At 66.1% G+C, this 57,671-nt stretch carries 46 protein-coding genes, 1 tRNA gene and 2 riboswitches (2 of these 49 only partly in view); of the genes, 18 read left to right on the top strand and 29 right to left on the bottom strand.

Translation table 11 applies throughout. From position 1 onward, the window contains the following. Positions 1-11, bottom strand: partial view of a DMT family transporter gene (locus tag QFZ41_RS16890; RefSeq protein ID WP_429199799.1) — the 5' end (the start) only. The gene continues 889 nt to the left of window position 1, outside the view; the window shows 11 of its 900 coding nt (coding positions 1-11); its start codon is at positions 9-11; its stop codon lies off the left edge, out of view. Between the two features lie 98 nt (positions 12-109). Here QFZ41_RS16890 and QFZ41_RS16885 point away from each other — a divergent pair, with 98 nt between their 5' ends. After that, the gene (locus tag QFZ41_RS16885; RefSeq protein ID WP_429199798.1) at positions 110-1,126 is read left to right on the top strand and encodes a LysR substrate-binding domain-containing protein; all 1,017 of its coding nucleotides are present in this window, start codon (positions 110-112) and stop codon (positions 1,124-1,126) included. 26 nt (positions 1,127-1,152) lie between these two features. Here the strand turns inward: QFZ41_RS16885 and QFZ41_RS16880 are convergent, their stop codons facing one another. The 3 genes from QFZ41_RS16880 to QFZ41_RS16870 are packed head-to-tail and all read right to left on the bottom strand — an operon-like array spanning position 1,153 to position 5,640. After that, the gene (locus QFZ41_RS16880) at positions 1,153-2,985 is read right to left on the bottom strand and encodes an ABC transporter ATP-binding protein (RefSeq protein ID WP_429199797.1); all 1,833 of its coding nucleotides are present in this window, start codon (positions 2,983-2,985) and stop codon (positions 1,153-1,155) included. Positions 2,986-3,040: 55 nt separating this feature from the next. Then, on the bottom strand, positions 3,041-3,697 hold the full coding sequence (locus QFZ41_RS16875) for a Pr6Pr family membrane protein (RefSeq protein WP_429199796.1): 657 nt from the start codon (positions 3,695-3,697) through the stop codon (positions 3,041-3,043). Between the two features lie 11 nt (positions 3,698-3,708). Then, positions 3,709-5,640, bottom strand: a complete 1,932-nt coding sequence (locus tag QFZ41_RS16870; RefSeq protein ID WP_429199795.1) for a M1 family metallopeptidase — start codon at positions 5,638-5,640, stop codon at positions 3,709-3,711. Positions 5,641-5,902: 262 nt separating this feature from the next. Between QFZ41_RS16870 and gnd the strand changes: the two genes are divergently transcribed. Continuing rightward, a complete protein-coding gene (gene gnd / locus QFZ41_RS16865) occupies positions 5,903-6,943 on the top strand; it encodes a phosphogluconate dehydrogenase (NAD(+)-dependent, decarboxylating) (RefSeq protein WP_429200284.1) in 1,041 nt (346 codons plus the stop codon). 150 nt (positions 6,944-7,093) lie between these two features. Here gnd and QFZ41_RS16860 read toward each other — a convergent pair whose 3' ends face one another. The 5 genes from QFZ41_RS16860 to QFZ41_RS16840 form a co-directional block, all read right to left on the bottom strand. After that, positions 7,094-8,038: a cation diffusion facilitator family transporter gene (locus tag QFZ41_RS16860; protein ID WP_429199794.1), complete on the bottom strand. Its 945-nt coding sequence runs from the start codon at positions 8,036-8,038 to the stop codon at positions 7,094-7,096. A gap of 234 nt (positions 8,039-8,272) precedes the next feature. After that, entirely contained in the window at positions 8,273-9,253 is a 981-nt protein-coding gene (locus tag QFZ41_RS16855; RefSeq protein WP_429199793.1) for a malate dehydrogenase, read from the bottom strand. A gap of 37 nt (positions 9,254-9,290) precedes the next feature. Continuing rightward, a complete protein-coding gene (locus QFZ41_RS16850; RefSeq protein WP_429199792.1) occupies positions 9,291-10,490 on the bottom strand; it encodes an aminotransferase class I/II-fold pyridoxal phosphate-dependent enzyme in 1,200 nt (399 codons plus the stop codon). A gap of 304 nt (positions 10,491-10,794) precedes the next feature. Next, complete coding sequence (locus QFZ41_RS16845) at positions 10,795-11,301, bottom strand: peptidylprolyl isomerase (RefSeq protein WP_429199791.1); 507 nt, start codon at positions 11,299-11,301, stop codon at positions 10,795-10,797. A gap of 125 nt (positions 11,302-11,426) precedes the next feature. Next, entirely contained in the window at positions 11,427-13,184 is a 1,758-nt protein-coding gene (locus tag QFZ41_RS16840; RefSeq protein ID WP_429199790.1) for a 3-hydroxybutyrate oligomer hydrolase family protein, read from the bottom strand. A 184-nt stretch (positions 13,185-13,368) separates the two neighbouring features. On the opposite strand from QFZ41_RS16840, the gene QFZ41_RS16835 reads away from it, so the two are divergent. Continuing rightward, positions 13,369-14,022, top strand: a complete 654-nt coding sequence (locus QFZ41_RS16835) for a response regulator transcription factor (protein ID WP_429199789.1) — start codon at positions 13,369-13,371, stop codon at positions 14,020-14,022. Between the two features lie 15 nt (positions 14,023-14,037). On the opposite strand, the gene QFZ41_RS16830 is transcribed toward QFZ41_RS16835, so the two are convergent. Genes QFZ41_RS16830 through QFZ41_RS16820 form a run of 3 tightly spaced genes read right to left on the bottom strand, consistent with a single transcriptional unit; the run spans position 14,038 to position 20,693 of the window. Next, the gene (locus QFZ41_RS16830; RefSeq protein WP_429199788.1) at positions 14,038-17,334 is read right to left on the bottom strand and encodes a hybrid sensor histidine kinase/response regulator; all 3,297 of its coding nucleotides are present in this window, start codon (positions 17,332-17,334) and stop codon (positions 14,038-14,040) included. A 37-nt stretch (positions 17,335-17,371) separates the two neighbouring features. Then, a complete protein-coding gene (locus QFZ41_RS16825) occupies positions 17,372-18,391 on the bottom strand; it encodes an extracellular catalytic domain type 2 short-chain-length polyhydroxyalkanoate depolymerase (RefSeq protein WP_429199787.1) in 1,020 nt (339 codons plus the stop codon). Between the two features lie 13 nt (positions 18,392-18,404). After that, positions 18,405-20,693, bottom strand: a complete 2,289-nt coding sequence (locus QFZ41_RS16820) for a TonB-dependent receptor (protein WP_429199786.1) — start codon at positions 20,691-20,693, stop codon at positions 18,405-18,407. Positions 20,694-20,866: 173 nt separating this feature from the next. On the opposite strand from QFZ41_RS16820, the gene QFZ41_RS16815 reads away from it, so the two are divergent. Both QFZ41_RS16815 and QFZ41_RS16810 read left to right on the top strand, forming a co-directional pair. Beyond that, positions 20,867-22,264, top strand: a complete 1,398-nt coding sequence (locus QFZ41_RS16815) for a GntP family permease (protein WP_429199785.1) — start codon at positions 20,867-20,869, stop codon at positions 22,262-22,264. Positions 22,265-22,294: 30 nt separating this feature from the next. Beyond that, entirely contained in the window at positions 22,295-22,981 is a 687-nt protein-coding gene (locus tag QFZ41_RS16810; RefSeq protein ID WP_429199784.1) for an alpha/beta fold hydrolase, read from the top strand. 4 nt (positions 22,982-22,985) lie between these two features. Here QFZ41_RS16810 and greA read toward each other — a convergent pair whose 3' ends face one another. Genes greA through carA form a run of 3 tightly spaced genes read right to left on the bottom strand, consistent with a single transcriptional unit; the run spans position 22,986 to position 27,886 of the window. Next, positions 22,986-23,468 carry a transcription elongation factor GreA gene (gene greA / locus QFZ41_RS16805; RefSeq protein ID WP_429199783.1) on the bottom strand — a complete coding sequence of 161 codons (483 nt, stop codon included), beginning with the start codon at positions 23,466-23,468 and terminating at the stop codon, positions 22,986-22,988. Then, complete coding sequence (carB, locus tag QFZ41_RS16800; protein ID WP_429199782.1) at positions 23,465-26,692, bottom strand: carbamoyl-phosphate synthase large subunit; 3,228 nt, start codon at positions 26,690-26,692, stop codon at positions 23,465-23,467. The genes greA and carB overlap by 4 nt, the downstream gene beginning before the upstream one ends. 51 nt (positions 26,693-26,743) lie before the next feature. Beyond that, a complete protein-coding gene (carA, locus tag QFZ41_RS16795) occupies positions 26,744-27,886 on the bottom strand; it encodes a glutamine-hydrolyzing carbamoyl-phosphate synthase small subunit (RefSeq protein ID WP_429199781.1) in 1,143 nt (380 codons plus the stop codon). A 216-nt stretch (positions 27,887-28,102) separates the two neighbouring features. Between carA and QFZ41_RS16790 the strand changes: the two genes are divergently transcribed. Then, positions 28,103-28,786, top strand: a complete 684-nt coding sequence (locus QFZ41_RS16790; RefSeq protein WP_429199780.1) for a 2OG-Fe(II) oxygenase — start codon at positions 28,103-28,105, stop codon at positions 28,784-28,786. Between the two features lie 178 nt (positions 28,787-28,964). Here QFZ41_RS16790 and QFZ41_RS16785 read toward each other — a convergent pair whose 3' ends face one another. Beyond that, positions 28,965-29,972, bottom strand: coding sequence for a sodium:calcium antiporter (locus QFZ41_RS16785; protein ID WP_429199779.1), 1,008 nt, complete (start codon positions 29,970-29,972; stop codon positions 28,965-28,967). Positions 29,973-29,989: 17 nt separating this feature from the next. Further along, positions 29,990-30,191: riboswitch (yybP-ykoY riboswitch) on the bottom strand. 26 nt (positions 30,192-30,217) lie between these two features. Beyond that, a complete protein-coding gene (dapB, locus tag QFZ41_RS16780; RefSeq protein ID WP_429199778.1) occupies positions 30,218-31,015 on the bottom strand; it encodes a 4-hydroxy-tetrahydrodipicolinate reductase in 798 nt (265 codons plus the stop codon). Between the two features lie 117 nt (positions 31,016-31,132). On the opposite strand from dapB, the gene metG reads away from it, so the two are divergent. Genes metG through nth form a run of 3 tightly spaced genes read left to right on the top strand, consistent with a single transcriptional unit; the run spans position 31,133 to position 34,511 of the window. Then, positions 31,133-33,238, top strand: coding sequence for a methionine--tRNA ligase (gene metG / locus QFZ41_RS16775; RefSeq protein WP_429199777.1), 2,106 nt, complete (start codon positions 31,133-31,135; stop codon positions 33,236-33,238). Positions 33,239-33,264: 26 nt separating this feature from the next. Continuing rightward, on the top strand, positions 33,265-33,873 hold the full coding sequence (rsxB, locus tag QFZ41_RS16770; RefSeq protein WP_429199776.1) for an electron transport complex subunit RsxB: 609 nt from the start codon (positions 33,265-33,267) through the stop codon (positions 33,871-33,873). After that, positions 33,870-34,511, top strand: a complete 642-nt coding sequence (gene nth / locus QFZ41_RS16765; RefSeq protein ID WP_429199775.1) for an endonuclease III — start codon at positions 33,870-33,872, stop codon at positions 34,509-34,511. The genes rsxB and nth overlap by 4 nt, the downstream gene beginning before the upstream one ends. 122 nt (positions 34,512-34,633) lie before the next feature. Here the strand turns inward: nth and QFZ41_RS16760 are convergent, their stop codons facing one another. The 4 genes from QFZ41_RS16760 to QFZ41_RS16745 all read right to left on the bottom strand — a co-directional run bounded on the left by QFZ41_RS16760 (position 34,634) and on the right by QFZ41_RS16745 (position 39,190). Beyond that, entirely contained in the window at positions 34,634-36,151 is a 1,518-nt protein-coding gene (locus tag QFZ41_RS16760) for a SulP family inorganic anion transporter (protein WP_429199774.1), read from the bottom strand. A gap of 12 nt (positions 36,152-36,163) precedes the next feature. Further along, positions 36,164-36,853 (bottom strand): carbonic anhydrase, encoded by a 690-nt coding sequence (locus tag QFZ41_RS16755; RefSeq protein WP_426285006.1) that lies wholly within the window; start codon positions 36,851-36,853, stop codon positions 36,164-36,166. Positions 36,854-36,984: 131 nt separating this feature from the next. Further along, positions 36,985-37,344, bottom strand: a complete 360-nt coding sequence (locus QFZ41_RS16750) for a hypothetical protein (RefSeq protein WP_429199773.1) — start codon at positions 37,342-37,344, stop codon at positions 36,985-36,987. Positions 37,345-37,816: 472 nt separating this feature from the next. Next, positions 37,817-39,190 (bottom strand): porin, encoded by a 1,374-nt coding sequence (locus tag QFZ41_RS16745; protein ID WP_429199772.1) that lies wholly within the window; start codon positions 39,188-39,190, stop codon positions 37,817-37,819. Between the two features lie 226 nt (positions 39,191-39,416). Between QFZ41_RS16745 and rnt the strand changes: the two genes are divergently transcribed. From rnt to phoU, 6 genes are all read left to right on the top strand, one after another. Then, entirely contained in the window at positions 39,417-40,076 is a 660-nt protein-coding gene (gene rnt, locus QFZ41_RS16740; protein ID WP_429199771.1) for a ribonuclease T, read from the top strand. Positions 40,077-40,222: 146 nt separating this feature from the next. Further along, positions 40,223-41,239 carry a phosphate ABC transporter substrate-binding protein PstS gene (pstS, locus tag QFZ41_RS16735; RefSeq protein ID WP_429199770.1) on the top strand — a complete coding sequence of 339 codons (1,017 nt, stop codon included), beginning with the start codon at positions 40,223-40,225 and terminating at the stop codon, positions 41,237-41,239. A 117-nt stretch (positions 41,240-41,356) separates the two neighbouring features. Further along, positions 41,357-42,388, top strand: coding sequence for a phosphate ABC transporter permease subunit PstC (gene pstC, locus QFZ41_RS16730; protein ID WP_429199769.1), 1,032 nt, complete (start codon positions 41,357-41,359; stop codon positions 42,386-42,388). Next, complete coding sequence (gene pstA / locus QFZ41_RS16725; protein WP_429199768.1) at positions 42,388-43,257, top strand: phosphate ABC transporter permease PstA; 870 nt, start codon at positions 42,388-42,390, stop codon at positions 43,255-43,257. The genes pstC and pstA overlap by 1 nt, the downstream gene beginning before the upstream one ends. Position 43,258: 1 nt before the next feature. Continuing rightward, positions 43,259-44,083, top strand: coding sequence for a phosphate ABC transporter ATP-binding protein PstB (pstB, locus tag QFZ41_RS16720; protein ID WP_426287916.1), 825 nt, complete (start codon positions 43,259-43,261; stop codon positions 44,081-44,083). Positions 44,084-44,108: 25 nt separating this feature from the next. Further along, positions 44,109-44,825 carry a phosphate signaling complex protein PhoU gene (gene phoU, locus QFZ41_RS16715; RefSeq protein WP_429199767.1) on the top strand — a complete coding sequence of 239 codons (717 nt, stop codon included), beginning with the start codon at positions 44,109-44,111 and terminating at the stop codon, positions 44,823-44,825. A gap of 189 nt (positions 44,826-45,014) precedes the next feature. Here the strand turns inward: phoU and sugE are convergent, their stop codons facing one another. The 4 genes from sugE to rnr form a co-directional block, all read right to left on the bottom strand. Next, positions 45,015-45,335 (bottom strand): quaternary ammonium compound efflux SMR transporter SugE, encoded by a 321-nt coding sequence (sugE, locus tag QFZ41_RS16710; protein ID WP_429199766.1) that lies wholly within the window; start codon positions 45,333-45,335, stop codon positions 45,015-45,017. Between the two features lie 322 nt (positions 45,336-45,657). Then, complete coding sequence (locus QFZ41_RS16705) at positions 45,658-45,930, bottom strand: CBU_0592 family membrane protein (protein WP_429199765.1); 273 nt, start codon at positions 45,928-45,930, stop codon at positions 45,658-45,660. Beyond that, positions 45,927-46,673: a 23S rRNA (guanosine(2251)-2'-O)-methyltransferase RlmB gene (rlmB, locus tag QFZ41_RS16700; RefSeq protein ID WP_429199764.1), complete on the bottom strand. Its 747-nt coding sequence runs from the start codon at positions 46,671-46,673 to the stop codon at positions 45,927-45,929. Before rlmB ends, QFZ41_RS16705 begins: the two co-directional genes overlap by 4 nt. Beyond that, positions 46,670-49,453 carry a ribonuclease R gene (rnr, locus tag QFZ41_RS16695; protein WP_429199763.1) on the bottom strand — a complete coding sequence of 928 codons (2,784 nt, stop codon included), beginning with the start codon at positions 49,451-49,453 and terminating at the stop codon, positions 46,670-46,672. The genes rlmB and rnr overlap by 4 nt, the downstream gene beginning before the upstream one ends. A 123-nt stretch (positions 49,454-49,576) precedes the next feature. Between rnr and QFZ41_RS16690 the strand changes: the two genes are divergently transcribed. Next, a tRNA-Leu gene (locus QFZ41_RS16690) sits at positions 49,577-49,661 on the top strand. A gap of 81 nt (positions 49,662-49,742) precedes the next feature. Here QFZ41_RS16690 and QFZ41_RS16685 read toward each other — a convergent pair. The 4 genes from QFZ41_RS16685 to QFZ41_RS16670 all read right to left on the bottom strand — a co-directional run bounded on the left by QFZ41_RS16685 (position 49,743) and on the right by QFZ41_RS16670 (position 53,865). Then, positions 49,743-50,714 (bottom strand): NADP-dependent oxidoreductase, encoded by a 972-nt coding sequence (locus QFZ41_RS16685; RefSeq protein WP_429199762.1) that lies wholly within the window; start codon positions 50,712-50,714, stop codon positions 49,743-49,745. Then, a complete protein-coding gene (locus QFZ41_RS16680) occupies positions 50,711-50,989 on the bottom strand; it encodes a tautomerase family protein (RefSeq protein WP_429199761.1) in 279 nt (92 codons plus the stop codon). Before QFZ41_RS16680 ends, QFZ41_RS16685 begins: the two co-directional genes overlap by 4 nt. A gap of 11 nt (positions 50,990-51,000) precedes the next feature. Continuing rightward, the gene (locus tag QFZ41_RS16675; protein WP_429199760.1) at positions 51,001-51,708 is read right to left on the bottom strand and encodes an SDR family NAD(P)-dependent oxidoreductase; all 708 of its coding nucleotides are present in this window, start codon (positions 51,706-51,708) and stop codon (positions 51,001-51,003) included. A gap of 180 nt (positions 51,709-51,888) precedes the next feature. Then, the gene (locus tag QFZ41_RS16670; protein WP_429199759.1) at positions 51,889-53,865 is read right to left on the bottom strand and encodes a hypothetical protein; all 1,977 of its coding nucleotides are present in this window, start codon (positions 53,863-53,865) and stop codon (positions 51,889-51,891) included. A gap of 392 nt (positions 53,866-54,257) precedes the next feature. Next, a riboswitch (glycine riboswitch) is annotated at positions 54,258-54,351 on the top strand. Positions 54,352-54,393: 42 nt separating this feature from the next. On the opposite strand from QFZ41_RS16670, the gene gcvP reads away from it, so the two are divergent. Both gcvP and QFZ41_RS16660 read left to right on the top strand, forming a co-directional pair. Then, positions 54,394-57,264, top strand: a complete 2,871-nt coding sequence (gene gcvP, locus QFZ41_RS16665; RefSeq protein ID WP_429199758.1) for an aminomethyl-transferring glycine dehydrogenase — start codon at positions 54,394-54,396, stop codon at positions 57,262-57,264. Positions 57,265-57,351: 87 nt separating this feature from the next. After that, positions 57,352-57,671 carry the beginning of a carbonic anhydrase gene (locus QFZ41_RS16660; protein WP_371023151.1) on the top strand. The gene runs 346 nt beyond the window's last position, so the window shows 320 of its 666 coding nt (coding positions 1-320); it begins with the start codon at positions 57,352-57,354; its stop codon lies beyond the right edge, outside the window.

Raw genomic sequence — 57,671 nt, 5'->3', positions numbered from 1 at the left:
GCGGCGGACATACGAACCTCGCTTGTGGCTGAGTCTTATTGTCGCTGGAACCGGAGGCCGCACAAGCGCATCCTTTGCAAGCCAGCCTCTCATTTGATTCATCCCTACGATGCGTTCCGCCCTGCTCCCCGCCCTCGCCGCCTTCGCCTCCGCCGCCCGGCACCAGAACTTCGCCCATGCGGCCGAGGAACTCCACCTCACCGCCAGCGCGGTGAGCCACCACGTGCGCAAGCTGGAAACCGCCTTGGGCGTGAGCCTGTTCCAGCGCCACGCGCGTGGCGTGGCCCTGACCCCAGAGGGACGCCTGCTCGCCGACGCCGCGGGCTCAGCCCTGGCCGAGGTGGAATCGGTACTCGACAGCTTGCGCCAGCATCGCCGGGACAACGGGCTGCGCCTGAGCGTCCTGCCGTCCCTTGCGGCCAACTGGCTCACGCCCCGCCTGCGCCGGTTCATCGACGCGCATCCCACGGTACGATTGTCGATCGATACCGATCGCTCGCTGGTGCGCTTCGAGGAGGGCGGCCCCGATCTCGGACTCCGCTATGGCCTCGGTCAATGGCCGGGCCTGACCTCGCGCTTCCTCATGGACGATTCGTTGCAGCCCCTCGCGTCACCGGAACTGGCGTCGCAGGTGCAGGTCGCCGAGGACGTCGCCGGCCTGCCTCTTCTCACCGACATCGCGCCGGAAGGCTGGCGCGAGTGGTTTCGCGCCGCGGGTGTCCGCTACCCGCGCGGTGGCACGATGCATACGATCAGCGACTCGGCCGATGGCCTGAACGCCGCGGCGGCGGGGTTGGGCGCGGTGCTCGCGCGGACCGCGGCTCGCCGCCGCGCACCTTGCGGACGGCCGGTTGGTTCGCTTGCCGGGGCCGGAGTTACCGACGCGGTATGCCTATTACCTCGTGCATTCCGCGCACCGCCCGCCTTCCGCGGCGGCGCTGGCGTTCATCGGGTGGATCGAGCGGGAGGCGCAGGAACCGCGGGGCTGAAGAGCATCGCCGACAGGGTCGGCTCCCACCAGAACGGCAACCTCCCAGCCAGAGCGGCAACCTCCCAGCCAGAGCGGCAACCTGCTCGGTGGGAGCCGACCCTGTCGGCGATACCTGCGAAGCCGAACCCACCGTAAAACCCGAACCCGCTCGCCAGCCGAACCTACTCGACCCCGACGAACCCGCCCGTCTGATGCGCCCACAACCGCGCATACAGGCCACCGCGCGCGATCAGCTCGCCATGCGTGCCAGTCTCCACGATCGCACCATGCTCCATCACCACCAACCGGTCCATCTTCGCGATCGTCGAAAGACGGTGCGCGATGGCGATCACCGTCTTGCCGCGCATCAGGGTTTCCAGGCTTTCCTGGATGGCCGCCTCCGCTTCGGAATCCAACGCCGAGGTCGCCTCGTCGAGCACGAGGATCGGCGCGTCCTTCAGCAGCACGCGCGCGATGGCGATGCGCTGGCGCTGGCCACCGGACAACTTGACGCCCCGCTCGCCCGCATGGGCCTCGTAGCCGGTGCGCCCCTCGCCGTCGGAGAGGCCCGGAATGAACTCGTCGGCCCGCGCCTGGCGGACGGCCTCGGCCATCTCGGCTTCACTCGCGTCCGGCCGGCCATACAGCAGGTTGTCGCGGATGGAGCGATGCAACAACGACGTGTCCTGCGTGACGACGCCGATGTTCGAACGCAGCGACTCCTGCGTGACCCTGGCGATGTCCTGCCCGTCGATGAAGATACGGCCATCCTCGAGGTCGTACAGGCGCAGCAACACATTCACCAGCGTCGACTTGCCCGCGCCCGAGGGACCGACCAGGCCGATCTTCTCGCCCGGCCGGACGATCAGGTCCAGGCCACCGATGATGCCGCCGGCCCGGCCGTAGTGGAAATGGATGTTGTCGAAACGGACCTCGCCCTTCGTCACGCGAAGCGGAAGCGCATCGTCGCGGTCGACCACGGTGCGTTCCTGGGCGAGCGTGGTGATGCCGTCCTGCACCGTGCCGACGTTGTCGAAGATGCCGTTGACGACCCACATGATCCAGCCGGACATGTTGTTGATGCGGATCACCAGGCCCACGGCCAGCGCCACCTGTCCCGTGGAGACCGTGCCGCGCGACCACAGCCACAGCGCCAGCGCACTCGTGCCCGCGATCAGCAAGCCATTGAGTGACGTGATGGCGACGTCCATCGAGGTGATCATGCGGCTGGAGGAACGCACCTTGTCGGTCTGCTCCTGCATCGCCTCCTTCGCATACGCCTCTTCGCGGTGCGTATGCGCGAAGAGCTTCAGCGTCATCACGTTGCTGTAGCCATCGACGATGCGGCCCATCAACTTGGACCGCGCCTCGGATGCTTTCCACGAGCGCTCCTTCACCCTCGGCACGAAGAACACCAGCATGCCGATGTATGCCGCGATCCACAGCACCAGCGGCAGGGCCAGCCAGACATCGGCCTTGGCGAACAGATAGACCGAGGTCCCCGCGTAGACGCTCACGTACCACAAGGCGTCCACCACCTGCACCGCGGACTCGCGCAGCGCCGGTGCCGTCTGCATGATCCGGTTCGCAATGCGGCCGGCGAAATCGTTCTGGAAGAACGACAGGCTCTGCTTGAGCACGTAGCGATGATGCTGCCAGCGGACCATATTGGTCATGCCGGGGCTGAGTGTCTGGTTCACCAGCAGGTCGTGCAGGCCGATCGCCATCGGGCGCAGGATCACCACGACGAAGCCCATCCAGGCGAGCGTGCGCCAATGTGTCTGGAAGAACACGGCCGCCGGCGTCTTCTGCGCCATGTCGACCACGCGGCCGAGGAAGTCGAACAGCGCCACCTCGATCAGAGCCACGGCCAGACCCACGACCAGGGCGGCGGCGAAGACCTTCCACACCTGGCGCAGGTAATAGGCGTAGAAGCGTACGACGCCCTTGGGCGGGGCGCGGTCGGGCGCCTCGCGGAAGATGTCGATGAGGGATTCGAACCAGCGAAAGATCATCGGCCCATTGTAGTCCGCCCGGGCGCGCACGGCATGTGCAGGCGCGGGCCCGCGGTCAGGGCACCCGGCCCGAGCCGCTGAGGCGGCTTCCGGCAAGGGTTCGATCGAGCGCGACGAAGGCCGTTCCCAAAATGAGGAAGACGACACCGACCAGCGTCGTGTTCACTAGCGCCGTCGCGTAACCGAGGCGGTCGACGTCCAGGAAGGGATACGGGTATTCGTGCACGATCGCACCACGGGCAAAGGTCCACAGGGCGAATACCAGCGGAAACCACAGCCAGCGCAAGGCGTCACGCCACACCAGCGTCCCGTGCGGGAGCAACGCGATCCACCAGACGAGGTACAGCGCCGGCACCACGTAATGCAACGCCCTGTCCGCGACGAGTTGCGGGCCGTGAGGTTCCCATGTCGACTGCAGCACGGTCGCGTACACCAGGCAGGTGACGGTGATCGACACCGCCGCGAGCCCGCGAGCGCGCGGGCGGCGCCAGAACGCGAGCGGTCCCCAACCGCCACCTATCGCCGTCGATGCGGCCACCAGACCGACCAGCACGTTGGAAAGGATGGTGAAGAAGCTGAAGAAGCGCAGCACCTCCAGGCTGTCGAAGCCGGCCCACATCGTCAGCCAGTACTGCAAGACGAGCGCCGGCCACGCCACCGCCGCGACGACGATGGCGAAGAGGTTGGAGACCGCGGTGACGCGCGGAGACATCGGGCCCTCCGTCAGCGCGGCCAGGTGTCGTTCGAACGGTCGCGATCGGGAATCGCGTGGCCGGGATCGATTTGGGCACGCACCACCTTGCGCCCACCCGGCACGGTCACCTCGAAGCTCTTGTGCTGTTGCCAGGTCTCCACGGGGATGCGGATGTCGAGCGTGGTCTTGTCCTCGAAGGTGACGCGAAGCGTCGCCGGCATCACGAGCTGGTCGCGGTTTTCCACGGTGACGTTCGAGCCGTCGACCTTGGTGACCGCCATGTCGAGCTGCCAGTTGTTTGCGAACCATCCACGCCAGAACCAGGACAGGTCCTCACCCGTTTCGCTTTCCATCAGGCGGAAGAAGTCCGAAGGCGAGGGATGCCTGTACGCCCACGTGGCGATGTACTTGCGGAACGCGGGATCGAAACGCTCCGGCCCCACGATCTGCTCGCGCAACAGGACCAGCCCGAGCGCGGCCTTGAAGTAAGTCGCGGGATGGCGGTACTTCTCCTTGACCATATCGGCGCCGATCAGCAACGGCGGCGCGTCCGCGTCGGCCAGCAGGGGCAGGATCTCGTCGACGGGATTGCCACCCTTCGGCGCGTATTCGCCGTCACGCTTGGGCGCGAATTCGCCATGGTTGAAGGCATCGGCCTCGTACACGTCGATGAAGGTGTTGAAGCCCTCGTCCATCCATGCGTTACGGCGCTCGTCGCTGCCGACGATCATCGGGAACCAGGTATGGCCGATCTCGTGCGCGGTGACCATGTGCAACGCCTTGGCCGGCGCCTTCATGGGATCGAAGACGATGCCCGGATATTCCATGCCGCTGGCGGCCGAACCGGCTTCGTTGATCGCGACGGGATACGGGTACGGATACCACTTGCTGGAAAAATGCTCTACCGAAGCCTTCAGGTATTCCGTGGAACGGCCCCAGCTGGCGTCTCCGACGCTCTCCACCGGATAGACCGACATCGCCAGAGCCTTCTTGCCTTCCGGCAGGTTGATCCGCGCCGCATCCCACACATACGCCGTCGACGCACCGAAGGCCACGTCGCGCGTGTTCTTCATGCGGAATTTCCAGGTGAGCGTGCCACCCTTCTTCGGCCGGCTGGCCGGATCGGTCACTTCGGCGGGCGTCCGGATCATCACCGTCGCATCGCTTTCGCGGGCCTTGGCAAGTCGTTCGCGCTGCGTGGCGGTGAGGACGTCCTCGGCGTTCACCAGTTCACCCGAGCCGGCGACGATCATGTCCGAAGGGACGGTGACCGCGTAATCGAAGTCGCCATATTCCAGGTAGAACTCGCTGTTGAGGTACGGCGCCGTGTCCCAGCCGCGCAGGTCGTCGTAGACGCACATGCGCGGATACCACTGAGCCATCTCGTAGATATCGCCGTTCTTCGAGGGAGCGAACCCGGTGCGGCCACCGAAGTCGCCGGGCAAGTCGTAGGAATACGCGATCGTCAACGATATCTTGCCGCCGCGTGCCGCCAGCGCCTCGGGCAACCTCACCTGCATGCGCGTGTCGCTGACGATATATTTCACGGCGACCTCCTTGCCGTCCTGCTTCACCGTCACCGAAGCGATGCGATAGCCATCGGTGTGGCGCTTTTCCGTCTTCCCCGAGGTGAAGTTGCCCCGGGCATCGGCGGTGAAACGATTCTCGTCCAACTGAAGCCACAACACGTCCAGCGCGTCGGGGCTGTTGTTCGTGTAGTGGATGGTCGCCTTGCCCGTCATGGTGTTCTTGGCCGGGTCGAGGGTGGCGGCGAGGTCGTAGTCGGCGCGGTTCTGCCAGAACAGGGGACCGGGCATGCCACTGCCGGAGCGGTACGCGTTGACCGGCTGGGGATAGGTGAATGGCGCGAAGGTCTCGCGCGGATCGAAGGTGGCGGCCGTGGCGCCCAGCGCCCCCGCGAGAGTGACGACGGCGAGTGACAGGCGGACAACGTTTTTCATCGGGCGGCACCCTGGGGACGACCCCTCAGCGTAACCGGCAAACGAAGGCCACCTCTACCCTGCCGAAAGTCAGGTCAACGCAGATCGACCTTGCGGCTCTCACCATTCCGTCAAGCCCGCGCCGCCGTGGGCCGACGCGACCGTCACACGATGAAAGCGGTCGACTTACGAGGCTGCAAAACGCACTATTGGGGGAGCCTGACCTGCCGGGATCGCCGCGCCATATCCCTATGTATACCTTGCATCCCGCCAGGACATCCGCATATTCCCCACGTTCCATACATCGAGGACCCCACGCATGAAAATCGGTTTGATCGGACTGGGCCGCATGGGCGGCAACATCGCCCGCCGCCTGATGAGGGACGGTCACCAGACCGTGGTGTACGACAACAATCCCGGCGCCCGCGCGGCGCTGGCGAAGGATGGCGGTGAAGCCGTCGAGTCCCTGGAGGCCCTGGTCAAGGCGCTGCCCTCGCCCCGCGTGGTGTGGGTCATGCTGCCGGCCGGCGAGATCACCGAGACCACCATCGCCAAGGTCAGCGACCTGATGGGCAAGGACGACATCATCATCGACGGCGGCAACACGTTCTACAAGGACGACGCCCGCCGTGCGGAGACCCTGGCCGCCAAGGGCCAGCATTACGTCGACGTCGGCACGTCCGGCGGCGTGTGGGGCCTCGAACGCGGCTACTGCATGATGATCGGCGGCGACAAGCAGACCGTCGACTACCTCGATCCCATCTTCAAGACCCTCGCCCCCGGCGCCGGCGACATCCCGCGCACCGAAGGCCGCGAAGGCCGCGATCCGCGCGTCGAGAACGGCTACATGCACGCCGGCCCCGCCGGTGCGGGCCACTTCGTCAAGATGATCCACAACGGCATCGAGTACGGCATGATGCAGTCGTTCGCGGAAGGCTTCGACATCCTGAAGAACCGCAACGCCGGCCATTTGCCGGAGCGCGAGCGCTACGAACTCGACATGGCCGACATCGCCGAAGTCTGGCGCCGCGGCAGCGTCGTGTCCTCCTGGTTGCTCGACCTCACCGCCAGCGCTCTGGCCAAGGGACCGGAACTGGACAATTATTCCGGCTACGTCGACGACTCCGGCGAAGGCCGCTGGACGATCAACGCGGCGATCGAGCAGGCCGTTCCCGCCGAAGTGCTCACCTCCGCGCTGTTCGCCCGCTTCCGTTCGCGCCAGGACCATACCTACGCCGAACGCCTGCTGTCCGCGATGCGCATGGGCTTTGGTGGTCACATCGAAGGCCGCGGCAAGCCGCCGAAGGAAGGCGATCACTCCTGAGCGGGTGATCCCTGAGTAAACGATCCTGGTGAGAGCTCGGTGGGAGCCGACCCTGTCGGCGATGGGTGCTTGCCGCACCCTGGGCCCCGCTACCGCGGGATCGCCGACAAGGTCGGCTCCCACCACCAGGTCCACTCTACTTGCGAACGGTCAGGATTCGCCGTCGAGTTCGCGCAAGCGCTCGCGCCAGCTTTCCGGTGTCTGTGGTTTGACGAACAACGCCACGATCGGCAGCTTGGCCTCTTTCGTCCGCGCCTCGATCGTCCTCACGCACTGTTCGATTTCCACTGTGGTCAGGCGGTCGTCGAAGGCGGCAGATAACGCCACCAGCACATGGTCCGGCCCCACCTGCACGGTGAGCACGCCATTGACCGCCTCCACGCCTTCCACCTTTCCCGCGATGCTACAGACATCGGCGAGCAGGTGTGGCTGCGCGGGCTCGCCGATGAGCAGGGCCTTGCTCTCGCGCGCGAGCATCGCCGACGCCAGCGCCAGCACCGCCGCGATGCCGATGGAGGCCCAGCCGTCGATGCGTGGATCGCCCAGCGCGTGCGACAGGTATATGCCCATCGCGGCGATGGCGAGTCCGATCAACGCCGCGCTGTCCTCGAACAGCACGGAGAATGTGGTCGGGTCCTTCGTACTGCGGAACGCCTCGAAGTAGCCTAGCTTGCCCTTCTTGCGCTGCACGCTCTTGAGCGAAAGCCACCACGACGTGCCTTCGAAGAGCACGCCCACCGCGAGCACGATGTAGTTCAACGTGGGATCGCGCAGCGGTTCCGGCGAAAGGATGTGATTGACGCCTTCGTACAGCGAAAAGCCCGCACCGAGCGCCAACACCAGCAAGGCGACGATGAAGCTCCAGAAGTACAGTTCCCTTCCGAATCCCAGTGGATGCTGCCGGTCGGGCCGTCGCTGCGACCGGCGCAATCCGTGCAGCAGCAAGACCTCGTTGATGCTGTCGACCAGTGAATGCACGCCTTCGGAAAGCATGGCGGAGCTGCCGCTCACCGCCGCCGCGATGAACTTGGCGATGGCGATGCCGACATTGGCCGCGAGCGCGGCATAGACGACGAGTCGTGAACTGTGGGCCATGGAGGAAATTCCTCGCCAACTTCGGAATGCACGTCGAAGGTAGCAGTCCTCCCGGCCAAACAAAAAGGCCGCGCCCCGCGGCGCGGCCTTTTTGTTGGCGGGAACAAATCTCGCCAGATCCGGGTGGGAAGCCGCTTCAGCGGCGATGGGTGCTTGCCTCAACCTGCCCGCTACCGCGGGATCGCCGACAAGGTCGGCTCCCACCAGTCATCGCGGAAGGTCGGCTCCCACCACTCAGCTGAAGAGGTGCTGCACGCCGGCGCGCTCTTCGCGCAGTTCCTTGTCGGTCGCGTCGATGCGTGCCTGGGAGAACTCGTTGATCTTCAGGCCCTGGACGATGGCGTACTTGCCATCCTTCACCGTGACCGGGTAACCGAAGATCACGCCCGGCTCGATGCCGTAGGAGCCATCGGACGGGATACCCATGGAAACCCAGTCGCCCTCGGCCGTGCCGAGCGCCCAGTCGCGCATGTGGTCGATCGCCGCTGAGGCGGCCGAGGCGGCCGACGAGGCGCCACGCGCCTTGATGATCGCCGCGCCGCGCTGCTGCACGGTCGGGATGAAGGTGTCGGCGTACCAGGACTGGTCGACCAGTTCGAGCGCCGCCTTGCCCTTCACGGTGGTCTCGTGGAGGTCCGGGTACTGCGTGGAGCTGTGGTTGCCCCAGATGGTGACCTTCTTGATGTCGGTCGTATGCGCGCCCGTCTTCTCGGCGAGCTGCGACAGCGCGCGGTTGTGGTCGAGGCGGACCATCGCCGTGAAGCACTTCGGATCGAGATCCGGGGCGTTCTGCTGGGCGATCAGCGCATTGGTGTTGGCAGGATTGCCGACGACCAGCACGCGCACGTCGCGCTTGGCGTGATCGTTCAGGGCCTTGCCCTGCGGGCCGAAGATGGCGCCGTTGGCTTCCAGCAGATCCTTGCGCTCCATGCCCGGGCCGCGCGGACGCGCGCCGACGAGCAGCGCGTAGTCGACATCCTTGAAGGCGACATTCACGTCGTCGGTGGCGACCACGCCGGCCAGCGTCGGGAACGCGCAGTCGTTGAGTTCCATCACCACGCCCTGCAGGGACGGCAAGGCCGGGGTGATTTCGAGCAGGTGCAGGATCACCGGCTGATCCGGGCCCAGCATGTCGCCAGCGGCGATACGGAACAGCAAGGCATAACCGATCTGGCCGGCTGCGCCGGTGACGGCAACGCGAACGGGTGCTTTCATCTTTCGACTCCTCGGGGATATCGCTTGGGACTGACGATCAGTTCAGTTCGGCGAAGAACTCGACGATACGGGCCATGCCCTTGTCGAGTGCCTCGTCGGGGCAGGAATAGGAAATGCGCAGCGCACGTGGCTCGCCGAACGCGGAGCCGGGTACGCAGGCCACGCCCTTGGCTTCCAGCAACACGGCGCAGAAGTCGACGTCGGACTCGATGGCCACGCCGTTGTGATTCTTGCCAAAAGCCACGGAGATGTCCGGGAACGCGTAGAACGCGCCTTGCGGACGCGGGCAGACCACGCCCGGGATGGACACCAGGGCGTTGTACACGCGGTCGCGCTTGGCCGCGAATTCCACGCACTTCGCCGCCGGCACGTCCTGCGGACCGGAAAGCGCGGCGACGGCCGCTGCCCCGACCACTTCGGGAAGGCTGGTGATGTGATTGGAGTTGAGCGTCGTGACGGCCAACGCAACGGCTTCGGGCGCGGCGATGAAACCCACGCGCCAGCCGGGCATGCCGTAGGTCTTCGACAGCGAGTCGACGAAGATCACGCGGTCCTTCAGTTCCGGACGCACGTGCACGAAGTTGTGATAGCCGACGCCGTCGAACACCATCGTGTTGTAGATGTCGTCGGTGATGATCCAGGTGTCCGGATACTTCGCGATCACGTCGGCGAGCGCGACGATTTCCTCGCGCGTGTAGACCATGCCCGTGGGGTTGGACGGGTTGTTGAACAGGAACACGCGCGGCTTGCGGGCCAGCGCGGCATCGAGCTGGGCCGGCGTGAGCTTGTAGTGCTGCTCCGGCGGGCACGGCAGGATGTTGATCTTCGCGCCGACGATCTCGGCGATGTCGAGGTAGCTGGTCCAGTACGGCGCCGGGAAGGCGATCTCGTCGCCTTCGTCGAGCAGGGCCTCGGCGAGGTTGTAGAGCACCTGCTTGGCGCCCACGCCGGTCGTCACGTTGGCGCGGGTGTAGCCGCTGAGACCCAGTGCCTCGATGTGCGCGAGGAACGCGTCGATGAGCGCGTCGGCGCCGCGATTGCTGCCGTACTGGCCCGAGTCCTTCGCCAGCGCCTCGCGGGCGGCGGCGTAGACGTGCTCGCCGGGGAGGAAATTGGGCACGCCGATCGAGAAGCTGACGATGTCGCGCCCCTCGGCTTTCAGGCGCTTGGCCTTCTCGGCAATGACCATGATCGCACTGGGTTTCGCGCGACCCATACGCTTGGCGAGCTGCGGCATCGTTTCCTCGGCGGGGGGATGGGCAAAGGCGGGCATTTTAACACGGGGTGCGGAGGTCTGACCGCGCTGCCGCGCGGATCGCCGACAGGGTCGGCTCCCACCGGATGGCCTTACTCCTGGGCTGTATGGCCGCGCTGCCGCGCGGATCGCCGGCAGGGTCGGCTCCCACCAAGCCGCCCATCCTTGACAGGATCGGCTCCCACCAAGCCGCCTACCTTTGTGGGAGCCGACCCTGTCGGCGATTCGGGAACACGAAAACGCCGCCCGAAGGCGGCGTTTTAACCTCGATGCACCCTCGCCCGCCTCAGCGCGCGTCGAGCACCTCGTTCCATTCCTTCACCTTGGCCGCCTGCTTCTCCAGCAGCGCGTCCACGTCGCCCTCGACCGTCACCTTTTCGATGGTGTCGTCGCCGACGATCTTGTTGACCACGGCCTGGTCTTCCGGACCCACGACCTCGCCGAACACGCTGTGCTTGCCGTCGAGCCACGGGGTCGGGCCGTGCGTGATGAAGAACTGCGAGCCGTTGGTGCCCGGGCCGGCGTTGGCCATGGACAGGATGCCCGGCTTGTCGTGCTTGAGGTTGGCGTCGAATTCGTCGCCGAAGCGGTAGCCCGGGCCGCCACGGCCCGAACCTTCCGGACAGCCGCCCTGGATCATGAAATCGGGGATGACGCGATGAAACGACAGGCCATCGTAATAGCCGCGCTTGGCGAGGTTGACGAAGTTCGCCACCGTCATCGGGGTCTTCTCGTCATGCAGGCGCAGGTGAATGTCGCCCTTGTTCGTCTTCATGGTGACGTTGATGGTCATCGCGGTTCCTGTAACTCGTTGAAAGTCGGCCCGGTCGCTTCGCGCGGCCGGGCCGGGGGCTGCAAAGGCTACCGAAGATGGCGCCGCATTCCCAAGAGTTCAAGCAAGAAGGCGTGACGAAGGCCTCAATGTGGGGGCAAACCGAGGTTTTCGGCGGTCAGCGCGCCGGTGCCGCGCGGACGCGCCCCACGCACCGCCGCGTCTTCCGGCAGTGGCCTGCCCTCCGTCACGTGCGCCCAGGCGCGGTCCAGCGCGGCATAGCCGAAGGGCAGCAGCGGCACATGCCGGTCGCCGAAGTCGGGGAAGGCCAGGAAGGCGTCGAAATGCTGGGCATACGGCACTTTCCAGAACACCGGCAGGCGTCCCGATGCACGCAGCCACTTCACGTAGGGCTCGGAACTGAAGGCCACCGGGATGAGGCCGTCCTGCGCGCCATGGACCACGAGCACCGGCAGGCCCGCGCGCGGCAATCGCGCCGCGGTGGCCTCGACGCCCTGGCGCAAGCCGTCCGCATCCGGCCCCTGCCCCGTCCACAACTCGCGCAGGCAGAGGTTACCCGGCAGGGTCGGGTCCAGTGAAACGTCGGTACCCCCTGCGAGCAGGACGCCCGCGCTCGGGGGCACGCCGGAGCCGTCGGCCCACCAGGCGGCCCGAACGATCGCTGCCGCCGGGTCGGCCAGGCCGCCGCCCGGAAATTGCGCGCGATATGAGAACCCACACGGCATGTGGCCCACGGGCCGTCGGAGGTAGGCGGAGGCATAGGCGGCGGTCACGGCGCGCCAGAGATCGAGCGAGGTCGACGAGGCGCCGACCGCCATCGCATCGTCCTGCCATCCCGATGCGCGCAGCATGGCCAGCGCCTCCGCGGCCTGGGCCGCCGGCGTCACCGCCGACAACTTGCCATGGGCGCGCAGCGAGGCGCAGCGCAAGGCCCATGCCGGCGGGGCAGCACCAGCCACGCGCGCGAACGGCATGCCGTCGAAGGCCGGCGCGGCAAGCGCGCACGGAAGCAGCAGCGCCGCCTCCGTGGCGTAGTCGTAGAAGGGACGGCCATGGCCCGGCACGTGGATGTTCGGCTCCAGTGCGACGACCGCGGCGAGCATGCCGTCCTCGTCGTCGCCCGCCGCGCGCAGCACCGCGCCGCCGCCGTTGGACAGGCCCGTGGCGATGATGCGGGTGTTCCTCGCCGTGAAGGGCGCTTCATCGGGAAACGCGCGGTCGAGCATGGCTAGGCCGAAGCGCGCTGCCTGCAACACATGGTTGCCCCAGTCGGCTTCGGGATTGTCACCGGAATGCGCGTGCTTCACCGCGATGCCCGCGTCCGGCGACGCTCCCACGGGTTCGAATTCCAGTGGCGCCTCGCCGGCCTTCGCCCGCGTGCCGTCCAGCGCGACGCCGGTGCCGTCGGCCGTGTCGAAATAACCGGCGCCGGTGCCCTTGTCGGTGTAGGCCACGGCACAGCCTCGCGGCAGCCCCCATCCTCCCGCGAGGGCGATGGCGCCATAGATTCCGCGCGAGCCCGATGATGCGGTGACGACGAGGCAACGCTTCACGCGATCGAAATCGTCCGGTACCTGGACCAGCACACGATGCGGAACGCGCGCGCCCGGCAAGGTGGCGAACGCGGTGAACTCCCGGCCCGGCACGTTCGGCACCTGCCCATAGACCGTGCCGAAGCCGCCAAGGGGACCGAGGTCGGCGATGCCTTTCCAGTTGCTCTGGATCGCGCGCCGGCGAAGCTCCGCGGGCGTCGGCGCCGCAGGCCGGGCAAAGGCCGCGGGCGTGCCGGCGAGACCGCGCAAGCCCAGTCCCGCGCTCAACAGGTCGTCGCCGTCGCGGTGCGTGGTGACGCGTACTTCGCCGAAGCGGTCGGGGGTGGACATGGCCTCTTTCCTCGTGGCGGGCGCCGTCGCGCAGGAGAGGACACCGAACGAAGCGGCGGCGATGACGGCCAGGGAGAAGATGCGTGACATCGGCGCACGATAGCAAGCGGCCCACCATCCGCCATCGTACGAAAGGGCACGACGCACTCGACTGGACCGCGTTACGCGGCTACCGTCGGCGACGATGAACCGCATCCTCGTCGCCGACGACCATCCCCTCTTCCGCGCCGCGCTACGGCAAGCGGCCGCCGCGGCCGTGCCCGATGCCGTCGTGTCGGACGCGGCCGACCTCGCCAGCCTTCTTGCCGCGCTGTCCATCACGCCCGATACCGACCTCGTGCTGCTCGACTTGCGCATGCCGGGCAGCCGGGGCCTCTCGGGACTGGCCGCCTTGCGTGGACAATTCCCCGGCGTGGCCGTGCTGGTGGTGTCGGCCCACGACGAACCTTCGGTGGTGCGGCGCGTCCTCGCGCATGGCGCCGCGGGCTTCATTCCCAAGAGCGCCGATCCGGCGACCATCGCCGATGCGGTGCGCAACGTGCTGGAACACGGTCATTGGTTGCCGCCGGACCTGGCACGGGCGGTCGCCGCGCTGCCCGCGGATTCCGGCGACACGGTGCTCGCCGCACGGCTTGCCCGTCTCACCGAGCAGCAGTTCCGCGTGCTTTCCATGCTCGCCGAAGGTTTGCTCAACAAGCAGATCGCCGACCGGCTGAGCGTGCAGGAGCGCACCGTGAAAGCTCACGTCACCGCGATCTTCGAAAAGCTCGAAGTGCGCAACCGCACGCAGGCGGGCGTGTTGCTGCGGTCGCTGGATCTCGGTGGCGCGGAGCCCTGACGATCGGCCGGGCCGCTAGGCCCTCGCGACCAACCGTTGCATCGCCTGCCGCATCGCGAGCGGTTTCAACGGCTTGTAGAGCACGCTTCCACCGGCTTCCTGAAGCCGCGCCCGCAGGTCCACGTCGCGGTCGGCGGTGACGAAGACCGTGGGCACGTCACCGAAACGCTCGCGCAAGACACGCAAGGCTTCCAGGCCCGTACGGCCCGCATCGAGGTGGTAGTCGAGCACGAGCAGGTCGGGCACGCTCGCGTGCCCCTCGGGCGTGCGCAGCGCGTCGACCGTCCAGCCGAGACCCCGCAACAAGGTCGCGGTGGCGAGGAGCGCCACGGGATCGTTATCCACGACGACGGCATGGCCGGTGCCGGGCGCGACGAGCGCGGGCGGCGGCGCCGTCTCGATGACGCCACGCGGGGCGACGGGTGCGGCCACGTCGAACACACTGCCGAGCCCCGGCCACGAGCGCAACGACAGCGGATGGCGCAGCAAGGCGGCCGTGCGCTCGGCGATGGCCAGGCCGAGCCCGAGCCCCTGCCCCGCCGCGGCGTCGCCACGCCGGAACGCCTCGAAGATCACGTCGCGATCGTCCAGGGCGATGCCGGGTCCGGTATCCCATACTTCGATGCGCACGCCGCCAGCGGTGCGCCGGCAGCCGAGCAACACGCGGCCGCCTTCGGCATAACGCAGCGCGTTGGCCAGGAAGTTCTGCACGATCCTGCGCAGCAGGTGGGGATCCGTTCGCACCCACGCGCGCGTCGGCACGCAGTCGAAACGGATACCGCGTTCCGCGGCTAGTGCGCGGCTTTCCGCCGCGAGCGGCCCGATGACGTCGGCGAGCGCCACGTCGATCACGCGCGGCTCCAGCCTCCCGCCTTCCAGACGTGCGATGTCGAGCAATCCCGCCAGCAGGTTTTCCGTGGCGACCAGCGCGCCATCCAGGTGTCGTACCGTTTCGCCGTCGCCATGGCCCGAGCGCAGCGCATGCGCGAACAATTGGGCGGCGTGCAACGGCTGCAACAAGTCGTGGCTCACCGCGGTGAGGAAGTGCCCCTTCGCCTCGTTCGCCTGGTGCGCGGCAGCCATCGCCTGCTGCAACTCGACCGTGCGTTCGGTCACCCGCAGTTCGAGCGTCTCGTTGGCGCGGATCAACTCGTCCTCGGCCTCTCGGAACGAGGTGACGTCGGTGAAGGTGGCGACGTATCCGCCGCCCGGCATGGGATTGCCGCGGATCTCCACCACGGTGCCGTCGGGAAAGCGACGTTCGGCAAGGTGCGGCGAACCGGAGCGCATGCGGGCGATGCGGCGCTCCACGCGCGAGTCGATGTCGCCCGGCCCGATCAGTCCGCCGGCGATGTTGTGGCGAACGAGATCCGCCGCTGGACGGCCCACGCGCAACATGTCCGGAGGGTAACCGAACAGTTCCGCATACGGCTTGTTCCACGCCACCAGGCGCAGGTCCGCGTCTACCACGCAGATGCCCTGGCTCATCGTTTCCAGGGCGGCTTCGAGCACGCGCTGGTTGAAGCGCAGGTCCTGGGTCGCTTCGCCGACGATCGCGGCCACGGTATCCAGTTCATCCTGCCGTTGCCGATGGACCACCTGCAACAGCAGGCGGGCGGACCCTGCGCCGATCACCGCGGCCAGTTCGTGCTCCACGAGCGCGGCGAGCCCGCCGCCCGCGGCACCGTGCGAGGGAGCTTCTTCGAACAAGACGTGCACGCGCTCGGCGGGGAGGAAACGCGCGGCGAGCGCACGCAGGTCGCCGACGTCGACACCGCCCAGCTCCGCGGACGGTAGCGCCGCGCGGCCGTAGCGCGATGGCGCGACCAGGACGATCGTGGCGATATTCGCACCGAGCCCTAGCACCACGGCGCGGCCGAGGCGGCTCCAGTCGTCGAGCCCGAGCAGGCGGTCGGGAGCCAGCCAGCCGACGCCGAATGGACCGTCGACCACCCATGCCGGCCCGGGCGCGACCAGGGCGGGCAGCACGACATACAGCCACACCAGGGTGCCGGCGACGAGACCGGCACCTACCGCGCGCGCGCCGGTACGTGGCCGGTACACGGCGACCAGCAAGGCGGGAGCGAGACCGGCCAGCGCGGAGAACGAGATGCCGCCGATATCCGCCAGCGCATCGTTGCCGGCAAGCATGCGGCTGTATGCCCAGGCCAGCAGGATCACCGCGACGATCGCGAGGCGGCGCTGCGTGATGACTTGCCCGCGCAAGTCGCCGCGTTCATCGCGGCCCCAGCCGCCGAGTACGCGCAAGGGCGCGATGAAGTGATTCACCACCATCAGGCTGAGCGCCAGCGTGGCGACGACGACCATGCTGGTCGCCGCGGACAGTCCGCCGAGGAAGGCGAACAACGCCAGGCCACCTTGCTGGCGTGACAGAGGCAGCGCCAGTACGTAGAGGTCGGACGGCACGCCGAGAGGAGCGAGCGTGGCGTCGCCGAGCTTCGCGAGGGGCAGGATCGGCAGCGAGATCAGCAGCATGTAGGCAGGGAAGAGCCATCTCGCCGTACGGACGTGACGCACGTCGCGGCACTCCACCATGCCCGCGTGGAACTGGTGCGGGAGCGTGAACATCGCCAATGCGCCGAGCAGGATCAGCGCGGGGAACCCGCTGGCGTCATGCGGCATCGCCGCCGCGCGCGCGACCGCGGCCGGGTCGGGCGCGGCGTCGATCAACAGTGTCCCCAGCGCGAGCATCGCGGCCAGCTTGAACAGCGATTCGAAGGCCATGGCGAGAACGAGGCCACGGTTGTGCGCCATGGCCGAGGCCCGCCGCGTGCCGAACAGCATCGCGAACGCGGCCATCAGCAAGGCGACGTAGAGGGCGCTGTCCTGCCATGCCGGGGCCTCGGCGTCGCGCCCGCGAGCGAGCAGGCCGTAGCTCATCGCCACGGCTTTCAGTTGCAGCGCGATGTACGGGACGATGCCGATCAGCATCACCACGGTAACCAGCGCGGCAAGCCCGCGATGCCGGCCAAGCCGTGCGGAAACCAGGTCGGCGACGGAGCCGGCGTTGTAGTCGCGGGCCATGACGACGAGCCGCCGCAACACCCCCACGGCGAACAGGTACATCAGGATCGCGCCGACGAAGGTCGGCGGCAGCCACCAGCCGGAACGCGAGGCCTGGGTGACCGTGCCGTAGAAGGTCCACGAGGTGCAGTGGATCGCCAGGGAGAGCGCGTAAACGATCGCCCAGCGGCGTTCGAGGAAGGCGGGCTTGCGCTCGCCGAAGAGCGCCACGGCGAAGAGCATGCACAGCCAGAGGCCCGCGGCGGTGGTGACGATCCAGGGGCTCATGGGCGGGAGAGGCGAAGGGCTTCGCCGGCGATACGACTCATTTCACGGCCGGAAGCCCCAATCCACGCAACGCATCCACCAGCCAGCGCAACTGCACGCCGGCGCGTGTGTCGTAGTTCTCCCCCGAGTAACCCCACCAGTCCCAGCATGCCTGCGGATTCAATGGCGCGAACACCGCGCGGGTCTGAGGATACAGGACCGCCACGTCGTAGACGTCCGCCCAGCGGTTGAGTCCGGCATCCTCCACGAAGGCCTTCCCGACCAGGTCGGCGTTCTGCTTGCAGCCGTGCAAGGCGACCATCACGCCGCAGGGCTTTCCGGCCAGGCAGTCCGGTGGCAGGTAGACATAACCCGTCGAAGCCAGGAACGCGTCCCTGCCGTCTTTCCTGTAAGCATCCTGGTCGAACGCGCGGACTTCGCCACGAGCCATCGAGGCGGCATGCGCAGGCTTCCCATAAAGCCTCGCGAAAATTTCCCCGGCCGCGTCGAACCCGCAATGGCCAAGGAAGGGTGAAACGGATTTGCCGCAATCGTCGCCCTTGGCAGCGATCGGCAGGTTATGCGCAAAAGCGCGATCGCCGTCGTCGACGACACTCATGCCGGCTAGCGCCGGATCGGCCTTCTTCAACGCCTCGTAGAAACCCGCCGAGGCGTGTCCCACCGCCGGAGCCACCAGCGCATCCTGCGCACCATGCAAGGCATAGATCTTCGCCGAAGCGAGCTTCGCCAGCGGACCGATCTCGCCCTTGGCGGCACGAGCCTGTGCCTGCGCCGCGAGCGTCGCGACATCCGGCGCGGGCGTTCCCTTCATGCAACTACCCAAGGCCACGTCGAGCTTCCCCTGGGCACAGCCATAGGGACCGCCAGCGACCAGCGCCGCACCGTGGAACACGTCCGGATAGGCGACCTGTGCCTGGGTCGCCATGTAGGCACCCGAAGACAAGCCCGCGACCGTGACACGCGCCGCGTCGATCTTCAGCGAAGGCAGCGCGGGCGGGACATCGGCGGCGGAAGCGCCACCGGCGAGCAAGACGAAGCTAAGCAACAGACGGCGCATCGTGGTCCCCTTGTCAGAAGTTGTAGCGTACCGACGCGTAGTAATTGCGCGGCATGCCGTAGTACGCCGTGCGGATGTTACCCACGCTCGAGAACTCCTGGCCATCGGTCTTGTAGACCTTGTTCGTCGCATTGCGGACGCCGGCGCGGAACTGCCAGTGGCCGTCGCCCGAATCGAAGATGCCGAACGCGCCGACCAGCGTGTATGCCTTCTGGCTCAACGCCGCGTAATTGTCCACGCTGAGCCACGTCTCGGTGCGGTAGGAGGCATCGGCACCCACGGTCAGCGCGCCACCCGCGAGGTTGAACGTCTGCGTCGCCGCGACTCGCGCGGTCCACTTCGGCGAGAACGGCACGTGGTCGTGGATCGTCGGGTTGTACTGCGGATTGGACGGATCGAGCCGCGCGTCGTCGAAACGGTCGTACTTCGCCTTCAGATAACCGATCTGCGTACTCAGGCGAGTACCCTCGCCCAACAGCGCGACACCCTCGGCCTCGAAGCCGTCCATCTTCAGCTTCGCGGCGTTGATCACGGGGAAGGCGAACGTCGGCGTCAGCGAGCCGGGATTCTGGATCTCGGAGACGCGCGCCTGGAAATCCTTGTAGTTGCTGTGGAAGGCCGCCAGGTTGGCCTGCAGGCGGTTATCCGCGCTGCGCAGCTTCAGGCCCGTCTCGAAAGTCCACACGGTTTCCGGATCGAACTCGGCCGTCTTCGCCTCGGCCGCCGAATTCGCACGGCCATTGAAACCGCCCGATTTGAAGCCGCGGCTGGCGGAGACATACCACATCGTCTGCGGATCGAACTGCTTTTGCAGGCTCACCGTCGGCGTCCACGCCGTCCAGTCCTTGCTGCGGGAGAGCGGCACGGTCTCGTTCAAGGCGGTCAGTGGCGCGCCCCAGAACGTGCTGGTCGTACGATCGTAATCCTTGCTTTCCTTGCTGTATCGCATGCCGGCGGCAAGCGTCCAGCTCGGCGCGAATTCCCAGTTCACGTGGGCGAAACCCGCCCAGCTCTTCGTCGTGAGATCGTCGCCGATGGTGCGCAGGAAAGGCACCGTCCGGCCCGCCACGGCGAACAGGTCGTCCGCGAACGCGTACTGCGTGGACGGCACGTTCTCGCGCAGGAAGTACGCGCCGAACACCGATTGCAGGTTGCTGCCGTTATCGAAAGCCAGCTGCAGTTCCTGACTGGCCTGTTTCTGGTGGAAGCCGACGAAGACGTCGCCGAGTTCGAACTGCGAAGCGTCGATGTCGATATAGGACTCGCTATCGAGCTTGCGGTAGGCGGTGATGCTCTTCAGGTTCCACTGGTCGGACAGCTTCCAGTTCATGTTCAGTGCCACGCCCTTATGCGTGAGCTCCTGGCCATCGTTCGGCGGGAACGAGGTCCGCGTATGGAAGTTGTACTTTTCGTCGAGGTTGGGCCGCAGCAAGGTCACCGTGCCGAGGACGAGGTCGGTGCGGGTCAGCCGCGACACCGGCTGGCCGAGCGTGAGCGCGGTATCCATTTTCGTGTAGTCGAGGGTCAGCACGCCATCGAAAGTGTCGGAAGGATGGAAGCGCAGCTTGCCGCGGACCGACTTGGTGTCGTCGTTGTTGAAGTCGTGGCCGCTGTAGTCGTGGACATAGCCGTCGTTGCGCGTGATCGCCCCGGCCAGCGAGGCGGACCATGCACCGTCCTTCCCCAGCGGCGTCGAGCCGTAGAAGCGGCCTTCCCGGCGGCCATAGTTGCCGAACGTGGCCTCGACCGATCCCTCCGGCGTGCTGCCCGGGTTCTTCGTGACGACCTTGACCGCGCCGCCGGTGGAGTTCTTTCCGTACAGCGTGCCCTGCGGACCGCGCAGCACTTCCACGTGGTCGACGTCGAACAGGCTGATGAGGGCACCCTGGATGCGTGAGTAGTACACGTCGTCCACATACATGCCCACGCCCGGGTCGAATGTCTGCAAGGCGTCCGGCTGGCCGATGCCACGGATGAAGATGTTCACCGACGACGACGAGCCGCGCCCCTGCACGATGTTCATGTTGGGCACCGCGCCTTGCAGGCAGTCGATGCTGGTCGCCTGCAAGTCCTTCATGTCCTCTTCGGAAAAGGCGCTCACCGCGACGGGCACCTTCTCCAGCGACTCCTCGCGGCGCCGCGCGCTCACGGTCACCTCGGTGAGTTGCGTGGCCTCCTGCTGCTTCTTCTTCGCTTCCGTCGTCGGCGCGTTCGCCTGACCGGCGTCCTGCGCCATGGCGGGAAGCGTGGCGGCGAAACCGATTGCCAGACCGATCGCCAGCGTCAGCGGTGCGTGCTTCATGGACATCCCCCGGATACCTGTGCGCGACGCCCCCTCGGCGCCGAATGACACGAAGCATAGGAACAGGCCGTGATGGCCACACTTGTACCTTGGTACAGTGCCGCGCCATCCCGTGCCTGCGGATACTCGCCGTCCGACGGACGCATAGACCGACCCTGGGGACGGATGTTTCGATGGCATTGCTGATCGTGCTGGCCGCGCTGGCCTTCCTGATGCTGGTCGCCTACCGCGGCTACAGCGTCATCCTGTTCGCGCCGGTGGCGGCGCTGGGCGCGGTCTTTCTGACCAACCCCGGCCTCGTCGCGCCGATGTTCACCGGCCTGTTCATGGACAAGATGGTCGGCTTCCTCAAGCTGTACTTCCCCGTGTTCATGCTCGGCGCGGTGTTCGGCAAGCTGATCGAACTCTCGGGCTTTTCGCGCTCCATCGTCGCCGGCACCATCGGACTGCTCGGTGAGAAGCGCGCCATTCTCTCGATCGTTCTGGTTTGCGCGCTGCTCACCTATGGCGGCGTGTCGCTCTTCGTCGTCGTCTTCGCGGTCTACCCCTTCGCCGCGGAACTGTTCCGCCAGGCACGCATACCGAAGCGGCTGATCCCCGGAACGATCGCGCTGGGCGCGTTCACCTTCACCATGGATTCGTTGCCGGGCACGCCGCAGATCCAGAACATCATCCCCACCGCGTTCTTCGGCACGGACACCTGGGCCGCGCCCTGGCTGGGCGCATTGGGCTCGGTCTTCATCCTCGCCGCCGGTCTGTTCTACCTGGAACGCCGGCGGCGGAAAGCTGCCATGGCCGGGGAAGGCTATGGGGACGATCTCGCCAATGAGCCTGTCGCCTTCACCGGCGAGCGCTTGCCGCATGCCTTCGTCGCCCTCCTGCCGCTGGTCGTCGTGGGTGTCGCGAACAAGCTGCTCACCATGGCGATACCGCGTGTCTACGGCGACACCCAATCCTTCGTGCCCACCGTCGTGGGCAGTGCCCCTCCGGTCGTGCAGGACGTGTCCAGGGTGGCCGCGATATGGGCCGTCGAAGGGGCGCTGCTGCTCGGCATCGCCTGCGTGCTGGCCTTCGCGTGGCGCCCGGTCGCCACCCGTTTCGCCGAAGGCAGCAAAGCCGCCGTGGGCGGTGCGCTGCTCGCCTCGATGAACACGGCATCCGAATACGGCTTCGGCGCCGTGATCGCCGCCCTGCCCGGCTTCCGCACGGTTGCGGACGCCCTGCACGCGATACCCAACCCGCTCGTCAACGAAGCCGTGTCCGTCACCGCGCTCGCCGGTATCACCGGATCGGCCTCGGGTGGATTGAGCATCGCGCTCGGCGCGATGAGCCAGTCCTTCATCGAGAACGCGCATGCCACCGGCATTCCGATGGAAGTGCTTCACCGCATCGCCGCGATGGCGTCCGGCGGCATGGATACGCTGCCGCATAACGGGGCCGTTATCACCCTGCTGGCCGTGACCGGCCTCACCCATCGCCAGTCGTACCGCGACATCTTCGCGATCACCGTCATCAAGACCCTCGCGGTCTTCGTGGCGATCGTCGCCTACTACGCGCTCGGGGTGGTCTGACCGCGCGCATCACACCACGGAGGCAAAGCCATGCGTTTCACCATGTCGCTGTTCGCCCTGTTGTTGCTCGCCTGCGGTTCCGTCCATGCCGCCTGCGTCGATTCCGTCGTGCTCGTGCATGGCAACACCGGTAGCCCATCCGATTTCCAGGCCACCCATGACCTGCTCCGCCAGCGTGGCTACACCGAATCGCAAATCATCGCGCCAAGCTGGGGCAACGCGTTCTGCGCCGCCTGCAACGACCACAACGGCAGCGAGGAAACGCCGGTGGAGAACGCCATCGTCGATGCGCTGGCTTCTTCCTGTACTGGCAAGATCGACGTCATCGGGCACTCGATGGGCGCCACGCTCGCCGCCCGCGTGATCGACCGCATTGGCGCCTCCGACTCGGTCAACACCTTCATCGGCATCGCCGGGGCCTTCCGCGGCCTTTATTCCTGCGGCATGTATCCCTTCAACGTGGCCACGACGACCTGCGGGGCCTGGGGCCTGTCGATCGGCAGCCCCTTCCTCAACGGCATCGCGGGACACCGTTTCGGGGCGAAGATGTACTCGTTCAAATCGTACGCCGACGAGATCAACTGCTACGGCGGCGTCTGCGTGGTCTACGGGGTGCACACCTCGCAGATCCAGGGGGAAACGGCGAGCTACACGTTCCCCTATGGGCATTACGGCCTGCTCTGGTACACCGCCACCCAGCAGGCCGATCTGCTCTGAGGCGTCAGCTGTAGCGGACGGCCTTGATCTCGAAGGTCTTCACGCCGTTGGGTGCGGTGAAATCGAACTCGTCGCCTTCGCTCTTGCCGATCAGGGCACGCGCGATAGGCGACGACACCGCGATGAGGTTCTGCTTGATGTCGGCCTCGAGGTCACCCACGATCTGGTAGGTGACCTCCGCGTCCGTGTCGACATCGACGAGGTCGACGATGGCGCCGAAGACGATGCGCTTGCCGACGCTGAGCCGCTCGGTGTCGATCACCTCGGAGTTGGACAGCGCGGCTTCCAGTTCGGCGATGCGGCCTTCGTTGAAGCCGTGCATCTCGCGCGCGGCGTGGTACTCGGCGTTTTCCTTCAGGTCGCCATGCGCCCGCGCCTCGGCGACGGCCGCGACGATCTCCGGACGCTTCACGCGCTTGAGGTATTCGAGTTCGTCGCGCAGGCGATCGGCACCCTTCTGGGTCAGGGGAGGACGGCTGGCGCTCATGCGTTCAACTCCTTGTGCAGGTCCTGCAGGCTGTTCACTTCGCCATTGGCGTGGAAGTCGAGCGAGTGCACGAGGGCACGCGCGCCTGCGACGGTCGTGGAATAGGTGACGCGCTGCTGCAAGGCCTCGCGACGGATCGAGAACGAATCGGAGATGGCCTGCTTGCCTTCCGTCGTGTTGACGATATAGACCACTTCGCCGTTCTTGATCAGGTCGACGATGTGCGGACGGCCTTCGAGCACCTTGTTGATGCGCTCGCACTTCACGCCGTTGTGCTCCAGGAACGCGGCCGTACCGGTCGTGGCCACGATCACGTAGCCGCGCGCGGCGACGTCCTGGGCGATCGGCAGCAAGCGGTCCTTGTCGGCGTCACGCACCGACATGAAGACCTTGCCCTTCGGCGGCGCCTTGATACCGGCGGCCTCGTGCCCGCGTGCGAAGGCGGCGCCGAAGCTGCGGCCGACGCCCATCACCTCACCCGTGGAACGCATCTCGGGACCGAGGATCGGATCGACGTTCTGGAACTTCAGGAACGGGAAGATCGCTTCCTTCACCGAGTAATACGACGGGATGATCTCCTTCGTCGCGCCCTGGTCGGCGAGCGTGCGGCCGGCCATGGCGCGCGCGGCGATCTTCGCCAGCGACATGCCCGTGGCCTTGCACACGAAGGGCACCGTGCGTGAGGCGCGCGGGTTCACTTCGAGGATGAAGACGTCGTCGCCCTGGATGGCGAACTGCGTGTTCATCAGGCCGATGACCTTCAGTTCACGGGCCAGCTCGGTGACCTGGCGGCGCATTTCGTCCTGCACTTCCTGCGAGAGCGAATACGGTGGCAGCGAGCACGAGGAATCGCCCGAGTGCACGCCGGCTTCCTCGATGTGCTCCATGATGCCGCCGATCAGCACGTTGCCCTCGGCGTCCGCGACGATGTCCACGTCCACTTCCACCGCGTGGTCGAGGAAGCGGTCGAGCAGCACCGGCGAGTCGTTCGACACCTGCACGGCGTCGCGGATGTAGCGCGACAGGTCGGCGTCGGCGTAGACGATTTCCATGGCGCGGCCACCGAGCACGTAACTCGGGCGCACGACCAGCGGGTAGCCGATCTCGCGAGCCAGGGCCAGCGCTTCGTCGGCGTTGCGCGCGGTGCGGTTCGGCGGCTGCTTGAGATCGAGCTTGGTGATCAGCTTCTGGAAACGCTCGCGGTCTTCCGCCAGGTCGATCGACTCGGCGGAGGTACCGATCACCGGCACGCCCGCGGCTTCGAGCGCGCGTGCGAGCTTCAGCGGTGTCTGGCCGCCGTACTGCACGATCACGCCCTTGGGCTTTTCGAGGTCGACGATCTCCAGCACGTCTTCCAGCGTCAGCGGCTCGAAGTACAGGCGGTCGGAGGTGTCGTAATCGGTGGACACGGTCTCCGGGTTGCAGTTGACCATGATGGTCTCGAACCCGTCCTCGCGCAGGGCGATGGCCGCGTGCACGCAGCAGTAATCGAACTCGATGCCCTGGCCGATGCGGTTCGGGCCGCCGCCGAGGACGATGATCTTGTCCCTGTCGGTCGGGTTCGCTTCGCACTCTTCCTCGTACGTGGAATACATGTACGCGGTGGTGGTGGCGAACTCGGCGCCGCACGAGTCGACGCGCTTGTACACCGGGCGCACGCCCAGGGTGCGACGCACGTGGCGCACGGCGGCTTCGTCGGTGCCGACCAGTTCGGCCAGGCGCGCGTCGGAGAAGCCCATGCGCTTGAGTTCGCGCATGCGCGGCTCGTCGAGCGCGGTGAGGCCCTGGCGCTGCACCTCGCCCTCGGTCATCACGATGTCCTCGAACGCGGCGAGGAACCAGGGATCGATGCGCGTGAGGTTGTGCACCTCTTCCAGCGAGAGGCCCGCGCGGAAGGCGTCGGCCACGTGGAAGACGCGATCCGGACGCGGCTCGCGCAGTTCGCGCTTGAGGATCTGGAAGCCTTCCTCGCTGCCAATGTCCAGGCCGGTGGGGTTCAGGCCGGTCTTGCCGATTTCCAGGCCGCGAAGGGCCTTCTGCATCGACTCGTGGAAGGTGCGGCCCATCGCCATCACCTCGCCCACCGACTTCATCTGGGTGGTGAGGCGCGCGTCGGCGGCCGGGAACTTCTCGAAGGCGAAGCGGGGAATCTTGGTGACGACGTAATCGATCGACGGCTCGAACGAGGCCGGGGTGAGACCACCGGTGATGTCGTTCTTGAGTTCGTCGAGCGTATAGCCGACGGCGAGCTTGGCGGCGACCTTGGCGATCGGAAAACCGGTGGCCTTGGAGGCCAGCGCCGAGGAACGCGACACGCGCGGATTCATCTCGATGACCACGACGCGGCCGTCCTCGGCGTTGATGCCGAACTGCACGTTGGAGCCGCCGGTATCGACGCCGATCTTGCGCAGCACCGCGATGGACGCGTTGCGCAGGCGCTGGTATTCCTTGTCGGTGAGCGTCTGCGCCGGCGCGACGGTGATCGAGTCGCCCGTATGCACGCCCATCGGATCGAAGTTCTCGATCGAGCAGACGATGATGCAGTTGTCCGCCTTGTCGCGGACCACTTCCATCTCGAATTCCTTCCAGCCCAGCACCGACTCCTCGACCAGCACCTCGTGCACGGGCGAGAGTTCGAGGCCGCGGCCGACGATCTCGACGAATTCTTCCTTGTTATAGGCGATGCCGCCGCCCGAACCGCCGAGGGTGAAGCTCGGGCGGATGATGGTCGGGAAGCCGACGGTGGTCTGGATTTCCAGCGCCTGCTCCATCGAACGGGCGACTTCCGCCTTCGGGCATTCCAGGCCGATCTCTGCCATGGCCTTGCGGAACAGGTCGCGGTCTTCCGCCATGCGGATGGCGTCGCGCGACGCGCCGATCAGCTCGACGTTGTACTTTTCGAGCACGCCGTTGTCGGCGAGGTCGAGCGCGCAGTTGAGGCCGGTCTGGCCACCCATCGTGGGCAGCACGGCGTCCGGGCGCTCCTTGGCGATGATGCGCTCGACGGTCTGCCAGTTGATCGGCTCGATGTAGACGGCGTGGGCCGTCTCGGGATCGGTCATGATCGTCGCCGGGTTCGAATTGACCAGGACGACGCGGTAACCCTCTTCCTTCAGCGCCTTGCATGCCTGCGCGCCGGAGTAGTCGAACTCGCAGGCCTGGCCGATGACGATCGGGCCGGCGCCGATGACGAGGATGGTCTTGATGTCTGAACGCTTGGGCATGGTTTCTCTCGCGAATCGAAGGCTGATGGTCTAGCGGGCGGCGATACGGCGTCAGGACGCCTTCTTCGCCTTGCCCTGCTCCATCGAGGCGATGAACTGGTCGAACAGGTAGCCGACGTCCTCGGGGCCCGGGCTGGCTTCCGGGTGACCCTGGAAGCAGAAGGCCGGGCGATCCGTCAGGGCGAAGCCCTGCAGGGAGCCGTCGAACAGCGAGGTATGGGTGATGCGCACGTTGGCCGGCAGGGTGTCCGGATCCACCGCGAAGCCGTGGTTCTGCGAGCTGATCAGAACGCGGCCCGAATCGTGGTCCTTCACCGGGTGGTTCGCACCGTGGTGGCCGAACTTCATCTTCGAGGTTTTCGCGCCGATGGCGAGCGCCAGGATCTGGTGGCCCAGGCAGATGCCGAACAGCGGGATCTTCGTTTCGAGGATCTCGCGCGTCGCGGCGATGGCGTAGTCGCACGCGGCCGGGTCGCCCGGGCCGTTGGCGAGGAAGATGCCGTCGGGATTCATCGCCAGCACTTCCGAGGCCGGCGTCTGCGCGGGAACCACGGTGATGTCGCAGCCGCGGCCGGCGAGCAGGCGCAGGATGTTCTGCTTCACGCCGTAATCGAAGGCCACCACGCGGTACTTCTTCGGCGCGTTGTAGAAGGCCTGCTTGTCGAGGTCGTAGACGCCCTCGCTCCACTGGTAGGTCTTGGTGGTGCTGACCACCTTGGCCAGGTCCATGCCGTTGAGGCCCGGGAAGGCCTTCGCCTTGGCCACCGCCGCGTCCGCGTCGATGCCTTCGCCGGCCACGATGCAGCCGTTGAGCGCGCCCTTCTCGCGAAGGATGCGGGTGAGCCGGCGCGTGTCGATCCCCGCGATGGCGACCACGCCGTGGCGGGCGAGGTAGTGCGGCAGCGGTTCGGTGCTGCGCCAGTTGCTGGCCAGGCGCGGCACGTCGCGCACGATCATGCCGGCCGCGTGGACGCGGTCGGCCTCGACGTCGACGTCGTTGGTGCCGGTATTGCCGATGTGGGGATAGGTGAGCGTGACGATCTGGCGGGAGTACGACGGGTCGGTCAGGATTTCCTGGTAACCGGTCATGGCGGTGTTGAACACCACCTCGCCAACCGTCTCACCGCGGGCACCGACCGCGTGGCCGTGAAAAACGCTGCCGTCTTCGAGAGCAAGCAGAGCAGGAGTACGCATGGGATGGCCGCCTTCAGGTGCAGCAAAGCCCGCAAGCCAGCAAAAAGCGGCTCGTGGGCCTTGGGGATAAGGAATCGTAGGGCGGGTAAGAATGATAGGTGTGAAAGCCCATTCTGTCCACCGGCAAACGATGAACGCGCACGTGGCCGGATATCGCGGGGACGGCGGCCCGACACGATACAATGCCCGTGAGGTACCTACCCGAGACTCGCCCGCATGCTGCTCGACCCCGCCCGCCTGGAACGTCCCGACACCGACATCAGGCACGAGCCGTTCTCGTTCATGATCGCCCACGGACAGCTCCCGGATGACGCGCGCAACGACCTGGAGCGCGACTTCCCGCAATACAGCAGCGCGGGGTTCTTCCCGTACGACGCGAGCGACTGCGGTCCGTCCGTGAACGAGCTGGTGGAACAGATGACCTCGCGGGCGTTCTCCGCGGCCATCGGCCGCCACCTGGGCATCGAGGGCCTGGAGAACTACCCCACCCTGGTCACCCTCTGCCGCCTGCTCAACCGCCGCCACGGCACGATCCACACCGACAGCAAGTCGAAGATCGCCACGGCGCTGATCTATCTCAACCCGATGTGGCCGGACACCAGCGATGGCTGCCTGCGTTTTCTTCGTTCGATCAATAACATAGACGATATGGTTGCGCCCGAGTTGAAGCCGCTGTACGGCGAATTCGCCGTGTTCCGCCGGGCGGAGAATTCCTTCCACGGCCACCTGCCCTACGAGGGCGAGCGCCGGGTGATCCAGGTGGCGTGGCTCACCTCGGAAGAGGAGAAGACACGCAAGACCAAGCGGGGCAAGTTCTCGCGGGCGTTCAAGAAGATCTTCGGCAAGCTCGACCGCAAGATGGGCGCCGACCGCGACCGTAGCGCGTCGCATCCGGACTGAGGCAGGCCGGTCACCGAGGCGACCCCATCGCCGGCACAGCCGGCTCCCACCAGAGCCAGAGCATCGCCGATAGGATCGGCTCCCACCAAGTTAGAGCCAGAGCATCGCCGATAGGATCGGCTCCCACCAAGTTATCGCTGACTGGTGGGAGCCGATCCTATCGGCGATTCGGGCCCCCTCAGCGCACCCCGAAATACCACCCCACGAACAGCGCGAACACCCCATAAAGCGCCCCGATCGGCATCAGCCAGCGTGCCTCGACCGCTCCCCGGCGGAACATCGCCCACAGGGCCACCACCGCCACGGCCGTGATCACGCCCGCCACGATCAGCGGCGTGTCGAACAACCACGGCGTGGCGAACAACGCCAATGAACTGGGGATCGTCGCCTGGATCATCATCGCCCCCGAGATGTTCGCCAGCGCCAGCCGCTCCTTGCCCTGGCGCACCCAGATCAGCGCATTCACCGTCTCGGGCAATTCGGTGGCGACCGGGCTCAGCACCAGCGCGACCAGATGCGGCGACAGATGGAAGAACTCGCCCAGCGCCTCCAGCTGCCACACGAAGGTGCGCGAGGCGATGGCGATCACCACCAGGGCCAGCCCCGTCTGCAACATCACCCAGTTCATGCCTGGGTTCGCGTCGTGCGGTCGGAAGGTGAGCGGCTCCAGCACCTCGTCGTCCGGCCCGCTGGTGTCGTCGCGCATTTCGCGCCACACATAGAACCCGTACGAAAGCAGGAACAGCACGCCAAGCCACGGCTTCCAGCTGAAGGCGACCAGGCCGAGGCCCACCTTGACGACGAAGATCGCGAGGAACCACGACTGGTCGCGGGCCAACCGCCGGTTATCCACCCGGACCCGCGTATCCGGTCTCTTCAGGCGTTTACGCCCTGCATATAAAGCGAATCCGACCACCGCATACGCGATGGTCGCCAACACCAGGGGACCGCCGAGCGCCGCACCGACGCCGATGTCACGCGCCTCCGGCGTCTTGCCGAAAACCACGGCCACGAAGGTCACGGCGCTTTCCGGCAAGGCGGTGCCGAAGGCGGCCAGCACGGTACCCGTCGTGGTCGAACCGAGGTTGAGCTTGCGCCCGAACCATTCGACGCCATTGACGAAGTATTCGCAGGCGAAATAGATGGCCCCGGCGGACACCAGGAACAGGAAGCACGTCAGCAGCATGTTTCGCTTATAGGCCGGGCGAGCGCGAGAAAACCGATGGCACAACGACACCGCTCGCCCGGCCGGGTGAGCATGTCGATGGCCAAAGGTCTCGCCGGGCGGGCGGCGCACTCTCCATGCGCCGCTACCGTTCGCGCCATGGGGTCACGAGGACCACCAAGTCTGTTGACGCGAACTCCTCAGGGGGAACGAGGATGGCTACTCCCCAATGACATCGGCGCGGATGTTAACACGGCTTCGAGATGTCATCCCCGTTTGGAGGCGATCACGTCCTCGATCGACCAGGCGCCGGGGGCCCGGCCTGCGATCCAGGCAGCGGCCTCCAGGGCCCCGCGCGCGAAGATCGAACGGTCGGTCGCGCGGTGGCCGAGTTCGATGCGCTCGCCCTGCCCCATCAGCAAAGCCTGGTGCTCGCCGACGATGTCGCCACCGCGCACGACGGCGAAGCCGATCGTGCCGGCCTTGCGCGCACCTGGACGGCCTTCGCGTGAATAGACGGCCAGTTGGTCGAGCGTGGCGCCACGCCCCTCGGCGGCGGCATGCCCAAGCGCCAGCGCGGTGCCGGACGGAGCGTCTTCCTTGCGGTTGTGGTGGGCTTCGACGATGTCGAGGTCCCAGCCGGGCAAGGCCGCCGCGGCTTCACGCAGGAGGCGCGTGAGCACGGCCACGCCGAGGCTGAAATTGGCGGCGCGAAGAACGGCGATGCGCTCGGCCGCCTTGGTCAGGCGATCCTCCAGCGCGTCGGAAAGCCCGGTCGTGCCGGTGACCAGCGAGGCGCCGCTTTCCTCGCAATGATCGAGCGCCGCCGCGAGGCCTTCCGGTCCGCTGAAGTCGACGACGACATCGACACCGGCAGCGTCGCTCCAGTCGGTGAAGCGCAACGCGGAGACGTCGCCGTGGACGGCCTTGCCGAGCCGTGGGGAGCCGGTCGAGACGATGGCCCGGGCGAGCTCGAACCGTTCGTCGTCACGCACGAGCCCAAGCAGCGCGAGGCCCATGCGGCCGGATGCGCCGCTGATGGCGAGACGGACGGGTCGGGTCATGCAGGCGGCCTTCGGGTCGGGAGGAGCACGAATCGTAGCAGCCGGCGGCACGGCCCGCGGGGCCATGACGCAAGCGCACATGCCATAATCCGGGGTCCCGCAGCCGATCCGATCCCCATGGCCCGTCGCATCCTCGTCACCAACGCGCTTCCCTATGCCAACGGCCCGCTCCATCTGGGTCACATGCTCGGCTACATCCAGGCCGACATCTGGGCGCGCGCGCAGCGAATGCAGGGCAACGAGGTCTGGTACGTCGCCGGTGAGGACGCCCACGGCACGCCGATCATGCTGGCGGCGGAAAAGGTCGGGAAGTCCCCGGAAGACTACATCGCAGGCATCCGCGCCGGCCATGAAGCCGACTTCACCGATTTCCACTTCAGTTACGACCAGTACCACACCACGCATTCGCCGGAGAACCAGGATCTCGCGACGGCCATCTACACGCGCCTGCGCGACGGTGGCTACATCGCCCGCCGCGACATCCAGCAGCTGTACGACCCCGAGCGCGACATGTTCCTGCCGGACCGCTACATCAAGGGCACCTGTCCCAACTGCGGCACGCCCGACCAGTACGGCGACAACTGCGAGAACTGCGGCGCCACGTACGCGCCCACGGACCTGATCTCTCCTTATTCCGTGATGTCCGGCGCGACGCCGATCCTGCGCGACTCGGAGCACTTCTTCTTCGAGCTGGGCAAGTTCGAGACCCTGCTGCGCGACTGGTTCGACGGCAAGTTCACCGGTGGCAAGCCGGTGGCGAACAGTGGCGTGACCGCGAAGCTCGCCGAATGGCTCGACGGCGGATTGCGCGACTGGGACATCTCGCGCGACGCGCCCTACTTCGGCTTCCCGATTCCCGACGCCCCGGGCAAGTTCTTCTATGTCTGGCTCGACGCCCCGGTCGGCTATCTCGCCTCGTTCAAGGCGCTGTGCGAGCGGACGGGCATGCGCTTTGACGATTTCCTCGGTACCGACAGCACCGCCGAAATGCACCACTTCCTGGGCAAGGACATCATCAACTTCCACGGCCTTTTCTGGCCGGCGATGTTGCATGGCGCCGGCATGCGCACGCCCACGGCGTTGCACGTGAACGGGTACCTGACGGTGAACGGCGCGAAGATGTCCAAATCGCGCGGCACCTTCATCCAGGCTCGCACCTACCTCGACACGGGCCTCGATCCCGAGGCGCTGCGTTACTACTTCGCGACGATGCTCGGCCCGCAGCCGGTTGACGTCGACCTCGACCTGAAATCATTCGAGGAACGGGTCAACTCGCACCTGGTCGGCAAGTGGGCGAATATCGCCAGCCGCACGGCAGGGTTCCTGCATACCCACTTCGCCGGCACGCTCGCCGATCGCTTCGACGACGAGGCCTCGGCGCTGTGGCGCGACCTGCTCGCGCAGTACGAAGGCATCGAAGGTGTATACGAGGCGGACGAATTCGCGGAAGTGTCGCGCCGTTTCGTGGCCATGGCCGATGCCGTGAACGGTTACATCGCCGCGAAGGCGCCCTGGGTCATCGCCCGCGACGAATCGCGCCGCGACGAACTGCAACAGGTCTGCTCGTTCGCCATCAACGCGTTCCGCCTGCTGTCCGGCCTGCTCAAGCCAATCCTGCCGATCACGGTCGCGGCGGCGGAAGCCTTCCTCGGCGCGCCCATCGCGAACTTCGATGATGCGCGCCGCGAGTTGTTCGGCCACACCGTCAACGCCTTCTCGCCGTTGTTCGGACGCCTCGACCCGAAGAAGATCGAAGCGATGATCGAGGCCTCGAAGGAATCCTTCTCGCCCGCGGAACAGGCCAAGGCCGTCACCGCCGCGATCGCCAAACCCGCCAAGAAAACCACGGAAGCACCGAAACCGATGACCGACGCCGCCACCACCGGGACCACCACCATTTCCATCGACGACTTCGCCAAGCTCGACCTGCGCGTCGGCAAGGTGCTGGCCTGCGAGTTCGTCGAAGGCTCGGACAAGCTGTTGCGCTTCGAGCTCGATGCCGGCCCGCTGGGCAAGCGCCAGATCTTCTCCGGCATCCGCGCCGCCTATGCCGAGCCGGAAAAGCTCGTCGGCCGCAACGTCGTCTTCATCGCCAACCTCGCGCCGCGCAAGATGCGCTTCGGCCTGTCCGAGGGCATGATCCTTTCCGCCGGCGACGGCGGTGCGGACCTGTTCCTGCTCGACGCCGACCAGGGCGCGGCGCCAGGCGCCACCGTTCGCTGACGATCATTCATCGGCATGCGCCAGCCATGACGCCAACGCTCGCCGACCGGATCGACGACCTGCTGCCGCAGACGCAGTGCGAGCAGTGCGGTTTTCACGGCTGCCGTCCGTATGCGGAAGCGATCGCCGCCGGCGATGCCGGTATCGACCGCTGCCCGCCGGGTGGTGCTGCCGGTATCGCGCGGCTCGCCGCCCTGCTCGACCGGCCGATTGTTCCGCTAGATCCCACGCACGGCGTGGAGAAGCCGCGCACGCTGGCTCGCATCGTCGAGGCCGACTGCATCGGTTGCACGAAGTGCATCCAGGTCTGCCCTGTCGACGCCATTGTCGGATCGTCGAAGCTGATGCACACCGTGGTCGCCGATCTCTGCACCGGCTGCGAACTCTGCGTGCCCGCCTGCCCGGTGGACTGCATCACGCTCGACCCGATGCCACTGGCCCAGGCGGACGACCGTGCTCATGCGGACGCGGCGCGCTTGCGCTTCCAGCGCCGCGAACGGCGCCTCGCCCGCGAACGTGACGCGCGCGAACGGAAGCTCGCCGCCAGCAAGGCGGATGTCGCCGCGGCCACGACGCGAAACCCAGTGCTCGAGGCCCTGGCCCGGGCCAAGGCGAAGAAAAAGGATCGTCCGTGAAGAAGGCCGACGTGGTCGAGATGTTCAGCCGCTTGCGCGAGTTGAATCCACACCCCAAGACCGAACTGGAATACACGACGCCGTTCGAACTGCTGACGGCCGTGGCGTTGTCCGCTCAGGCGACGGACGTCGGCGTGAACAAGGCCTCGCGCAAGCTGTTCCCCGTGGCGAACACACCCCAGAAAATCCTCGATCTCGGCCTGGAGAAGCTGAAGAGCTACATCAGCACCATCGGCCTCTACAACAACAAGGCGAAGAACCTCATCGCCATGAGCCAGATTCTCGTCGATCGCTATGCGGGCGAGGTGCCTCGATCACGCGAGGCGCTGGAGGAATTGCCGGGCGTCGGCCGGAAGACGGCCAACGTCGTACTCAACACCGCGTTTGGCGAGCCCACGCTAGCGGTGGACACGCATATCTTCCGCGTCGCCAACCGCACGGGTCTCGCCCCAGGCCCGGACGTGCGCAAGGTCGAGGACAAGCTGATCAAGGTGATCCCGAAGGAGTTCATCCAGGACGCGCACCACTGGCTGATCCTGCATGGACGCTATGTGTGCAAGGCGCGGAAGCCGGAGTGTCCCGTCTGCCCGATCGTCGACTTGTGCGCTTATAAACATAAGACGAAGGCGCCCGGCTAAGAGCATCGCCGACAGGGTCGGCTCCCACATTAAAGCCAGAGCATCGCCGACAGGGTCGGCTCCCACCAGGTCGCGATAACCTGGTGGGAGCCGACCCTGTCGGCGATTCGGCGGAGCGAAAACTAGGCAGCCTGCCTGGAACCCTCCACCCGCCGCCCAAGCTCCTGCCAGTCGACGATCAGCTCACAGCCCCGCTTGGAAGCATTGCTACCCCACTCACGCAGCAGTTCCAGCGACGCCTGGTCCACGTGATGCAGACGATCCATCATCACCGACAGCCGCGTGTTCGGCGGGATGCGCTCGAGCGTGCGCGCCATCGACGGCACCTTCAGGAACGTGGCCGAACCCTCCAGGTGCAGCGTGGCCATGCCCGGCTCGTCGTGATGCGTCACGTCCATCTTCAACTTCGACGAGAGCAGCGCCAGACGCAGCAGCGACAACCCGAAGCCGACGATGACGCCCGTCAGCAGGTCAGTGGCGACGATGGCCAGCGTGGTCGCGACGTAGACCGCCGCCGTGCCCTTGCCATAAGCAGCGAGGCTCTTGATCTGCTTCGGGTTGACCATCTTCACGCCGGTGAACACCAGGATGCCCGCGAGGCACGAGACCGGCGTCATCCGCATCAACCACGGCAACAGCATCACGAAGGCCAGCAGCCAGCCACCGTGCATGATCGCCGCCATGCGCGTGGCCGAGCCGGCCTGCACATTGGCCGCGCTGCGCACGATCACCCCCGTCATGGGCAGCGCGCCGAGGAAACCGCAGATGAGGTTGCCCACGCCTTGCGCCGTCAACTCACGGTCGTAGTTCGTGCGCTCACCGTCATGCATGCGATCCACGGCGGCGGCAGAGAGCAGGGTCTCGGCACTGGCGATGAAGGCGAAGGTCGCGGCGGCCACCAGCAAGGTCGAGTCGAACACGCCGAACAGGCTGCCGAAGCTCGGCAAGCTCACCGCCGAGAACAGGTTCGACGGCACGTCCACCCGCTTCACGTCGAGCGCCCCGAACTGCGCCGCGGCGGTCATCGCGACCACCGCGAGCAAGGCACCGGGGACGAAACGCAGCCTCGCCGGACGGAGCTTTTCCCACGCCAGCATGATCGCGATCGTACCGAGGCCGATCATCAGCGCGGCGGGCAGCTGTCCTTCACCGGCACCCGTCACCGATTCCCAGATGGCACCGGGCAGCGCGGCGAAGTTCTCGAGGCCCCGGGCCTTGGGAACCGCATCGAGCAACACGTGCGACTGCGAAGCGACGATGAGGATGCCGATGCCCGACAGCATGCCGGCGACCACCGCCGGCGAGGTCATGCGGAACCACACGCCAGCCTTGCAAAGGCCCGCGGCGATCTGGATCAGGCCGGCCAGAAGCACGACGGGCCCAAGGGCGGCCACGCCGTGCTCGCGCACCAGTTCGAACACCAGGACCGCGAGGCCCGCCGCCGGGCCGCTGACCTGCAGCGGCGAACCGGCGATGGCGCCCACGACGATACCGCCGACGATGCCGGTGATGAGTCCCGCACTGGGCGGCATGCCCGATGCGATCGCGATACCCATGCACAGCGGCAATGCGACAAGAAAAACGACCACCGATCCTAGGAGGTCGCGGCCAAAGAGGCCCTGGGAGAAATAAGCACGCATGGCGAACATTCCTTAAGCGGCGGACGCGACCGGCGGCGGCGTGGAGAAGCGAGCATGCGGCGTAGCGTCCGGCACGTTCGTATCCCCGGCGACCAGCGGGCGGAAGCGGCCTTCGACGGGGTCGAAAGCGGTGATCTCCGTCTTGGCGATGTCGTAGATCCAGCCGTGGATGCGCAGGCTTCCGTTGGCCATGGCGGCGGCCACGGCGGGCAGCGTACGCAGGTGCTCCAACTGGCCGACGACGTTTTCCTCGGTGAGGTAGCGCAGGCCTTCCTCGCCATGGATGGTGGGACGGTTCTCGGCCACCACGTAGCGCGCCACGTCGGCATGCTTGAGCCACTGCTCGACCGACGGCTTGCCCTGCAGCAGCGCCGGGTTCTGCAGCGCCTTCATCGCACCGCAGTCGGAATGGCCGCAGATGACGATGTGCTGCACCTTGAGCGCCGACACGGCGTATTCGATCGCCGCCATCACGCCACTGACGTGCTGTGCGTAGGGGGGAACGATATTGCCCACGTTGCGATAGACGAAGATGTCACCGGGCTGTGCCGCGAACATCAGTTCGGGCATCACGCGCGAATCGGCGCAGGTGATGAACATCGTGTGCGGCGTCTGTCCCGAAGCCAGTCGTGCGAAAAGCTCACGCTGCTCGGCGGTCATGTGGCGGCGAAAGTGATGAAAACCCTGGATGAGACGTTCCATGGCGGTGTTCCTCTTTGGGGAGAATGGGGGCGAGCGCGCACGCTCGCTGGCGGCCGGCTTGGCCGGCACGCACGGATCAACGGATGACGGGGGTGTAGCGAGGCCTGGCGCGCGGAACGGCGCCGGCGCGATCAGCCGATGGGAGGGCGCAGATCGAGGCTGGGATGGTGTGGGCGGGGCGCAGGCAGGGTGCCTTGCGGACGGGCCTCGACCAGATGCGGCACGGTCACCGCATGCTGCGGCGGCACATCGAAGGTGTCGTCGAGGCCGCCACCGTTATCTTCTATCGAGGGCACGGGATCCTGGTCGGCCAGGTCAACGGTGTCGTCGAGAGCGCTACCCGAGGGCGACGCGTATTGCTGCTCCATGACCGAAGAGGCATGCCTTTCGCACGGCATCGCCTGCACGCCGGCACCCACGACGAACAGCGCGAGAAGCACGAGAAACGTGCTCGCGATGCGACGCAGGGTGGCGGGGGGAAGGAGGTTCATGCGTCCGAACCTACCCAGCGAATGTGACGGATGCAAGTGCGGCGACGCACCAAATTCAGGATGGGCAGAGTTTTTTCTTCGAAAACGTGATGTAGCAAGGGTTTTTTAAGGATTTCGCGTCGATCGAAATGATTCAGCGCAATGGATTTAGACGTCCGGATGGCTGTCACATTCCTGAGACGATTCGCAACCCGGGAAGAAAAAGTTCTTCGGGAGCTCCGGTCGCACCGTCGCTCGGGGAGGCTCTGGTGGGAGCCGACCCTGTCGGCGATGGTGCTAGCGGCAACCTGGCCCGCTGCTGCGGGATCGCCGACAAGGTCGGCTCCCACCGGGGCAAGAGCATCGCCGACAGGGTCGGCTCCCACCGGGGCTTTCCTTTCCGAAGCCGGGGCTTTTTCTTTTCCCAACAAAAAACGGCGGGCTTGCGCCCGCCGTTCGTTCGTCCCTGAGTGGAACTCCTTTCCGATGCTCTTTAGAAGCTCAGCATGCCCCAGAAGCCCACTTCGTTCGTCTTGTAGTGGTACGGGGTGGCGAACGGGCCGTCCAGCTGGTTGTGCTTGTAGACGAGGGCCAGCTTCAGGTTCTTCAACACGTCGTACGAGATACCGGCGTTGTAGTACTTGTCCTTCAGCTCGCGCTCGACGTCGGTCAGCGTCGTGTACTTGTAGCTCACGTGGTCGTAGCGGGCGAACACGGCGAACTGGTCGTAGAAGTGCCAGTCGGCCCACACGGAGTAACCGTCGGCCTTGTCCTTGACCGAGAGCGGAGCGGGACCGGTACCCTGGTACTTCAGGATGTCGTCCCAGTTCTCGGAGTGGAAGTACTCCGCACCGGCGCCCCAGGTCTTGTCGCGCCAGGCCACCATGGCGTCGCCACGGCTGGCGGTGCGGGTCGGCACGCCGTCCTCGACGTCGTTGCCGCGCTTGCCGGAGTAACCGCCCAGGGCGATGACCATCTGCTCGATCGGCGAATAACCGAAGCGTGCTTCGGCGTCGACGCTCTTCGAACGGCTCAGGTTGCGATAGCCGCGGCCGTTGACGACCGACACCTGGTAGTTGATCGAGTTGTCACCGGTGGTCGCGCCCAGGGCGTGGACACCCCAGTCGGACGAGTTGCCGAACGCGCCGACGCCGCCGGCGGTCGCGGTCGAGCCGCTGCGGCCACCCTCGAACGAGCGGTCGGTGATGGTGTTCTCGACGTAGCGGTAGCCGTACCACTTCTCGACGAACGGGATCCACGGCATGTCGGCCGCACCGAAGCGGACGGTGAAGAGCGGGTCGAACTTGCCCTGCACGTAGGCCTTCTTCACGAAGAGGCTGGTCTGCGACAGCGTCGACTGGTAGTTGAAGTCGGTGGTCAGGTTGGCCGACCAGACGTCGTCGAACTTGTGGTCGACGGTCAGGTAGAAGCGCTTGACGTCGAAGCCGGTGCCGTTGGTGGCGCCGTGGCCGTCCTTGTGGTTGCTCGGGTTGGTGCCGATCTTTTCGCTGTGGCTCATGTTCGACACGTCGAAGAACATCGTGCCGCCGACGTGGGTGTTGTCGACCAGCTTGTTCAGCGCATCGAGCTTCTTGGAGAGGTCTTCGGTCGGCTTGGTGGCAGCGACCTGCACGTCGTTGACAGCCTTGGCCGTCTCGATCTGCGCGTCGGCCTGCGCTTCCTGCTTGCTCTCCAGCTCGGAGACCTTGGCCTGGAGCGCGGCGAGCTGCGCCTGCAGCTGCTGAAGGGTGGCGGCGTCGACCGTGACCCGGGCCGGCTGCTGCGACTTGGGCGTCGCGGCGAGGGCCGAGAAGCTGGTCACGCCCAGACCGGCAGCGATGGCCACCGTGAGCAACTTGGAACGCATGGGATTTCTCCGCTGAAGGATGGAATGTGTGTGTGGAACCCCTGTCCCCTCCTGAGACTTTTCTGTCCGAAAATCCTCAAAGGGTCCAACGGCGCGAAGAATGGGCCGTGGGTTTTACCGTTCCATGCCTTTTTTGTTACAGATCGACGACACGCGCACATCCCCTTAACGCCCAGGTCCGCCAGGGCGCGTGCCGGCCCGGGTCCCGGGCTGATATCCTTTAAGGATGGATACGACGAGTAACAGCACCGCTTCGACCATGGCCGGGCGGTTCAGGGGATTCCTGCCGGTCATCGTCGATGTCGAGACCGGTGGCTTCGATGCCGAACGCGATGCCCTGCTGGAGATCGCCGTGGTCCCCATCGCCATGGAGGCCTCCGGCTTCCTGGTGCCGCAAGCGGCGGTCTCCGCGAACGTGGAACCTTTCCCCGGTGCCAACATCGATCCTCGCTCGCTGGAAATCACCGGTATCGACCCCGATCACCCCTTTCGCGGCGCCCTGCCCGAACGCCAGGCGCTCGATCACGTCTTCAATGCCATACGCGACGCGGTGAAGACCGCCGCGTGCCAGCGGGCGGTGCTGGTAGGCCACAACGCGGCCTTCGACCTGGCCTTCCTCAACGCGGCGGTGCGCCGCACGGGCCATAAGCGCAATCCGTTCCATCCCTTCAGCTGTTTCGATACGGCCACCCTCGGCGGCCTCGCCTACGGGCAGACGGTACTGAGCAAGGCCGTGCTGGCCGCGGGACTGTCGTTCGATACGCGCGAGGCCCACTCGGCCATCTACGACGCCGAGCGCACGGCGGAGCTTTTCTGCGAAATCGTCAACCGCTGGCGCCGGCTCGAGCTCTCGGAACGAGAGATGGCGGCACCGCTCGCCGTCTAAGACGTTTCGTAAGTTCCTGAATATGACACCAAAAAGGCGGGTGTCATACCGCTGCAACATTCAGTACGTCTCATTGCAACACGGCAGGGCTGGAATACAGCCCCGGGCGGGCCTCGCCCGACACTCATTCACCCGAGGAAAGCTCCGTGTTCACACACAAACTCCGTATTGCAGCGCTCGTCGCCGCGTCCCTTTTCGGCATGTCCGCCCAGGCTACCGACATCACGGGCGCCGGCTCGAGCTTCGTCTACCCAGTCCTGTCGAAGTGGTCGGCGACGTACGCTGAGAACACCGGCAACAAGCTGAACTACCAGTCGGTCGGCTCGGGTGCGGGCATCGCCCAGATCAAGGAAGGCACGATCGACTTCGGCGCCTCCGACGCGCCGATGAGCGCGGAAGACCTCGCCAAGTTCGGCCTCGGCCAGTTCCCGGTCGTCGTCGGCGGCATCGTGCCGATCGTCAACCTGCAGGGCGTGGCCCCGGGCCAGATCAAGATCGACGGCAAGCTGCTCGCCGACATCTACCTGGGCAAGATCGCCCGTTGGAACGACCCGGCCGTCGCCGCGCTGAACCCGGGCGTGAAGATCCCCGACGTTAAGATCACCGTCGTGCATCGCTCGGACGGTTCGGGCACCTCGTTCAACTTCACCAACTACCTCTCCAAGGTCAGCCCGGAATGGGCGTCCAAGGTGAAGTTCGGCACGGCGGTCGAATGGCCGGCCGGCGTCGGTGGCAAGGGTAACGAAGGCGTCGCGCAGTACGTGCGCCAGATCCCGGGCTCGATCGGCTACGTGGAATACGCTTACGCCACCAAGAACAAGCTCTCCTACGCGCAGATGCAGAACGCCGCTGGCCAGTGGGTACAGCCGAACGCCGACAGCTTCGCCGCCGCGGCCGCCACGGCCGACTGGAAGAGCGCCAAGGACTTCAACCTGATCATGACCAACGCCCCCGGCGCGCAGGCGTGGCCGATCACGGCGACCACCTGGGTGATCATGTACAAGAAGGCCAAGAACGCCTCGCACGCCAAGGTCGCCTTCGACTTCTTCAAGTGGTCGCTGGAAAAGGGCCAGGCGCAGGCCGCCTCGCTTGACTACGTCGCCCTTCCGGCGCCGCTGGTCCAGCAGATCGAAGCCTACTGGGCTTCCGAGTTCAAGAACTGACCCGATCTCGACAGTCCGGCTGACACATAGCGGGCCCAGAGTATCGCCCAAGGGGGTCGCCGTTCCGACAGGGGCGGCGACCCGACGTCTGCGTAGGCCCGGGAACCCGAACCCATCATGCATGCCACCGTCAGCAACGCCGTCCCGAACGCAGATCGCGCGATCGAGGCGGGCCGAAACGCAACCGACGCACGCAACGACCGGCTTTTCGGCTGGGTGCTGAAGGCCTGTGCGCTGCTCGTCCTGATCACCCTGATCGGCGCGGCACTGTCCACCCTCTGGCTCGGCCGCGACGCGTTCGCCACCTTCGGCTGGCGCTTCCTCATCAGCGATGCCTGGGATCCGGGCAACAACCAGTTCGGCGCCCTGGTGCCGGTGATGGGCACCATCACCACGGCCGTCATCGCCCTGGTGTTCGCCGTGCCGGTGAGCTTCGGCATCGCCCTCTTCCTTACCGAGATCGCGCCCGGCTGGCTGCGTGGCCCGGTCAGCTCGGCCATCGAACTGCTGGCCGGCATTCCTTCGATCATCTACGGCATGTGGGGCCTCTTCATCTTCGCCCCGTTCGTCGCCGAGCACATAAAGCCCTGGCTGATGAACAACTTCAGCGCCGATCCGCCGGACGGCCAGGTCTCGTGGCTGGTCCAGCACGTGCCATGGATCGCGAAATTCTTCTCCAGCGAATACCCGTTCTTCGGTGCCGGCGTGCTCACGGCGGGCCTGGTCCTGGCGGTGATGATCATTCCCTTCATCTCCTCCGTGATGCGCGAGGTGTTCCAGACGGTGCCGACGCGCCTGAAGGAGTCCGCCTATGCGCTGGGTTCGAGCACGTGGGAAGTGGTCTGGGACATCGTGGTGCCCTACACCCGCACCGCCGTGATCGGCGGCATCTTCCTCGGCCTGGGCCGCGCGCTCGGCGAGACCATGGCCGTGGCCTTCGTGCTCGGCAACACCTTCAAGTTCACTCCGTCGATTCTCGAGACCGGCAGCTCCATCGCCTCGACCATCGCCAACCAGTTCGGTGAAGCCGAGGGCCTGCAGAAGTCGGCCCTGATGGCGCTGGCCTTCCTGCTCTTCGTGGTGACCTTCATCGTGCTGCTTATCGCGCGCCTCATGCTCCGCCGGCTCGCCACGAAGGAGGGCAGGTAATGTCCGCCTCGCTCTACACGACGCGCCGCATCAAGAACATCGCGGCGATGGCCTTCAGCATCGTCGCCACGGCCATCGGCCTGTTGTTCCTGGCCTGGATACTGTGGGAAACCCTCAGCCAGGGCATCGCGGGCCTGAAGCCGCAGCTCTTCACGAAGATCACGGCATACCGCGAGGAAGGCGGCCTGGCCAACGCCATGGTCGGCAGCCTGATCCTCAACGTGCTCGGCATCCTGATCGCCACACCCATCGGTGTCGCCGCCGGCACGTGGCTGGCCGAATACTCGCTGCGCTCGCGGCTCGGCCCGACCATCCGCTTCCTCAACGACATCCTGCTTTCGGCGCCGTCGATCGTGCTGGGCCTGTTCGTCTACACCGTGATCGTGCTGCCGTCGAAGTGGCTGACCAACGGTGACGTGACGTTCTCGGGTATCGCGGGCGGCATCGCGCTGGCCCTGATCGCCCTGCCCGTCATCGTCCGCACCACCGACGAGATGCTGCGCCTGGTGCCGGGTACGCTGCGCGAAGCCGCGCTGTCGCTCGGCGTGCCGCAGTGGAAGCTGACGATGCAGATCCTGATCCGCGCCGCGCGCTCGGGTATCGTCACGGGTGTGCTGCTGGCCCTGGCCCGCATCAGCGGCGAAACCGCGCCGCTGCTGTTCACGGCCTTCGGCAACAACTTCATGACCTTCAACCCGATCGACAAGATGCCGAGCCTGCCGCAGATCATCTACGAATACACCAAGGACCCCAGCCCGGACATCAACACGCTGGCCTGGGCCGGTGCCTTCGTACTGACCATGTTCGTGCTGGCGCTCAGCCTGATCGCCCGCTTCATCTTCTCGCGCTCCAAGGTGTCCCATGACTAACATGAACGAAGTCGCCTCCCAGCCGGGCTTCGGCACGTCGCCGCACGCCTCGGGCGTCGACCTTGGCCAGGTGCCGGCGAAGATGACCGTGCGCGACGTGAACTTCCACTACGGCGATTTCCACGCGATCAAGAACATCGCCATGGACGTGCCGGAGAAGAAGGTCACCGCGATCATCGGGCCGTCAGGCTGCGGCAAGTCCACCTTGCTGCGCATCTTCAACCGCATCTACGCGATCTACCCGAACCTGCGCGCCAGCGGCGAGATCGTGCTGGATGGCGAGAACATCCTCGACCCTAAGTACTCGCTGAACCGCTTGCGCAGCAAGGTGGGCATGGTGTTCCAGAAGCCGGTGCCGTTCCCGATGACGATCTTCGAGAACGTCGCCTATGGCATCCGCCACCATGAGAAGCTCTCGCGTTCGGAGATGGAAAGCCGCGTGGAACAGGCCTTGCGTGGCGCGGCGCTGTGGGACGAGGTGAAGGACAAGCTCAAGCAGAGCGCACTGGGGCTTTCCGGTGGCCAGCAGCAGCGCCTGTGCATCGCCCGCGGTATCGCGCTGAAGCCCGAGGTGCTGCTGCTCGACGAACCCACCTCGGCACTCGATCCGATCGCCACGAGCCGCATTGAGCAGCTGGTGGAAGAGCTCAAGAAGGATTTCACGATCGTCATCGTGACGCACAACATGCAGCAGGCGGCGCGCTGCTCGGACATGACCGCTTTCATGTACATGGGCGAGCTGATCGAGTTCGACCGGACCGAGAAGATCTTCACCAAGCCGGACAAGAAGCAGACCGAAGACTACATTACCGGCCGTTTCGGCTGAGCGCCCCCTACTCCGAGGTCCCGCGATGAACAATCCGCACGAACACATCATCAAGAGCTACGACAGCGAGTTGAAGCGCCTCACCGGCGAGATCGTCAAGATGGGCGAACTGGCGCTCGCGCAGCTCGAGGCCGCGATCGACGTTGTCGAGCGGCGCGACGAACGCGCCGCCCAGCGCGTGGTCGACAACGACGACGCGCTGGATGCGCTCGAGCAGGAAGTGAGCCAGGACGTGGTCCGCCTCCTCGCCCTGCGCGCGCCGATCGCAGGTGACTTGCGCAACGTCTTCGCCGCCCTGCGCATCGCCGCGGACATCGAGCGCATCGGCGACTACGCCGCCAACGTGGCCAAGCGTTCCATCCCGCTGAGCCGCGTTGCACCGATCACCGCCGCCGGCGGTCTGGCCAACCTCGCCGAACTCGCCGCCGACCAGCTGCGCAACGTGTTGAAGGCCTACGACGAGCAGGACGCCGAGGCGGCCTATGAGGTGTGGAAGTCGGATGCGGAGCTCGACGAGGCGTATACGGTGGTGTTCCGCGCCCTCCTCACTTACATGATGGAAGACCCGCGCAACATCACGCCGTGCACGCACCTGCTGTTCATGGCGAAGAACATCGAGCGCATCGGCGACCACGCGACGAACATCGCCGAGAACGTGTGGTTCGTGGTGCACGGCGAACCGTTGGTGGCACCGCGCATGAAACGCGATACGACGGCCAGCCCGGATTTCGACAAGCCCTGAAGAGCATCGCCGACAGGGTCGGCTCCCACCAGAGCTCGGGCCTTGGGAAAACCATACCTTGGACCCGAGTCAGGGTGGGACCTAAGGCATGGTGGGACCCGAGTTTTGGTGAGAGCCGACCCTGTCGGCGATTCAACGGTCCGGCAGACTCAGAGACCCCTCGAGCCCCAGACTCGCCGACCCAGCGGCTCAGGCCGCCGAAGTCAGCTTGAGCCCCAGAATCCCCGCCACGATCAGCCCCACGCACAGCAGCCGCAACGGCTGCGCCGACTCACCGAACAGCACGATACCCATCGTGACCGCGCCCACGGCGCCGATGCCGGTCCACACCGCGTAAGCGGTGCCCAGCGGCAGCTTCTTCGTGGCGAAGGCGAGCAACACGATGCTTATCACCATCGCGGTGCCGGTCAACAGACTCGGCACGAGACGCGTGAAGCCTTCGGTATATTTGAGGCCAACGGCCCAGGCGATCTCGAAGAGACCGGCGAGAACGAGAATGGTCCAGTACATGAAAGCGACTCCGCACAGGCGGGGTCGTCCCCGCGGAGATGATGCGCATCGCGGGGCCGTCCCCGCGTGCGGACCGGCATTGCGCCGATCCGCCAGAGATTCTACACACCCTGTGTAACCCCCCGCTGACCCGGGCTGGCGACCACCTGGTGTGATCCTTTGCTGATTCCGGGCTAACGACCACCTGGTGGGAGCCGACCTTGTCGGCGATCCCGCGGCAGCGGGCCGGGTTACGGCAAGCACCCATCGCCGACAGGGTCGGCTCCCACAGGAGTCTGAGGCAAGCACCCATCGCCAACAAGGTCGGCTCCCACCAAGATCGCTACAGGATCGGTGCCGCGGCTGCTTTCTTCGCCCTCACGCCGCGCACGATGCCGTATACGCTGATCAGGAACCATGCCATCTCCTGCAGGAACGCGGAGAGGTTGAAGGTGCCGAAGATCAGCGAGAGCAGGATGCCGAAGGCGCCGACCAGGTTCATCACCTGGTACGGGTAACCCTGGCCCGACAGCTTGTGCGCCTGGACCAGAAAGAACGCCACCAGGACCAGGGTGACCCCGATCAGTCCGGCCCAGTCATGCCACAACAGATTCATCGTTTGGCCCCTCGCTGACGTAACGCCTCGAACAGGACGATGCCGGTGGCGACGGAGACGTTGAGGCTCTCCATGCCGCCGGGCATCGGGATCTTGGCTACGAAGTCACAGGTGTCGCGGGTGAGCCGGCGCATGCCGTCGCCTTCGCTACCCATTACCAGGGCGACAGGCCCCTTGAGATCGATGTCGTAGACGGACTGGCCGGTATCTCCATCCAATCCCGTGATCCAGACGCCGGCATCCTTGAGCATGCGCATGGCGCGCGCGAGGTTGGTCGCGGCCACGACGGGCACGAGATCCGCGCCGCCCGCCGAGGCACGGCGCACCGTCGGCGTGATGCCGACGGCGCGATCCTTCGGCACCACCACGGCGGTCACGTTCGCCGCCGCCGCGCTGCGCAGGCAGGCACCGAGGTTATGCGGGTCGGTGACGCCGTCGAGCACGAGCACCAGTGCGTTGGACCCTGCCGCCTCCAACAATGCGGGAAGGTCGTTCTCCCCACGCAGCGGCGGTGTCTCGTAGCGGGCGATCACACCCTGGTGACGCGCTTCGCCACCGAGCTTCTCGAGTTGCTCCTTGCCCACCGTTTTCAACGGCAGGCCGAGCTTGCGCGCTTGCGCGGCGATCTCGTTCACGCGCGCGTTCTTCGAGTTCTGCTCGATCAATACTTCCCGGACACGATCCGGGTCGTTGGCTAGCGCGCCTTCGACCGGATTGATGCCAACGATCCACGACTCACTCATGCTTGCGGCTTGCTCCTGGGTCTACGTCGTGCGCTCTTGCCCGCGGTTTTCGCGGGTGCGCTCTTAACCGGCGCCGCCTTGGCCGCCGTCCTGGTTCCGGTTTGCCTGGCAGCGGGCTGGGCGGTCTTCGTCCCGCGCCCCTTCACCGCATCGTTCTGCGGCGCGTCGACCTTCCTGGATACCGGCCTCTCGTTCCCGCCGGCCTGCCGCCCCCTCGAACGATTTCCAGCCGTGGAGCGCCCGCCGTCCTTCGACGATGCAACGTCCCTCGACCGGGATGCATCCTTCGGCTGTGCGGCATCGCGGCCCTGGTGGGAAGCGCGCTTGCGCGCGACACCCGCACCCTCGGTCTCGCCAGCCGCCTGACGAGCAGGCCGCGCATGATGCTCCGCCACCGGTTCCGCGGCGACCGGGGCCTTCGTCTTCTTGCCAAAGATCCGCCCCACCGCCTTCTTCGCGGCACGACCGAACGCCTTCCCGGCCTCCGCCATACCCGAGCGAGACGCCGGCGCAGGCGCGGCGGCGACCGGCGGAGGCGGCTTCGGCAACGCGGCCAGGCGGGCCACTAGGCGGAAGTCGATCTTGCGATCTTCCAGGCTCGCGCGCAGCACCTGCACGCTCACGTAATCGCCGAGGCGATAGCTGGCTCCCGTGCGCTCGCCGGACAGCAAATGACGGACCGGATCGAACTTGTAGTAATCGTTCGGCAACTGCGAGACATGGACGAGGCCTGACACGCGCGACGCCGACAGTTCGACGAACAGGCCGAACGAGGTGACGCCCGTGATCGTGCCGGCGAATTCCTCGCCGACATGTTTCTCCATCCAGGCGCACTTGAAGCGCTCGTCGACATCGCGCTCGGCTTCTTCAGCACGGCGCTCGCGCTGCGAGCAGTGCACGGCCATCGAGGCCATCTGGCTCTCGCTGTACGTGTAATCGGCCGGCTTGCCCTTGGTCAGCGCGTAACGGATGGCGCGATGCACGAGCAGGTCGGGATAACGGCGGATCGGCGAGGTGAAGTGCGCGTACGCATCCAGCGCCAGGCCGAAGTGGCCCTGGTTCTCCGGGTGGTACACGGCCATGCTCTGAGCGCGCAGGAGCACCGACTGGATCAGTTCCGCTTCGGGACGATCGTGCACCTTCTTGAGCAAGGCGGAGAAGTCGGCCGGAGTGACTTCGTCGGCCGGCGGCATCTTCAGCTTGAACTCGCGCAGGAACTGCAGGAGATCGTCGTACTTCTCGGCCGGTGGCGGTGCGTGCACGCGGTAGAGGGCGGGAATCTTCCGCTTCGACAGATACCTCGCCGCCTGCACGTTGGCGGCGATCATGCATTCCTCGATGAGCTTGTGCGCATCGTTACGATCGCTGGCGCCCATGGAGACCACGTCACCCGACGGGGCGAGGCGGAACTTCACTTCCGGCGTTTCGAAGTCGATGGCGCCGCGACGCTTGCGCGCCTTCGCCATCACCTTGTAGAGACGATGCAGGGTCTCGACCTGCGGAAGCACGTCGGCGATCTCGTCGCGCACATCGGCATTGCGCTCGCCCACGGCCTGCCACACCTTGTTATAGGTGAGCCGCGCATGCGAATACATCACCGCGTCGTAGAACTTCGACCGGACGACCTCGCCTTCCTCGTCGACCTCCATGTCGCAGACCATGCACAGGCGGTCGACCTTGGGGTTGAGCGAGCAGATGCCGTTGGACAGCGTCTCCGGCAACATCGGCACGACGAAACCGGGGAAATAGGTGGACGTGCTGCGATCGTAGGCTTCGACGTCGAGCGGCGTCCCCACGGGTACGTAGTGCGACACGTCGGCGATGGCGACGATCAGGCGGAACCCACCGCCCTTGAGCGCTTCGGCATAGACGGCGTCGTCGAAATCGCGGGCGTCCTCGCCGTCGATCGTGACCAGCGGCAGCTTGCGGATATCGACGCGGCCCTTGCGTTCCTCCGAGGTGACCTTGGGCTCCACTTCCTCCGCCTGGCGGATGACCTGGGCCGGCCATTCATGCGGCAGGTCGTGGCTGGCGATGGCCATCTCGACCACGAGCGAGGGCTCGAGGCGTTCGCCCAGCACGGCGCGGACGGTGCCCATCGGACCACGATGCGGGGTGGGTGGATCGGTGATCTCGACCACCACGATCTCGCCGGAGCGGGCACCGGCGTCGCGGCCGGCGGGGATCATGATGTTCTGGTGCAGGCGGCGGTCGTCCGGCTCGACCAGGGTCACGCCGTTCTCGACGACGACGCGGCCGACGAGGCGCGGCGAACGCCGTTCCAGTACCTCGACGATGGCGCCCTGGCGGCGGCCACGGCGGTCGATGCCGACCACGCTGGCCAGCACGCGGTCGCCGTGCAGCACGCTGCGCATCTGCGACGGCGAGAGGTAGAGGTCTTCCCCGCCCTCGTCCGGGCGCAGGAAGCCGTAGCCCTCGGCGTTGGCGATGACCCGGCCGGGAATCAGGCTGAGCTTCTCCGCCGGGGCATAGCTTCCGCGGCGGTTCCGCAGCAGCTGGCCGTCGCGGACCATGGCACCCAGCCGGCGGTCCAGCGCGTTGATCTCGTAGTCGGTGAACAGGCGCAGGGAGCGTGCGATGTCCTCGGGCATCAGCAGTTCGCCGCGTTCCTCCAGCAGGGCCAGGATAGCCTCGCGGCTGGGGATCGGCTGGTCGTAGCGCTGGGCTTCGCGGTCGGCATGGGGATCGACCACGGCCGGGCTGGCCTTGGGTTTACGGGGGCCGCGGTCGGCTCCCGACCCTTTCTGTTTCTTCGTCACGTAAGGACCTTTGAAGGGGGACGTGGAATAGTTTCACATCCGGGGTGCAAAATCGTTGACAAGTTTCCTCGACCTACCTAATCTACGCGGCTCACGGGGCAGCGAAGCTGTTTCGAGACACCTGCCCAGGTGGCGGAATTGGTAGACGCACTAGTTTCAGGTACTAGCGGGTAAAACCGTGGAGGTTCGAGTCCTCTCTTGGGCACCAATTATAGACGAAGCCCCGCAGCGATGCGGGGCTTCGTTGTTTCCGGGGTTCAGAAACGACGTGCGATGTTTTCGGCGTCTCTCAAGAACCGACGGCCCCTCTCACCAAAAGCACGGTCTTGCCGCGCCGGGCACGGTTTTCCGCTTCCGCGAATGCCTTGCGCGCATCGGACAAGGGATACGTGCGGTCGATCTGCACGGCGATGCGGCCATCGGCCACCCGCGCGACGATCTCTGCCAACTGCGCCGGATCGGGTTTGACGATGAACCAGTGAGCCTCGATCCCCAGGGCCCTGGCGCGTTCCGGCGATGGCGCGTCTTCCGCCTCACCGGAAATCGTGACCAGCCGGCCGCTCCGGCCGAGGAACGACCAGCTCCGTTCGAGCAAGTCATGACCCACCGTGTCGAATACGACGTCCACCGGCCCCGCGACATCCTCGAAACGTTCCGATGCCGTGTCGATCGCATGGTCGGCGCCGAGAGCGCTGCACAACGCCACGGCGTCGCGACCTCGCGCGGTGGCGACCACGCGCGCGCCGGCGTCCCTGGCGATCTGGATCGCGAACGAACCCACCGCTCCCGCACCGCCATGGATGAGCACCGACTCGCCTTTCTTCAACCGGGCGAAGTCGAACAGTGCCTGCCATGCCGTCAGCGCGCCGATGGGGAGCGTGCACGCGTCGAGGGCACTCACGTTGTCCGGCAGATGCGTCACTTCAGCGGGGAGCACGCTGGCCTGATCCGCGGCGGCGCCGTTTCGCCAGAAATCGATCAGGCCCACTACGCGGTCGCCGTTTGCGAAACCCGATGTGGCTGATCCGGCCGCGGCGACGCGACCGGCGAATTCGTGACCGATGATGACAGGCAACGCACGCTGCGACCCGTCAGGTAAAGGCAGTGTTCCGTTCGTCGCCCACGTCGGCTCCGCGAACGTCAGGCCCACCGCCTCCACGTCGACGACGATGCGGTCGTCGTGCGGCACCGGTGCATCCGTTTCGCCCACGCTGATCGAAAGATCGCCACCCCGAGGATTCGTGATCCAGGCTGCTTTCATGACTTGCCCCGCTCGCCTGCATCGGCCGGTGGTTCGACATCGCCCGAGGAAGCCCCGCGTCGTCGCCGCAACTCCGTGACAGGCAGTCCATGCCAACCCCAGTTCTCGAGTTCGACCTCTTCGATGATCACGAAGGTGCTGTCCATCGGCTTGCCCATCACCTCGAGCAGAAGCCGGCTGACGCCTTCGATGAGGGCCGCCTTCTGTTCGGGCGTCGTGCTCGTGGCGCCTGGCGCCGTGCCCTCGCGGGTCATCTGGATCGTTACGATCGGCATCGTTTTCCCTCCTACCAGTGCCCGGCGTGCTGTCCGCCGTCGACGTGCAATGTTTCCCCCGTCACGAAGTGTGCGCGCTCGAGATAGAGGATGGCCTCGACGACGTCCTCGATCTCGCCGAGGCGTCCCATTGGGTGGAGTCCCGCGAGGAAATCCAGCGTTTCCGGCGCATGCATGGGCGTACGGACGATGCCCGGCGCGACGGCGTTCACACGGACACCCTTCTTCGCGTACTCGATCGCGAGCGAACGCGTGATCGCGTCCAGCCCGCCCTTCGTCAGCGAGGCGAGCCCGGCCGCCACTTCAGCCAACGGCTGGTCGACCAGCGTGGTGGTGATTTGGACGATGTGCCCGTAACCCTGCATGAGCATTTGCTGCGCGACGAACTGGGTGATGTGGAAGAAGCCGCCCAGGTTCACGTCGACGGCCTGGCGGAAGTCTTCTTCCGTGTATTCGACAAAGGGTTTGCCGAGGAAGACGCCCGCGTTGTTGACGAGCGTGTCGATCCGGCCGAAACGCTCGACCGCCGTGGTGGCGACTTCGGCCGCCACGTTTCGGTCACTTATATCCCCGGCGACCGTGACCATGTCTTCTTTATCGGATGGCCGGATGCTTCGCGAATTCGCGATCACCGCGTAACCGAGTTCGCGGTATGCATTCACCACGCCGGCGCCGATGCCTTGCGAGGCCCCCGTGACGATGACGACTTTCCTGTTCATGGTCCGGGCCTCTGCAAAAGCGATGGACACCGCACCGAAGGTGCGGGAACGTGCGGAACAATCGAACCTCCCCAGCCTAGCCCGGCCGCCGCCCCGTCGATTGGCGAAACCTGTGGCGGGCAAGGTCCGTTCGCGCAAGCGGCGGCGGAATGTCCCGCCGCCGCCACACCGCCTTCGTCGCTACAGCCCCTGGCGAAGCACTTCGACGCGCCAGCGCTGGTCGTCGCTGACCCGCCGGAATTTGCTCCATTCCGCCCCGATATCCAAAGGGCGATTGCCGAGTGGCGCGGGTTGGATATCGATGCCGGGGCGCGGAGCGTTCGGATAATTCGTCCACGGTTCGAGCGGCGAGCCGAAGGGATTCACGGGATAATCCTGAAAGCGTCCCGCCGGGGCGTGATAGTGCACCATGCCTCCCTCGACATAGAGACGATAGTCGCCGTGGTCGACCAGTGAGTGGAGTCGATCCGCCCGCCACTGCCACTGTTTCTCATAGGTGATGTTCTCGCAGGTATCCGTGATCACGCTCCGGGTGGCGGGCTGCACGGAAAGGCAACGGAGCGAGCCGCGATTGACGTAGCGGCTGGACGCATCCAGCCCCCACATCTGCCGCCGGTCGGTCGCGTTGCAGGGAACCAGGCCCACGCTACCCTGGTTGTCGCGCAGGCAAGCGCCCGAACCGGTGGCGCTGCGGATCAGCACGGTGATCTCTGCGGAAAGGTACGGATCGGACATGTCCAACACGAAGTCGGCAGACACAGACCGCTTATCCACCCCTTTGCTGTGGCGCACATTGGTGCGATCCCACCGCCACTCTTTCCGGTCGAGGTCGTAGCCTCCGGAGACGGTGACCTTGGCCATGCCCTCGTAGTCACCGGGGACCTTCCATTGCGATAGCGCGTCGAATGAAGCGGCACGCATCATGGGGGTCATCTTTTCCTCCGTCAGCTGCGGCATGCCCGCACCCCAGCGTTTGACGAGGACATTCACCAGCTTCGGCGCGATCAAGGCCTCCCATGACACCGAACCAGGGCCAACGGGAGCCGCCAGCATCGAATAATCCTTGAAGGTCATGCTCAGGCTCGTTTGCCAACGGTGCTCGTAACCGAAGGAAAGATTGAACGGGACCTTCGAGGCGAGCACGTCGTCAGGCTTGCCTGTCGAACTCAGTTCTGTCCCGGTGGAACCGCCGATCGTGAAACCACGGTTCTCGGTATCGACCTGAGTGTATTCCACGCGCCCGTCCGTCACGGGAAAGTGATCCATGTACGTCGGCGTGACACCGTCCATCGCCAACGCATGCTGAAGACGATACTTCAATGGCAGGTAGGCGCCCCACAGGTTTTTCCCGGTCCTGCCGCCATCGACGATTCCCGCGCGCTTCGGCCTCACCGAAACTTTCGAGGTCAAGGTGACCAGCTTGAGGTCGGCCGAGCGGGTACGGCTACGCATGATGTCGATACCGGTAACACCCAATATCTCGCCGGACGGATCGACGAAGTTGACGTCGAAATGCCGGGCGGGCAGCACGGCCGCGCCTTCGGCCGCATCTCTCGCGGCCAGGCGGTACTGTCCGCGTCCGGCAGGATCGGCCGAAGGACGCACACCGGACATCATGGCGGATATAAGACCCGTCACGTCCGCCGCTTGCCCTTCCGGCGTGGCGAATACCTCCACCCCTCCATCCGCCTTCCGGCGGAACAAGGCATCGCCGGCTGTCGGTGCGATACCGAACAGCGGGGTGACCAGCGAAGGAGCCACCGGCGCCTGCTCGTCCCGTTGCAGCAGGACAGGGACGCCGGCGTCGAACAATCGCTTCAACGACGTGGCCTGGCCGTCGGCGAGCGGAAGGACGTCCGTGCCCAGGACGGCCAGGACATTCCCGGGCGGCTGGGACGACAACCGGTCGAGATCGTCCGATAGAAGCCGGGCGGCCGGCAGTGTCGCGACACCCTGATTGTCCTGCTGCGAAGGAACGGCCGGCGGACCGAACACCACCAGCGTGGTCGGCGATGGCACGGCGGGACTCCCGTCCGCGCCTTTGGCGGCGGCGAGTCCGGTCGAGACCGTCGTCAAGTCGGACGCAGCCGAGGGAAAGGCGAGGCCGAAGCCAATTGCCAGCGTGAGGGAGCGGGTAACAAGAGTGGGGATTCTCATGGGGGACCTCCTTGTGCGTAGTCCGGGTTCGACGTTAGTCCCGTCTGGCGGTCACCCAGTGAGAGTGTTCTCACGCCGGCGGATGGTTTCAATCCGGAATTGCCGGCATTTGCGCACCGTTCAATACAAATCGGCGAAGATGGCATCAGGATGACATCATCCCGGGACAGACCTACATGCGAATCGCCGCCGACGCCCACGCAGGCTTCCAGTCGCGCCCACACCCTCCCCAGGCCTGAGCCCGCTTCCACCTGCTTCGATCCTCCAGTGCGCCCTCTCCCCAGCCTCTCCGCTCTGTATAATCGGACGGGTAATGCACGGTGGGAGAAGCGGAAGGACCCGCTGCCGAAGGCGCAACGCCCGTAATCGCTCAGGCCCCAAAACCACCGCGCGGTCATCACTCTGGAGAGACCGGTTCGATCCGGCGCCGAAGGTGCAAGAGGCTCCCGCCTCCAAACTCTCAGGCAAAAGGACAGAGGGGCGCCCCACGTGCCGGCACGGCGCGTTATTTCGGATGCCTCCAAGCCCATGAGCCATAAAACCTCTCCTTCGCTGCGCGACCTCGAGAACCACGGCGCCTTCATCGAGCGCCACATCGGCCCCAACGACACCGAGATCGCCGAGATGCTGCGCGTGGTCGGTCACGACACGCTCGACGCGCTGACCGACGCCATCGTCCCCGGCTCGATCAAATCGCCCGCCCCGCTCGCCCTGCCCGCCGCGGTCACCGAGGAAGAGGCGCTGGCGAAGATCCGCGCGATCGCCGACCGCAACACCGTCTTCCGCAGCTTCATCGGCCAGGGCTACTACGGCACGCTCACGCCGAACGTGATCCTGCGCAACGTGCTGGAGAACCCAGCGTGGTACACGGCATACACGCCCTACCAGGCGGAAATCTCGCAGGGCCGCATGGAAGCGCTGATCAACTTCCAGACGATGGTCGCCGACCTCACCGGCATGGACATCTCCAATGCGTCGCTGCTCGACGAGGGCACCGCCGCGGCGGAGGCCATGGCGCTGGCCAAGCGCTCGGCCAAATCGAAGTCGAACGTGTTCTTCGTCTCCAGGGACGTGCATCCGCAGACGCTCGAAGTGCTGCGCACCCGTGCCGACGGCATCGGCATCGAGCTGCACGTGGGTGACGACAGCGAAGGCGCCACGGTGGACAGCTTCGGTGTGCTGCTGCAGTACCCGAACACCTTCGGCCGCATCAACGACTACAAGGCCCTTGCCGATGCGACGCACGCGCGCGGCGGTGTCGTCTGTGTCGCCACCGACCTGCTCGCGCTGACCCTGATCGCCGCGCCGGGTAGCTGGGGCGCGGACATCGTGGTCGGCAACACGCAGCGCTTCGGCGTGCCCTATGGCTTCGGCGGCCCGCACGCGGCCTACCTCGCCTGCCGCGATGCCTATAAGCGCTCGATGCCGGGCCGCCTCATCGGCGTCTCCGTGGATACCGAAGGCAAGCCCGCCTACCGCCTCACCTTGCAGACGCGCGAGCAGCACATCCGCCGCGAAAAGGCCACGTCGAACATCTGCACCGCGCAGGTGCTGCTCGCCGTGATGGCGAGCATGTATGCCGTGTACCACGGTCCGGAAGGCCTGGTTCGCATCGCGCGCCGCACGCACCGCCTCGCGGCGATCCTCGCGGTGGCACTGCGCAAGGCCGGTGTCGCCGTCGGTGACGACTTCTTCGACACGCTGCACATCACCGGCGTGGACGCCAAGGCGATCCACGCGAAGGCCGCAGCCGCGGGCATCAACCTGCGCGCCATCGACGCCACGAGCGTCGGCATCAGCCTCGACGAGACCACCACGCGTGCCGATGTCGTCGCGCTCGCTGGTGTCTTCGGCGCCAGCGTCGGCGACATCGACGCGCTCGACGCCGAAGTCCCCGACGCCCTGCCGAAGGCCCTGCTGCGGGACGTCGACTTCCTCCAGCACCCCGTATTCAACACGCATCACAGCGAGCACGAACTGCTGCGCTACCTGCGTGGGCTGGCCGACAAGGACCTGGCCCTGGACCGCACGATGATCCCGCTGGGTTCGTGCACCATGAAACTCAACGCCACCGCCGAGATGATCCCGGTGACGTGGCCCGAGTTCGCGAACATCCACCCGCTGGCCCCGGCCGAGCAGGCGCAGGGCTACAAGCAGCTGATCGACGAACTGGAAGCGATGCTGGTGGAATGCACCGGCTACGATGCCGTCAGCCTGCAACCGAACTCCGGCGCGCAGGGCGAGTACGCCGGCCTGCTCGCCATCCGCGCCTACCACCGCTCGCGCGGCGAAGGCCACCGTGACATCTGCCTCATCCCGGAATCGGCGCACGGTACCAACCCGGCGTCGGCCCAGATGTGCGGCATGACCGTCGTGGTCACCCGCTGCGATGCGAACGGCAATGTCGACGTCGACGACATCCGCGAGAAGGCCGAGAAGTACGCCGACCGCCTCGCCGCGATCATGATCACCTACCCCTCCACGCACGGCGTGTTCGAGGAAGACGTGGTCGCCATCTGCGAAGCCGTGCACAAACATGGTGGCCAGGTCTACACCGACGGCGCCAACATGAACGCCCTGGTCGGCGTGGCCAAGCCGGGCAAGTGGGGTTCGGACGTCTCGCACCTCAACCTGCACAAGACCTTCTGCATTCCTCATGGCGGTGGCGGCCCGGGCGTCGGCCCGTGCGCGGTCAAGTCGCATCTCGCCCCGTTCCTTCCGCGCGCCTTCGGCGGCGAGGGTGATGTCGGCATGGTCAGCGCGGCGACCTTCGGCTCCGCGTCGATCCTGCCGATCTCCTGGATGTACATCACGCTGATGGGCACGGAAGGCCTGCGCAAGGCGACCCAGGTGGCCCTGCTCAACGCCAACTACATCGCCAAGCGCCTCGCGCCGCACTTCAAGACGCTGTACACGGGCCGCAACGGCCTGGTGGCGCACGAGTGCATCCTCGACCTGCGTCCGCTCAAGGACGCCACCGGCGTCGGCGCGGAAGACGTCGCCAAGCGCCTGATCGACTTCGGCTTCCATGCCCCGACCCTGAGCTTCCCGGTGGCCGGCACCTTGATGGTGGAGCCGACTGAAAGCGAGTCCCAGCACGAGCTCGACCGCTTCATCGACGCCATGATCCAGATCCGCGACGAGATCCGCGCGGTGGAGGACGGCCGCCTGGACCGCGAGGACAACCCGCTGCGCAACGCCCCGCACACGGCCACCATGGTCACGGGCAGCGAGTGGACCCACGCCTATCCGCGCGAACTTGCGGCCTTCCCGCTGCCGTCGCTGAAGCTGTCGAAGTACTGGCCGCCGGTGTCCCGCGTGGACAACGTCTATGGTGACAAGAACGTGATGTGCGCCTGCATCCCGATCGATGCGTACAAGGAAGATGTGGAGGCGTAAAAACGCCTCCTTGGGGAGCCGGCTTTGCCCTAAACTGCGCTCCTGGCGCCGCCCGGTTCGGGCGGCGCGATCTTCCAAGGTGACTACATGACCCAGGAAACTCCGCGCGACGATAGCCTGCTAGGCCTGCTGAGGGGTGTCGAGGACTTCAGCCACAAGGTCTTCCCCGAAAGGCAGCACCTGTTCGACGAGCTGGCCGAAGGCCAGAGCCCGCATACCCTGTTCATCACCTGCGCCGACTCCCGTGTGGTGCCGGAGATGATCACCCAGACCCAGCCGGGCGAACTCTTCGTCTGCCGCAACATCGGCAACATCGTGCCCGGTTACGGCGAGATGCTCGGTGGCGTGTCCGCCGTGGTCGAATTCGCCGTGATGGTGCTCGGCGTGCGCCATATCGTCATCTGCGG

The sequence above is a fragment of the Luteibacter sp. W1I16 genome (genome assembly GCF_050434905.1).
Lineage (GTDB): Bacteria > Pseudomonadota > Gammaproteobacteria > Xanthomonadales > Rhodanobacteraceae > Luteibacter.
Note: the sequence above shows the minus strand (reverse complement) of the source record. Positions and strands in the feature narration are given on the sequence as shown.

Excerpts from the sequence above, each read along its gene's own strand:
- QFZ41_RS16680 (WP_429199761.1), bottom strand. The coding sequence starts at position 50,989 with ATGCCGATCGTAACGATCCAGATGACCCGCGAGGGCACGGCGCCAGGC.
- rsxB (WP_429199776.1), top strand. The coding sequence starts at position 33,265 with ATGACGCCAACGCTCGCCGACCGGATCGACGACCTGCTGCCGCAGACG.
- QFZ41_RS16755 (WP_426285006.1), bottom strand. The coding sequence starts at position 36,853 with ATGGAACGTCTCATCCAGGGTTTTCATCACTTTCGCCGCCACATGACC.
- QFZ41_RS16790 (WP_429199780.1), top strand. The coding sequence starts at position 28,103 with ATGCTGCTCGACCCCGCCCGCCTGGAACGTCCCGACACCGACATCAGG.
- sugE (WP_429199766.1), bottom strand. The coding sequence starts at position 45,335 with ATGTACTGGACCATTCTCGTTCTCGCCGGTCTCTTCGAGATCGCCTGG.
- carB (WP_429199782.1), bottom strand. The coding sequence starts at position 26,692 with ATGCCCAAGCGTTCAGACATCAAGACCATCCTCGTCATCGGCGCCGGC.
- QFZ41_RS16830 (WP_429199788.1), bottom strand. The coding sequence starts at position 17,334 with ATGAGCCCCTGGATCGTCACCACCGCCGCGGGCCTCTGGCTGTGCATG.
- carA (WP_429199781.1), bottom strand. The coding sequence starts at position 27,886 with ATGCGTACTCCTGCTCTGCTTGCTCTCGAAGACGGCAGCGTTTTTCAC.
- QFZ41_RS16820 (WP_429199786.1), bottom strand. The coding sequence starts at position 20,693 with ATGAAGCACGCACCGCTGACGCTGGCGATCGGTCTGGCAATCGGTTTC.
- QFZ41_RS16835 (WP_429199789.1), top strand. The coding sequence starts at position 13,369 with ATGAACCGCATCCTCGTCGCCGACGACCATCCCCTCTTCCGCGCCGCG.
- QFZ41_RS16880 (WP_429199797.1), bottom strand. The coding sequence starts at position 2,985 with ATGATCTTTCGCTGGTTCGAATCCCTCATCGACATCTTCCGCGAGGCG.
- QFZ41_RS16860 (WP_429199794.1), bottom strand. The coding sequence starts at position 8,038 with ATGGCCCACAGTTCACGACTCGTCGTCTATGCCGCGCTCGCGGCCAAT.
- QFZ41_RS16885 (WP_429199798.1), top strand. The coding sequence starts at position 110 with ATGCGTTCCGCCCTGCTCCCCGCCCTCGCCGCCTTCGCCTCCGCCGCC.
- greA (WP_429199783.1), bottom strand. The coding sequence starts at position 23,468 with ATGAGCGCCAGCCGTCCTCCCCTGACCCAGAAGGGTGCCGATCGCCTG.
- QFZ41_RS16785 (WP_429199779.1), bottom strand. The coding sequence starts at position 29,972 with ATGCTGCTGACGTGCTTCCTGTTCCTGGTGTCCGCCGGGGCCATCTAT.
- phoU (WP_429199767.1), top strand. The coding sequence starts at position 44,109 with ATGAACAATCCGCACGAACACATCATCAAGAGCTACGACAGCGAGTTG.
- pstC (WP_429199769.1), top strand. The coding sequence starts at position 41,357 with ATGCATGCCACCGTCAGCAACGCCGTCCCGAACGCAGATCGCGCGATC.
- QFZ41_RS16760 (WP_429199774.1), bottom strand. The coding sequence starts at position 36,151 with ATGCGTGCTTATTTCTCCCAGGGCCTCTTTGGCCGCGACCTCCTAGGA.
- QFZ41_RS16750 (WP_429199773.1), bottom strand. The coding sequence starts at position 37,344 with ATGAACCTCCTTCCCCCCGCCACCCTGCGTCGCATCGCGAGCACGTTT.
- QFZ41_RS16675 (WP_429199760.1), bottom strand. The coding sequence starts at position 51,708 with ATGAACAGGAAAGTCGTCATCGTCACGGGGGCCTCGCAAGGCATCGGC.
- QFZ41_RS16685 (WP_429199762.1), bottom strand. The coding sequence starts at position 50,714 with ATGAAAGCAGCCTGGATCACGAATCCTCGGGGTGGCGATCTTTCGATC.
- QFZ41_RS16855 (WP_429199793.1), bottom strand. The coding sequence starts at position 9,253 with ATGAAAGCACCCGTTCGCGTTGCCGTCACCGGCGCAGCCGGCCAGATC.
- QFZ41_RS16825 (WP_429199787.1), bottom strand. The coding sequence starts at position 18,391 with ATGCGCCGTCTGTTGCTTAGCTTCGTCTTGCTCGCCGGTGGCGCTTCC.
- QFZ41_RS16840 (WP_429199790.1), bottom strand. The coding sequence starts at position 13,184 with ATGTCCACCCCCGACCGCTTCGGCGAAGTACGCGTCACCACGCACCGC.
- QFZ41_RS16870 (WP_429199795.1), bottom strand. The coding sequence starts at position 5,640 with ATGAAAAACGTTGTCCGCCTGTCACTCGCCGTCGTCACTCTCGCGGGG.
- QFZ41_RS16850 (WP_429199792.1), bottom strand. The coding sequence starts at position 10,490 with ATGCCGCAGCTCGCCAAGCGTATGGGTCGCGCGAAACCCAGTGCGATC.
- QFZ41_RS16745 (WP_429199772.1), bottom strand. The coding sequence starts at position 39,190 with ATGCGTTCCAAGTTGCTCACGGTGGCCATCGCTGCCGGTCTGGGCGTG.
- QFZ41_RS16705 (WP_429199765.1), bottom strand. The coding sequence starts at position 45,930 with ATGAATCTGTTGTGGCATGACTGGGCCGGACTGATCGGGGTCACCCTG.
- QFZ41_RS16670 (WP_429199759.1), bottom strand. The coding sequence starts at position 53,865 with ATGAGAATCCCCACTCTTGTTACCCGCTCCCTCACGCTGGCAATTGGC.
- dapB (WP_429199778.1), bottom strand. The coding sequence starts at position 31,015 with ATGACCCGACCCGTCCGTCTCGCCATCAGCGGCGCATCCGGCCGCATG.
- metG (WP_429199777.1), top strand. The coding sequence starts at position 31,133 with ATGGCCCGTCGCATCCTCGTCACCAACGCGCTTCCCTATGCCAACGGC.
- QFZ41_RS16810 (WP_429199784.1), top strand. The coding sequence starts at position 22,295 with ATGCGTTTCACCATGTCGCTGTTCGCCCTGTTGTTGCTCGCCTGCGGT.
- pstA (WP_429199768.1), top strand. The coding sequence starts at position 42,388 with ATGTCCGCCTCGCTCTACACGACGCGCCGCATCAAGAACATCGCGGCG.
- rnt (WP_429199771.1), top strand. The coding sequence starts at position 39,417 with ATGGATACGACGAGTAACAGCACCGCTTCGACCATGGCCGGGCGGTTC.
- QFZ41_RS16875 (WP_429199796.1), bottom strand. The coding sequence starts at position 3,697 with ATGTCTCCGCGCGTCACCGCGGTCTCCAACCTCTTCGCCATCGTCGTC.
- rlmB (WP_429199764.1), bottom strand. The coding sequence starts at position 46,673 with ATGAGTGAGTCGTGGATCGTTGGCATCAATCCGGTCGAAGGCGCGCTA.
- QFZ41_RS16815 (WP_429199785.1), top strand. The coding sequence starts at position 20,867 with ATGGCATTGCTGATCGTGCTGGCCGCGCTGGCCTTCCTGATGCTGGTC.
- QFZ41_RS16845 (WP_429199791.1), bottom strand. The coding sequence starts at position 11,301 with ATGACCATCAACGTCACCATGAAGACGAACAAGGGCGACATTCACCTG.
- pstB (WP_426287916.1), top strand. The coding sequence starts at position 43,259 with ATGAACGAAGTCGCCTCCCAGCCGGGCTTCGGCACGTCGCCGCACGCC.
- gcvP (WP_429199758.1), top strand. The coding sequence starts at position 54,394 with ATGAGCCATAAAACCTCTCCTTCGCTGCGCGACCTCGAGAACCACGGC.